Raw genomic sequence first — 41,902 nt, 5'->3', positions numbered from 1 at the left:
TTGCGGCTTGCGGCTTGCGGCTTGCGGCTTGCGGCTTGCGGCTTGCGGCTTGCGGCTTGCGGCTTGCGGCTTGCGGCTTGCGGCTTGCGGCTTGCGGCTTGCGGCTTGCGGCTTGCGGGCCCTAGAGTAATTGGCGATAGGCGTCCATTGAGTCTCCGTTGGCTTGGAGGACACGCAGGATTTGGGTTCGTTTGTGCAGTTCCGAAAGAGTTTCCTCGTACGCGTGTCGGGCGATGAGGTGGTTGACGGGCACGAGTTCGTATTCCTCGAAGTAATTCATGCTGGCGAGGTAGGGCCAGTCGGCGCGGATGATGACACCCAGCTTACGGTAGCCGCCGGTGACGGGGCCATCGGGGCCGAGGACGATGATTTGCCCGCTGGGGGTCTGTTGAATGAGACCTTGGCAGGCGGGTTCGGTCGCGCCAGGCTCGGCACCGGTTGGGAAATCGGAATCAAAGCGGAATCCCTGACGGCTGAGGTTGAGCGTCGACTTGATATGGAAGGTTTCGCGAGCCTCCAGCGGCAGATAGCGGAGTTGGTGGACGGGCGGGAAGAGGCCCTCGAGGTTGCGGTCAGGCAACATTCGTGGCGTGAAGCCAAGGTAGCCGGCGAACTCGCCGACGCAGGTGACGCGAATCTTTTCGAACTTGCGCAGGTAGCGGACGAAGCCGCCTTGTGGGGTCATCCAGGCGATGGTCATCGGGCGTCGAGCTTCGAAGACGATGGTGCCCATCACCTCGACGATGTTGGAGTCGGAGTCGTGGAGGAGCGCGGCGCGGACGATCTCCGGGGTGAAGGGGTCAATCGGTCCGCTGGGCGGCACGCCCTGCTTACGAAGCTTCATCGGCCGAGAAATCTTTTGGATATGCCCGAACTTCTTAATGACTTTCAGACTCATGCTGTGATCTTATAACCCTCCTGCTCCAGCGTTTTGCGGACTGCCTCGGCGACCTTCACCGCATCCGGCCGGTCGCCATGGACACAAATCGACTCCACCTTCGACGCCAGGCGCACGGCCTGATCGCAGATGGCGTCCAAGTCGTGGATGACGGCTCCAGGCTCGCTTCGAGGCAACAGACGACCGAATCGGTCATAGCCTCGTTCGCAGTAGCCCTCATTGATGAGCCGCAGTCCGCGTCTTCGACATTGGGTTTCGTGTCCGGTTCCCGGCAGTCCCATGAACGGTCTTTCCATTTCTTCGAGCACGTTCCATAGGTATTGCGAATCTTCCGGCGCATTTGCTAGCCAGTGAAAAAGCGCGCCATGAGGCTTGATGTACGCGGCGGGGCCGGAAGCGCGGATTTGGGCTTCGACGGACATGATCCATTCCTCGGGATAACCCTCTTCGAGCTCGCGGCGGCCCATCGACTGACGGTCGGGAAAACCGACGTGGGCACCGACCCTGACGCCCCGCGCTCGGGCGAGTCGAATGACTTCTTCGGTGTACTTGGGGCTACCGGCGTGGAAGCCCATGCAGATGTTCGCCGACGAAATGACCTCAAGGAGGGCCAGGTCGTTTGGGAAACCCTCGCCGATGTCGGCGTTAAGGTCGATTGTGGGCATAGTCGAGAATGGTTTTATTTTGTAACGATTCTCGTTCGGCTTTGTCGATTTCGACGAACTTCACGGTGTCGCATGGGGACAACGGGAAGAACTGGGTGGTTTTGTCGGCGATTTGGAGCGGCGTGGTTCCAAGGAGGTTCCAGCCGCCAGGCGAATCCTGCGGATAGATCCCGGCTTGGCCGGCGGCGATGCCGACCGACCCGGCGGAGACGCTGATCCGGGGCTCGCTTCGGCGCGGAATATTGAGCATGGACTCAGGCAAGCCCTTCATGTAGGGGAAGCCGGGTTGGAAGCCGATGGCGACAATGGTGTAGGTCTGGTCGCAGAAGATCTTGATGAGGAATTCGGGCTCGACTTGTAGGATTTGGGCGATTTCGGCCAGATCGGGGCCATCGAAAAAGACGGGGACCAGGAAGTTGCGGCCGCGGCCAGGATTGACCAGCTTGAGCGACATGAGTTTTTCAGGGTCGAAGACGTCGGGATCGACATAGAGGCCGACGGTTTCCATCGAGGGAACGATTTCGTCGACTCCAGGTACGCCAGCCAGCTCGATGGATCGAGCGAGAACGTGGGGCTCGACCTCGAGATTACGAAGGATGAAGGCGGTTTCTCCAAGAGGCTCGATGCGCACATTATTAGTATTCCATGCCGACTTGGAGGCTTAACGGTCAGAATAGAGAGGCATGGCTTTGCTCGTTGAAATCGAACTTCTGGAAGGGGCGGTGGCTCCTCAATATCAGACTAACGGATCGGCGGGAATGGACCTGTGCTGTGCCGAGGCGTTCGAGTTGCAACCGATGGAGCGGATGGGGGTTCCGACGGGAATCAAGATCGCTTTGCCGGAGGGATTTGAGGCTCAGGTGAGGCCGCGAAGCGGGCTGGCGCTGAAGCATGGGATCGGGATGGTGAACTCGCCCGGGACTATCGACTCAGATTATCGCGGGGAAATACGGGTTATTCTCATCAATTTGGGCTCAGAGGTTGTACGATTTGAGAAGGGTGATCGGGTTGCGCAACTCGTTGTTGCGCCCGTTACGCGGGTGGATTGGAAGCCCGTTTCCCAGCTAGATCAGACCGACCGGGGAGCAGGCGGATTTGGCAGCACAGGAAGATAGCAATGAATAGTGATGCCGATGTAACGGTAACCTCTGCGGTGGTGGACGATCGACAGGTCCTTCAGGCCGACCTTGCGAGGGTGAATCTGCTCCGGATTCGGGGCGATATTTCGAGTTCGAAGACGCTCTGCCTTTCGATTTTGAAGCGTTTTCCCGAAAGTGTGGACGCCCATGTGATGATGGGTGATCTGCACGCGGAGCAAGGTGAACTGGCTCCGGCGGCGGAGTGGTACGCACTGGCCCTGGACCTCGACCGGAACGCACCGGGCGTGCTGGTGAAGCTAAACCGAGTTCAGGCGGCGCTGGATATTTCGAGCCAGGCGAATCGGACGCGGTCGATGGTGTTGGCCGGACGCCGGGTTTCGCCGTGGCTGTACGTCGCGGTGGCGTCGAGTGTGATTGCGATCAGTTCGATTGCCTACATCGCAGGTTCGAAGTCGCCGACCGAGGCGAAGAGCTCGACCCGGCCGACGATCTCGGAGAAGATCGTGTCGCCGCAGACGGCAGAAAAGACCTCTCCTCCCCGAGCCGACTTTGCTGACAATACGATCAAGACTTCGCCGGTGAACCTGTCTTCCAATGACGCGGGGCCAGCTCCGACCGACACGCCGACGATTTCGGATACAAAGACGACGGGCACCAAGGAGTCGCCGGTTTCGGTGGTGGAGGATCAGCAACTGCTCGACCAGATTTCGCCGCGTACGAAGTACGGCAAGCACATCATTAGCGTCATCGCCGACCCGCGATCGGGCACTTTGATCCTGACCTACAATGTGACGACGGGCGAGCATGGCCGCTATATCGGTGCGGTTTTGGCCGACTCAGCATTGGAGTACGATAATCGCTCGACGGCGGTGACCCTGCGCGGCGTGCGCAATGGGGTGCTGTCGTACGAGGCCGATGTGAAGCGGGCGAAGATCTTGGAAGTCGAGGCGCGCGAGCACAAGCCGGTGCAGGAATTGGAGAATCACGGATGGATCGACGATGTCCTGGAAAACGAATTCTTTAAAGATAAGGAACTCATGAAGGCTCCCTCGATTTGAGGCTTCATAATGAGTTCAGTATGCGAATATCGACCCAGCTTTACACGGTCCGCAACGAGCTTGCGAACGACGTCCTCGGCACTCTGAAGCAGATTGCCTCTTACGGTATCGAGTACGTCGAGCTGGGCGGTTTGAACCGCGAGTCGGTGAAGGACTGGAAGGGCTATCTCGACGAGACCGGGCTGAAGGTGAGCGGCGCGCACTATGGCCTGGCTGAGTTTGAGACGCCAGACGAGCTGTTCGAGGTGATGAACGCGCTGGACTGCAAGACGATCATCATGCCGTGGATTTCGTCGGAGCACTTTGCTTCGTTGGATAGCCTGAAGGCGTTCACCGAGCCGCTGATCGACGCGGGTACGAAGTGTCACGAAGCTGGTTTTGACTACCTGTACCATAACCACGATTTCGAGATTCGAGAGATTGATGGGAAGGCGGGGCTGGAGCACCTGATGGACATCATTCCGCCGCACATCATGAACTTCGAAGTCGACGTGGCGTGGGTGCGCGTGGGCGGCAAGAACGAGGTTGAGTTCATCAATGCGCATGCGGATCGGGTGAAGATGCTGCACTTGAAGGATGTCGATCCTTCGCGGACGCCTCAGTGGACGGTCGCGGGCGACGGATTGGTCGATATGGACGGGTGCTTGGAGTTTGCGGTTAAGAACGGCATCTCGTTTGGGGCGATCGAGTTGGACGAGAGTCCAGGGTCGCCGTTGGATGCAGTACGGGCGAGCTTCGAGTTCTTTGAGTCGAAGGGGTTTAAGTAGGGGTTCGGCTTCAGGATTCAGGCTTCAGAGCACGGAGCACAGAGCATGGACTGCTAGAGTTGGCAGTTGGGTTTTGTCATCAATCCCCCGGTTCGCTCGCCCCTCACTCACCGGCCCCTTCGCCAAGGGGCATCTGCAGTAGCTGTGAATATTTATTTGTACCTATAGAGGTAGGCGGGCAGGTTGTGAATGCCTCGTCCCGATGTCGCTTTGCGCCATTTTCTTCGGCGGGATCTAAGGAGTTCGGTCGTGCCTCACTCACGTTCACAACATCCCTGCCATAAAGGCAGGGATGTTGTGAACCCCCTTCGCCAACAGGTATTCCGTTAGGTCGCGAACCTTAGAGGCTAGAAACGGGTTCGACGTGCGGAGATAACAGTTGTTAGAAGGTTTGGTTCGTTTGTCCTTGTTGATATTGGAGTTGGTCGATGAAGGCGTACAACTCGGCTTTCTTGAAGCCAAAGAAGCTTCGCGGCGCTCCGGCTTCACGGAATTTCTTCGCCGCGTATGACTGCATGATGATGTAGCCGATGATTCCGCAACAAAAGGCTGAGTTGAGGCCCATGAGGACCGAGGCGAGCGTTGCCTTTGATGGATCCCAGCCCATTCCGGCAGCGATCTTTTTGTTATGGGGAAGCGTCAGAGCGGTGATGGCGGCCATCATCACGATGGCATAGCCGAAAATGATGAACCAAACCGTCTGTGGCGTCGACACCTGGCCGAGCAAGCGCGAGGCGAAGTTCAGAACTATATTGATGATAAAGACCTGATTCAGGCCAAAGTAGCCGTCGGCTAGATTGCGTAGGTCCGAGGCATTGGGACCCATTCCTGGACGAGGGTAGTTTGCATAGTTCGGTGGCGGGACTTGCGACATAGTTTTTGATAGAGACGATGGCAACTATCAAAAGGTGTTCGCCTATTTTTTAACCGCTTTCTTCAGTTTCTTATCGCTTTTGAGTACCACAACGGCCTTAGCCGGTTTTTCGGGTTGCCGGGGCTGGCGGCGGGCTTTGGGGATTTCGATTTCTTTTCGACCGCTGAGGTAATCGGCGGTCATGGTTTTGGCTTTGAGGAATTCTTTGACCGTCCCTTCGGCGACGACTTTGCCACCATGCTCTCCGGCACCGGGGCCGAGTTCGAGCAGGTAGTCGGCGGCGAGCATGGTTTCTTCATCGTGCTCAACGACGAGGACGGTGTTGCCGAGGCTCTTGAGGCGTTCAAGGGTGTCGATGAGCTTGCGGTTGTCGCGCTGGTGGAGGCCAATGGAGGGTTCGTCCAAAACGTACAAGCATCCCATCAGACCAGAACCGATTTGGGTTGCAAGGCGTATACGTTGGGCTTCGCCGCCGGAGAGGGTTCGGGCGTTACGATCCAGCGTAAGGTAGCCCAGGCCGACGTCGAGGAGGAAGCGGAGCCGCTCGCCGATTTCTTTGACGGCGCGTTCGGCGATGGTCAGTTGTCGCTTCGTGAGTTTGCCCGCGAGAGTCGAGAAAAACTCGACGGCGTCGACGATCGACATTTTCGTGATCTGGCTCATGTCGTGGTCGGCGACTTTGACGAGGAGCGATTCGGGTTTGAGCCTTCGACCCTGGCAAGACGGGCACGGCTTGGTGCTTTGGTATTGTTCGAGGTCTTGCTTGACCCATTCGCTTTCGGTTTCGTCGTAGCGCTTGCGGAGGGAATTCAGGACGCCGCGCCATTCGGTGCTGAAGGTGCGTTCGCTCTTGCCATACTTCATCTTGACCTGGATGGGCTCGCTGAGGCCATTCCAAACAGCCTGCATGCCCTCGGCGGGGATTTCAGAAATGGGGAGGGAGGCATCGAACCCACACGCGCGTCCGACGGCGTCGAGCATTTCCGGCCACCATTCCTTCACTTCGCCAGACTTGTACACAAAGGGAAGAATTGCGCCGTCTCGGAGGGGTTTTGATGGATCGGGTGCGACGAGGTCGGCGTCGAACTCGGTCTTGGTTCCGAGGCCGGTGCAGTCCGGGCAAGCGCCATAGGGCGAGTTGAACGAGAACATGCGCGGCTCAAGGTCGGGCATGGAGTATCCGCACACCGAGCAGGCGTAGGCTTCGCTGAAAAGGAGGTCGGACCAGCCTTCAGCCTCGTTTTCATAATCCTGCTGGCGCGCGAGCATGTTGGCGACAACGGGCGACAGCTCGGCGCCCTCGGGGACTTGGATCGAGACGGTGACGAGGCCGGCGCCCATTTTGAGAGCGGCTTCGATGGAGTCTGTGAGGCGTCTTTCGAGCCCTTCTTTCACCACGATTCGGTCGACAACGACCTCGATGGTGTGCTGTTTGTAGCGATCCATCGGGATGTCATCGGTGACTTCGTACATGCGGCCATCGACGCGGACGCGGACGTAGCCAGCCTTGGCGATATCGACCAATTCTTTCTTGTATTCACCTTTACGGCCCCTTACAACGGGTCCCAAAATCTGCAATTTGGTGCCTTCGGGGAGGGCCTTGACGATATCGACGATTTGGTCGGTGCTTTGGCGCTCGATAGGGCCGTGGCCGTTGATGCAGTACGGCGTGCCGACGCGGGCGAAGAGAATTCGGAGATAGTCGTAGGTCTCGGTGACGGTGCCGACAGTGGAGCGGGGGTTCTTGGACGCGCTTTTTTGGTCGATAGAGATGGCGGGGGAAAGGCCGTCGATATGGTCAACGTCGGGCTTATCCATTTGGCCAAGGAACTGTCGGGCGTAGGCGGAAAGGGATTCGACATAGCGACGTTGGCCCTCGGCGTAAATAGTGTCGAACGCGAGTGACGACTTGCCGCTCCCCGAGAGTCCGGTGATGACCACGAGCTGATTGCGAGGGATTTCGACCGTGATGTTCTTGAGGTTGTTTTCCCGCGCGCCGACGACGACGATCTTCTCTTGCGACATGAGCCTAAATGGTAGACGTAAGAATACACCTTTTCAAACGAGTAAAACCTCGGAACGAGTGAAACGTTTCAGTTTTTATGGGGTTAGTTCCGGTTGTTTTTAGCTCGCTCGTGCTTCTTCAGGCACCGTCCGTGGTGAAGCCGAAAGTCGTTTCGATTTCGATGTTCAAGAATGGGTACGCGTTTGTCACGCGCGAGATTCCCATCACGGACAACAGTGCGAAGGTGGTCGAGGTGCCGCAGACCTCGCTGGGCAGTTTGTGGTTTTGGACCAACGAGGGTCAGATCGACTCCGTGACCAGCGTGGACGAGGGGAAGACGGTGACGACGAAGGTTCCGTTCTCCATGTACCAGGAGGTATTGGATGCGAATATTGGGAAGCGATTTGTGTTCACCGTGGTTTATTCGGACGAGAAAGACGGTCACAAATCTGAGCGACGTGTGACCTACGACGGCGTGCTTCGAAGCTATAAGAGCAACCTCGTGGCAGTGGAGACGAGCGAGGGAATGCAGTTGTTTGCCTTCGATAAGATCGAGGATTTGGTGGGCAAGGACCCGAACATCGTGCTGGCGCGGGAAGATAAGCATCAGGAGTCGGCGCGCTACTATCAGATTCTGACGAAGAACAACGCGAAGAGCGTGATGATGATGTCGCTGGAGCGCGGCATGGCGTGGGCTCCCGGGTATTCGATCGATTTGTCGGCTCCGGACAAGCTGACGTTTACGGCGAAATCGACGGTGCTGAACGACCTTCTCGACTTTCAGGGCGCAAAGGTACGTTTGATCACCGGTTTTCCGAACCTTCAGTTTCAGAATATTCTCGACCCGCTGACTTCGGGTATGTCGGTGGACGACTGGCTGGCCTCGATCTCGGGCGGCGCGCCCGGCGGGTTTGGCGGCGGCGGTCGCGGGGCGGGTGGATTCGGCGGGTCTTTTGCGAATCGGGCTGGGGAGTTGACGCGGCGAGATGCGGCAGCGGGGCTTACCATTCGGTCGGCGAGCCCGGAAGACATAAGCACCTTGAAGTCGATTACGGACGGTGGCCTCGTAGCCCAAGATGTCGCGGGCGAGCAGTTGGAGGATTTGTTCTTCTATGACTTGGAAAATGTAAGCCTCAAAAAGGGGTCGCGAAGCTATCAGTACCTGTATCAATTCGACGTACCGTATAAGCGGACGTACACCTGGGACGGCGAGCAGGGTTCGGGGGTTTTGAACAAGATCAAGTTCAAGAATCAGACGGGTAAGCCGATCTCGACGGCGGCGGCGACAATGTTCAAGAAAGGCGAAGTGGTTGGTCAGGGCATGATGAACTACACCGCGGCAAACACCGAGGCTGAGTTAGTCGTGAGCCGATCGTTGGACTTCAAAACGTCGGTTTCGACGGATCTGATCGACCGAAATGTTGGCGCGATCAAGGATAAGAAAGGGAACCCAACGATGGACCTGATCACCTATGAGACGGAGTTAGAGGTCGAAAATCCGAAGACGGAAGCGGTGGATTTCTCGATTAAGAAGACGTTTTTGGGTGAGGTGAATAAGTCCGAGCCGAAGGCCGAGATGGACGTGAGCAAGACGGGCCTGAAGGGGTCTAACCCGTATTCGGTCTTGACGTGGAACTTTAAGCTGGGGGCGGGTGAGACTCAGAAGTTTACGGTTCGGTACAAGGTGTATGTGCCGACGGGGCAGTAGGGCTTTTCGATGGGGAGTTTGTCGTCAATCCCTCGTCCCGATGTCGCTTTGCTCCATTTTCCTTCGGCGGGATCTAAGGAGTTCGCTTCTCGCTCACCCTCCACAACATTCCTGCCTTTGTGGCAGGAATGTTCGCTGACCCTTCTTCGCCAAGGGATAGTTTAGCGGTCAATGCATCCTCCCCACCGCTTCGCCACGTCTTGGCTCAGCGACTCCACATGAATCCTGCCTTTGTGGCAGGCTCCATTGTGGACCCTCCCCAGGGAGTAGCGTGGCTGTTGGGCTCAATATGAGTCAATGCCAAGTTGCTTTTCTCCATGTTGGACTTTGGGGCCGGATGACGCACTGACTCGACCTTGATTTCCGAATGACCAAGCTACTTCCCAGGGGGAGTCGCTGAACGCAGTGAAGCGGTGGGGAGGAATTAAAGCCCTTGCCCCGTTTTCACGGCCATCTCCCATCCCGCAAGCGGGAAGACGTCGTTGACCGTGCCACCCGTCCTTAGGAGTTCAGAGGGTGGAGCGCACAAGGCCGTCTTTTCCCAATAACATTGGCATAGCTGGATCGTCCAACCCATATGCTGTCAACTCTTTTGACCGGGGTGCTGGTGCTTCAGGCGAAAACGGCCATGACGACCCCAGAGGTCGTTTCGGTTTCGATGTTTAAGAACGGATACGCGTTCATCACGCGCAGGATTCCCGTCAAGGATGGAATCGCGAACATCGTCGAAGTTCCGCAGGCGTCGCTTGGGACGTTGTGGTTTTGGACGCCGGATGGCGAAATTCAGAGCATTTCAACCGCGACAGATGTCGACAAAACCAGTAAGACCGAGAGTCTGAAGAACTTTGATGAGTTGGTTCAGAAGAACGTCGGCAAGACGGTTTCGATCGAGAGCAATGTGACGCCGCCGCTGGAAGGCAAGATCAAATCGGCGGACGGCGGGCTTTTGGTACTGGAAACGGCGAACGGGACCATTGCTCTGCCAAAGGATGCTATTCGCTTTGTGAGGACGTCGGAGCCTGGCTTTACGTGGACCAAGACGGTCGAGTTGACCTCGGAGAATAAGTATTACAAGATTAGCGCGGACAAGAAGACGAAAGAGGTGATGATGATGTCCTTGGAGCGGGGCATTACATGGGCTCCGGGTTATGCCGTCGATATTACCAATCCAGACAAGCTGACTTTGGCTTCAAAGGCGACGGTGCTCAATGATCTGACCGATTTGGACAAGGTTCCGACGCGGTTAATCACCGGATTTCCGAACTTGCAGTTTAAGGACATTTTGGACCCTTTGACAGCCAATATGCCAGGTGATCAGTGGCTGAGCTCGCTCGGCGTTGCGTCCCAACCAGTGTCGCGGGGCGGAGGACAGGGCGGATTTATGACTCAAAACGCCTATAGGCCGATGGCGGACAAAGAGGTTCAGTGGGGTGGCGCACCCGCTTCTGAAGCCGGCGGCGAGCAGATCAGCGATCTGTTCTTCTACGACCTTTCGAACTTTGTTTCCAAAAAAGGCTCGCGGACTTACCAAAACCTGTTCCGGTTCGATGCCGAGTATAAGCACGTCTATACGTGGGATATCGACGACCAGGTGGATGCCAGCGGAAACTATAAAATCATGCCGCCAAACGCGCCGAATTCGGAGGATGTGTGGCACACGATTAAGTTCAAGAATGGGGCGGGCAAGCCGCTGACGACGGCCCCGGCGACGATATTCAATAAAGGCGAGTTGATCGGGCAATCGATGATGAACTATTGTATGGCCGACGGGGAGTGCGATCTGCAGATCAATAAGGCGCTAGACGTTCAGGCTGAGTCGAACGAGGAGGAGGTCGAGCGTGAGCGCGGGGCGATCAAGGATCGATACAACAATCCTAAATACGATTTGGTGACGGTCAAGGGGACCCTGCAGGTTCGAAACGGGCGCAAGGATGAGATTCAGATGCGGATCACCAAGAACCTGACGGGCGAGGTGATCTCGAAGACTGGCGATCCGACCGTGACGAAGACGACGCGGGGGCTGCGGCAGGTGAACACTACGTCGAAGCTGGTGTGGAAGCCGTCGGTGAAGAAAGGCGAGAAGCTGACTCTGGAGTACACGTACAAGCTGTATGTGCCGGCGACTTAGAGTTTGAGGCTTCAGTTGGGAGTGGGGCCTCGGCTAAGCATGGGTAATCTTGCGATGCGGGGCGCCGTCGTCAATCCCACGGTTCGATTTTCTCACCGATCCCTTTTCTAAGGGATAGCTTGGTTTGGCGGTGGATTCAGGAGGTCCGTCCCTAACGAAATTCTGAAAATCTTTGAAAACCGCTTGACTCTCTGGTTGCCTGAGACATGTACGATGACGTCGTCATGATTCGAATTGGCGATTTCGCGAGGTTGACCGGCGTATCCATCGTGACTTTGCGTCACTACGATGATGAAGGCATTCTGCAGCCGGTCTTCGTTCGCGAAGAAACCGGTTACCGCTACTATTCGGTGGAGCAGATGGCAGACGTGCGACGGATTCTCGGGCTGAGGCAGCTCGGATTCTCCCTGGAGGAGATTCGCGACTTACTGGCCAATCGATCCGACCCGCGTGAGTTCGCCGACGGCTTACGGGCCAAGCGACAAGAGGCGAAGGAGCGGCTAGACGCAGAGATCGAACGCCTGATTCGCATCGACCTGGAGCTGATGACTCTCGACCAGGGAGATGAGGTTTCGGCGCCGGAAATCGAGGCGAAGACCGCGCCGAGCATGCGCTTGGCAATTTCGCGGATTGTGATTCCGACTAACGACCAAGCAGGCGATATTCTGGGTCGCGCGTATGGCGAGCTTGCCGACCAAATCATGCGGGGAAGCGGGCAGATCGTCGGCCCCGCGATGGCGCTTTGGCACACCTCGCCCGAGGACCTTACGAACGAAGTCGTCGACGTCGCCTTTCCCGTCGCAAACCTTCCTGCCGAGTCGCCGATCGCAACGATCGAGCATCCTGAGCGCAGCGTCGCATCGGCAATGTTCGCAGGGCCGTTGCGCGTTGGTCTACGCCGAAGCCACGTCGCCCTCTCCGAATGGCTGGCGGCCAACCACCAATTGTTGGATGGCCCTTATATTGAGATTTACCATGACTGTCAGAACCCGGATCAGGCGGTAGCCGAGGTTCAATATCCATTCACCGCCGAGGAACGAAAGCCATGATTGCAACCATTCTCGCCATCACTCTTCAGCTCGATCAGCCGAAAATTGAGTCTCGACCAGCCGTCCCCTACGCCTCCATCGCGCTCGAAGTGACGATGGACACGATCGGGCGCGCCATGCCCGACAATCTGCCGAAGGTGGCGAAGTGGATGAGCGATCACCACGTGGCTCAGGCCGGAGCGCCGTTCATGCGGTTCGTTCGCGTGGATATGAAAAAGGGGCTCGCTATCGAAGTCGGTTTCCCGGTGGCGAAGCTCGTAAAGGGCGACGCTCAGGTGAAAACGGGGACTATTCCCAAGGGCCGCTATGTGACGATGATTCATCATGGGCCCTACGAAACGGTGGTGGCGGCGAACGCCAAACTGCAGGCGTTCGCGAGCGAGAAGCACCTGAAGTTTAAGATGAAGAAAGGGCCGAAGGGAGAGGAGTTCGTCTCTCGGTACGAGTTCTATCCTACGGATCCAACGCAGGAGCCGGACGCCAGCAAGTGGGAGACCCGGATCGCTTATATGATTGCAAAGTGATCGGGCTTTCTTGATGCGTTGTCAGTTTACTTGTCAGCGTCCTGGATCCCAAGTCATTCGAAACCTTCGGTGAAGATGATCCGTGTATAGGATTGTGGGACTGCTGGCGCTTTATGTGTCTCTGATTGCTGGCCAACCGCATGCCGGGCAAGGTCTGCGCTCAGAGTGCTTGAACCTATTGAAGGAGGCCAAGAAGGTTGGGCTTCCCCTTAACCAGGCCGATTTGGACTCTCCGAAGGCAACGCAGGAGTCTCGGAAGATCGAGCAGATTTTGGCCAAGGCCGACAAGGTCATGCGTCGGAACCAGGAATCTATATCGTCGATGATGGAGAAGGACCTGAAGAACCTTCAGCGAAAGAAAGAGGGCAAGCCGGAGATACCTTATCGGCAGGAGACGCCCAAGGAAAAAGCGGACCGCGAACGGGACGTCTTAAAGGTCCTCGACGAGCTTCGATCGACCCATGGGCCGAGGGTGGTTCCCAAGATGGACCCGGGTGCACTCTCATTCGGGGAGAGGGGGAGCGGGCGTGGCTTCGTCAAACTCGCGGTGGGTTCGGCTGAGGCTCTGGCGCAGGCAGGAAAATTCAAAGAGTCAATTGCCCGATATCGTCTGGCCCGACGTCTCGTCGATCTTTCGTTGATCGGCGACTCGATGGTGTCGGTCATCAGTCAAAATGCCGCGATTCAGGCTTACTACGCATCGCTGGGGAAGACGGCTGGCGGCTTAGCGGGCCTTCGGAAGCTGGTCACACCTGACCTTGTTGCGCGGTTTGTCCAACCGAGCATTGCTCGAATCCTGCAAGCGGAGTTCTTGGAAAGCTATGCTCTCATGACCAAAAAGGACTTTGCGCTGCCCAAAGAAGAAAAGGCGCTCACACCTCTCATCCGATCGATCCGGTCTTGGACGGTGGCCTATCCGGTTTTGAAGAAGGCGCGAAATGGAGCCGAGCTTGCGAAGTCTTATTCGAGCATTGCTTCGAAAATGGAAACCTATGATCTTGGCGATGACGACAAGATTACGTTTGGTCCGAGTTGGGCCGACAGGGCGGACGTTTTGGATAAGACCGAGGTTTGGCGCGCGGACATGCTGAAAAAGCTCGGGATGTGAGGGAATTGTCGGATACTTTGTGTAGCCGGGCCCCCCTCATCCGGTTCGCTGTCTTCGACATCTCACCGACTTCTCCGCCAGAATCGTGCCTTTGTGGCACCCTTCTGGCGGACCCTATCCGAGAGAAGTATCTTTCTTGGTTTGGCGGTTGACATTTTGCATCTATCCCTCGTCATGACGTCGCTTTGCACAAGGGCTCTTCCTTCGGTGGGATCTAAGGAGTTCGATTCTCTCACCAATCGAGGATAGCCTTGCTTTGTCGAGGATTCGGAATTCAAGATTCGATTGGGAGTTGGGTTCCCCCTCCGTCGTCCCGACCATCGATTTCGGTTAGTTGATAATTGGATGGTCAGGACGACACCTCCCCAAGGGGCGGAGCGTGGCTAGTCGGCTTGCTCGGGGTTTGTTCATTCCCTCGTCCCGATGTCGCGCTGCTCATTGCTCTATGGCGGGAACTTCGTGGTGCTCACCATCCTAGTCGTCCTTCGATTTAGCCTTCGCTCGATTCGTATTTCTGCTTCAGAGAGGCGACGATGTTAGGATCGGCGAGGGTGGTGACATCGCCCAGCGCGCGGCCTTCGGCGATGTCGCGAAGGAGGCGGCGCATGATCTTTCCGCTTCGGGTTTTGGGGAGTTCGGCGGAGATGAACAGGTCGTCGGGACGGGCGATCGGGCCGATTTTGTGGGCTACGTGCGCCTTGATCTCGCCGACCAATTTGTCCGACGATTCGTAGCCGGAGCGGAGGATGACAAAGGCGGCGATGGCTTGACCCTTGACGTCGTGCGTCTTGCCGATGACGGCGGCCTCGGCGACGGCGGGGTGATCGACGAGGGCGGATTCAACCTCCATCGTCGAGATATTGTGTCCGGCCACGAGCATGATGTCGTCCACGCGGCCAAGGAGCCATAGGTAGCCTTCGTCGTCGAGCTTGATGCCGTCGCCCGCGAAGTAGCAGTTCTCGAACTTGCTCCAGTAGGTCTTTTTGAACCGGTCGGGGTCGTTGTAGATGCCGCGGGTCATCGAGGGCCAGGGGTAATCGAGGATGAGGAAACCGCTCTTGGCGAGGTCGACGGCGTGTGGTCCGGCGACATCGACTCCGGTGCCTTCTTCGTCGAGGACTTTGACACGAATGCCCGGGAAAGGGTGAGTGGCGGAGCCAGGTTTGGTCGCCGTTATGCCAGGCAGAGGCGTGATCATGATCGCGCCGGTCTCGGTCTGCCACCAAGTGTCAACGACCGGACAGCGACCGCCGCCGATGTTGATGTGATACCAAATCCAGGCTTCGGGATTGATGGGCTCGCCGACGGAGCCGAGAAGGCGAAGCGAGGAGAGGTCGCATCGGGCCGGGTACTCGGAGCCCCACTTCATAAAGGTTCGGATGGCGGTCGGGGCGGTGTAGAGGACGGTGGCGCGGTGCTTTTCGATAATGCGCCAGAAGCGATCCTTATCGGGGGTGTCCGGGGCGCCCTCGTAGATGAGGACGGTTGCGCCGTTGGCGAGTGGTCCGTAAACGATGTAGCTGTGGCCGGTGATCCAGCCGCAGTCGGCGGTGCAGAAATGGATGTCGTCCTCTTTGAGGTCGAAGACGAGCTTGGAGGTGGCCGAGGTGCCGGTCAGGTAGCCGCCGGTGGTGTGGGTGATGCCTTTGGGCTTGCCGGTGGAGCCGCTGGTGTGGAGGACGAAGAGGAGTTCTTCGGCGTCCATCGGCTCGCACGGGCAGTCGGTGGACTGCTGGGGTACGAGGTCGTTCCAGGCGACATCGCGTCCGGCGACCATGTTGACGGGGCCGGTTTTCTCGCCCGTGCGCTCCAGGACGAGCACTTTTTCGATGGTGGGACAACCCATGTCGAGGGCTTCGTCGGCGATCTTTTTAAGCTGGACGACGTTGCCGCGCCGCCATCCGCCGTCGGCGGTGACGATGATTTTGGCTCCGGTGTCGTTGATGCGCTCCTGGATGGAATCGGCGCTGAAGCCTCCGAAAATGACGACATGGGGCGCGCCGATGCGGGCGCAGGCGAGCATCGTCATGGGAAGCTCGGGGACCATCGGCATGTAGACGCAGACGCGGTCGCCTTTCTGTACGCCGAGGGACTTAAGGGCGTTGGCGATGCGGCTGACTTCGTCCTTCAGTTCGGCGAACGTGAGGGTTCGAGTGTCGCCCGGCTCGCCTTCGAAGATGATGGCGGGCTTGTTGGCGCGGTCGCCGTTGGCGTGGCGGTCGACGCAGTTGTAGCAGGCGTTGATTTTTCCGCCGAGGAACCACTTGGCGAACGGGGCTTGGAACTCAACGGTGGTGTGCCATTTTTCGAACCAGTCGAGCTTCTCGGCCCAACTTTCCCACCAGGCCTTCGGGTCGCGAAAGGCTTTCTCGTAGATACCGACGTCGTTGGCGTTCGCTTGGGCGGCGAACTCGGTGGACGGGGGGAAAACGCGGTCTTCTTGGAGCAGGGAATCTATGGTTTCAGACATCGTTGGCGGTTCCTTTGAGCCTAATTCTACCGGCTGATCACTCCGCAATCGTTTGCGGGATAAGCACTGGGGCTCGTTTCATCGCCTTGGTATGGGTTGGACGGGCAGATTTGGGCACTGCGACTCCTACGCTTCACTCCGTTCAGCGATCCCTCTCGCCAGAGGGATATCTTACGACGGTGCATCGTGCGCAATGCGCAGGTGTAAGATGGCGAGATGAGTTCGAAGATCATTCCTCTGTTGTCGGTTCGGCGTGGGGCCGAGGCGCTCGAGTTTTACGAGCGGGCTTTTGGGGCGGAGGAGAAGCTGGTTTTGAATGAAGGTGGGTCGGTGTTTGCGATGCTGACCATCGGTGACGCTGAGTTTTGGATGAGTGACGAGTCGCCAGAGCATGAGAATTTCAGTCCTGAGTCGGTGGGTGGTTCGACGGCGCGGATGATTTTGGTGGTGGGGGATGTCGATGCGGCACATGAGCGAGCGGTGTCGGCGGGGGCTTTGGAGATATCTCCGGTGGGTGAGGCGAACGGTTGGCGGTCGTCTCGGGTGAAGGATCCGTTCGGGCATCATTGGGAGATTGGGCGAGAGTTGTGAGGCCTCGGTTGGATATCGGTTCCCCTCATCCGGTTCGCTGTCTTTGACGCCTCACCGACTTCTCCACCAGAATCGTGCCTTTGTGGCACAATTCTGGCGGACCCTATCCCGAGAAGTATCTTTGTTGGCTGTTGGCGTTTGGAAACTTTCCCTCAATTCGTTCGTGCCCCTCTCACCGATCCCTTCGCCAAGGGATAGCCTCGTGCTTAGTGCAGAGTGCAGAGTGCAAAGTGCAAAGTGCAAAGACTGGTACCTCCGAAGGCTCCTCACCTTCAGGCGAGACAAGGCCACGCGCACCAAAGGTGCCTAACTCTTTACGAATTCAACCAATCCCCATTCGTGGGGGAGGTGCATGTCGACGATGCCTTGCGGGGACCAGACCCAGTTGTCTTCTTTCAGGCCAGGGCGTTTGACATATTTGCCATCGACGACATCGACATGCCACTCGACGCGGGAGAAGTTGATCTTCCATTGGTCGCCGGGTTTGGGGGGTGAGTCGCCCTTGGAAATCTCGTGGAGTGGGTGCCAGGGGATGTGGATTTCGATGCTCCAGCCCTTGCATTTGACGTTTGGGTCGTTGAGCTTTCCGTCGAGGTGAACCGCCGAGCGGAGCCCTTTGATGTCCCATCCGTCGACGCCGCGGCCTTGCTCGCGGTAGGGGCGGATCAGGAGGAGGTCCCACTGGGTGTTAAGTTGGTTGATTTCGAGCTCTGAATAGGCGTATCCGTCGTTATCGGGGTCGATGAAGACCTCGAAATCGTTGTCGTGGAAGATGACGGAGTCGCGTTTGGTGAGCGTCGCCCAAAGGTTCGGCTCCTCCATCTCGGCGGCGATGTAGAGGCCGTCGGTCTCCTTGCCTTCGTCGGCCCAGAACATCTTCATTCGGGTGCGAAAGCGGGGCTTGGGACGGATGTCGCCTTCGATATCCACGAAGTCCTCGGACCAGGCGCACTCGTTCCATGGCGCCTTGTCCAGCTTTCCGTCGAGGTGTTTGATTCCCGGAAACTGGTGAGCCTGGTAGGTTCGGATTTCGTGGGGAGGAATAGTCATTTGTCGGTCTGAAAGCCAGTTGTTACAACACCTGAGAGTCCACTTCTAAGATACGAGTTTTCAAGGACTAAATAGTCTGGAATGGAAGCTCCCGCAGTGAAGAGTGGAACCCTATCGGCAAGTCGGCAATCGAGGTTTGCTGATGCCGTGATGCTGGCCACAACGCGATTCTTCATTGCTCGGGCTTCAAAACGGATGCCCTGTGTACTGACACCTGATCGCGTCGAGCCATGGATCATCAAATACAGCCCGTTCCCAATCTCGTCGCCATAAACGATCAAGTTCCGTTCTCCGTACACTTTTTCATTCTTGAAGTACTCAGTATCAGTAATGACGTCTACCGAACCATTGCCGATATATTCCAACTGCTCGGCGTCGAAGCGAGCCTTGTTTCGAGCCCACTCTTGTACCGCTTTGGAACCGCCCGTTGGAATCACAAAGGTGATGTGGTTGTTGAAGACGCTTTTGAACCCCGTGCAAATCGTCTGGTCGGCATTTGCCTTGGGATCGAGGTCGACTTCGATTTCCCCGTCAGCGGCTTCCGTGGTTGAAACTTCCTTATCGTTCACAACGACCGTGATCTTGCCCTTGCCGTACAGGGGCGAGAGGTCAAGCTTGAAGGCGGCGACGTTGGAGCAGGTGACCACGTACTTGCGGAGGCCAGGGAAGACGGTCGCCTTGACACTTGAGATCGATCCGGCTTCGTCTTGCGCGGTGATGGTCAGCCAGAAATCCTTATTCGAGACCGCGAGGTTGGGGGTCTTGAAGTCGATGGAGCGGACTTCATTCACCTGTGGTAACCGTGTTCGGGCGAACATGTCGAAGATCGGGGCGTAGTCTTCGCATCCCGCGCCGGGTTCGTCGTCGGTGTCATACCAGTGACCCGCGCCTGGCTCCTCGTGCCAAAACACGAGCGGATCGTCGGCGAGCTCTTTGCGCATGTTTCGTGCCTCGGAGACGGGGACGTTGTCGTCGGCCGCGCCGTGCATGATGAAGATCGGCCGGCTGTAGAAGTTAGTCTTCATTGACAGCGTATCGCTGGCCGAGGAAGCGCGCTTCAGCACGTTTCCGACCGGCGTGTCGGGGTAGGTTGCGCCGTTGGCGTAGGAGAAGAAGCTGACCCAACCCGAGCAAGGGGCGACGGCGGCGAACTTGTCGGGGTAAAGGACGCCGAGGTGGTAGGTGCCGTGGCCACCCATCGAGTGGCCGGTGAGATACGTCTTGGAGGGGTCGGTCTGGTAGCGTTTCTTGGCGAGTTCGAGGACTTCGAGGGCATCTTCGCGGCCGATGTCTTCCCAGTCGAATCCGTACGGGCGGCGGTTGGTGGGGCAGACGATGTAACCCCACGACTTGGGCTCGTAGGCGTCGGCCTGGCCCATGGCCTCGACGGATGCGCCGTGGAGGGAGAGGAAAAGGGCTTGTCCCGCGCCATCGTGGGTGGAGGGTTGGACGGCGTAATATTGGATGCTTCCGTCGATCTTGCTGACAAAGGTTCGCTTGTGGCTCTGGTGCGGGTCGCGAATGCGGAGCGTGAGAGGTAGGGAATCGAGGGTTTGGCGGCCTTGCTTGAGGGTGACGGTGTACTTTCCGTCCTTATTGGGATTGACGAGGAAGCCGACCTTGCGAATGGACATGGCCATGACGCGGGGGACCTTGGTGGTGACGCCGCCCGCGTTGATGTTGAGGTCGTCGAGGTCTTTTTCGGTCGCGTTACGGACGATGAAGGCGACCCACAGCTTTTCTTTTTCGCCCTTGACGATGTCGGGAGTGGTTTGGTCGCCGGGGTTGAAGGAAATCGGTTTGGGAGCGTCGGCGAGTTTGCCGGAGAACTCTCCGCGAGCGACGGCGAAGAGGAAGGTGTTTTTGCCCTTGTGGAGGTGGACCGGGAGCGAGACGTAGCCGAACGAGTAGATGTCTCCGACGCGGGGTGCGCCGTTGACGTACACCATCGTGTGGCCCTTGGCCTCAAGGAACATCGACTTGTCTTCGCTGGAGTTGACCTCGAAATAGGCGTAGCCGGAGTTGAAAGCACGGCCCGAGAAGGGTTTGTCAGCAGTCGTGGAAACATCGTCCCACTTGGAGGTGTCGAGCTTGCCTTCCAGGAAGTCGGCCTGGATGGGGTCGATTCGGACGGGGGTTCGCGCGCCACCACGAAGGGGAGTGGCCTTGCCGGACAGGAATGGGATGTCGGTGGCGAAGACAGTTGAGGTCGCACAAACAAGGCAAAGACCAAGGACGGCTTTCACGGCTTGCAGTTTACTATTAGTGCGAAGTGCTGAGTGCTGAGGGCTCAGAGCACAGGGCACAGAGCACAGGGCACAGAGCACAGAGCACAGAGTGTAGGGTTGAATGTCTAAGAACTTGGGCTACTTCTTCCGCAGGGATTTTGCGAGAGCGTAAATGATTCGTCCAACTTCCTCAGCTAATTCACGTTCAGCCTTGGGACTAGGATAGCCTAGGCGTTCACAAACTTCTAGTTGAGTTTGGATTTCTCTCGTGGAGCCTAGGGCGATATCAACGAAGCGAGCGAACTCTATCTTTGAGCCTCGTCCATATCCTTCCGAAATGTTGGAAGGAATAGAAAGGGAGGCTCGTTGCATTTGGGCAACGAGCACGTAGCCTTGGGACTTCGGCAATTTGTCCGTGTAGGCGTAGACGGCTACTACGAGGTCCATGCCCTTTTGCCAAGCGATTAGGTCACGAAATGTCATTTTCGTAGCCTACACTGACTACTGCAAACTGTGCTCTGTGCACTTGGCCCGGCTTACTTCAAATACTGGCTAACTTGACTGATGTGATACAGGTCGTGGCCGGTGATGATCTGCACGATTTGGAGGACGCTCAGGTCACCGAGTTTGGGGTGGGTGATCGTCTTGTTCCAGTCATCGTCAGCGAGGCGAAGCAGGTAATCGACGGTATCGCGGCGGCGGTTTTCGAACACTTCGAGTTCGTGGTGGATGTCCTTACCGGCGTAGTTGTGTTCGACGGCGCGGGCTTCCTCATCAAAGTTTTCGACCGGCTTGCCGGGGTACTCGACGGCGATGGTGATGCGGTCGAGCCAGGTCTGCTCCAGGTCGGCAAGGTGAGCGATGACCTCCTTTAGCGAGAATCGGTCGTCCTCCAGTTTGGTGTCGTACTGGTCGGGGCGAACGGCGTCGATCATCCGAATCAGCGTCGCTGGTGTATTCGAAATTTGCAAGTAGTAATTACTAGGCATGCTCACCAATAAGGTACCGGCTTGGAGCCCGAATTTGCAGGGTCTTAGCCTCCTCCTCCTGATTTTTGACGACGTTCTCGGCGCACTTTTGCTTGTTCGGCTGCCAGCTTGTATCCGGCGTCGAAGTCGGCTTTGAGGTCATCTGGAAAAGTATCCATTGTAAACGTGGACGAATCGGTTCGCACAACATTGCGCAGCGTGGACGACCATTTGACGGTGGGCGAAAGATTGAGCTGGACATTGTAAGTGCTTACATCGACTTTGTAGAGCGGATGCTTTTTGTCGAACGTGAAGTTGGTGCCAAGAAAGTCTTCAGGATGCTCCAACTGGTACTTGGTCGAACCCCATCCCTTCGGGTCGGTCATGAGGCCGTAAGCGTTCTTCTCGTCTGCGGCTTTGACTTCAACATGGGTTTCGGGGACGACTTTGAAAACGGCGTCGGCGGGAATGCCGTTCGGGGCGATCTGCGTTGCTTCGTAGAGCTGATTCGCACTCCGATCATCGGATTGCAGGCGGCAGGTTTGGTTATCGAAGCAACACTCAAACAGGTGGGCACGGAGGCGCTCGTTGAGCTGGCTGTAGGCGATTCCGGCAGGGCGGAAGGCGGCAGCTTGCTCGGTCGACGTGAGGAGACCGATGATCTTGAGCGTGTCGTCGTCTCCGCCGGAGTCGGTGACACTGGAGCCGAAGCTGTCGAGGAGGCGTTCGATGTAGGAGACCGAATTGGTTCGGCGGCGCGAGGCGGCTATTTCGGCCCGGTCGAAAAGATCGACGGTTTTCTTTTGGCGAACTCGGGCGATCAGGTTCTTGAGTTGTCGCCGCGGAATGTTCTCATCTTGGCCGGGAAAGTAGGGAATTCGGACCCACTTGCCATCGAAATCGGCCATGTCCTTGACCAGGTCGGAGTTTGGCGCTTCAAAGATGACCTGTCCGAAAAACGGCTCGAAAATGTTGAGACTGCTATCGGAGACGCAGGCGACGACGTTGTGGTGGGTTCGGCGACTGTCGAAGACCATCGCCTCGGTGAAGCCGTAGGCGAGCGGGTCCTTGGCCATCGGATCGGCGAATTTCGCGGCCAGTTTCTTCATGTCTGCATCGGGGGTGCCGGCAATGCGGGATTCGAAAAATCGGCGAAAGTCGTCGGCATCGGGCGAGAGTTTGAAGCCTTCGACGGGTTTGACTTGGAAATCTTCCTGGCTCATGCCCGCGAATGCACCCTCGAAGCTGGTGCCACCGATTTGGTACGGGGGAACGTCTTTGGTGGCCGGGATGCCGATGAGGCGCATTTGGTACGAGCCGTCTTCGGAGCAGTAGACGGTGAAGAGGATATTGCCGAGGTTGTCGGGTAGGACGCCGAAGGACTTCTGTAATTCGCTTGAATAGTCGTCGGCGCCGGTTTCAACGTACTGTCTGACCGGTTTTCCGTCCGATGCTGGGTTCTGGGCGATCGGCTTGACGGCGTCCATCCAGACCAGTTCCTCCTTGTGGTAGGCATCTAGCAGATCAGTCAAGTCGAGGTCCATCGGCTGTTGCATCTTGTTGGGATGAAGGGCGTAGACGACGCGGTGGCCGTTGGGGATGGCGGCGATGCGATCGACTCCGAAGAGCTTCAGGACGTGCGAAAAGAGGCGCTGGTGGGGCAGCTTATAGCTGGCGGGCGTGGGTCCGGGAGGGCCCATGCCGTTGGGGTCGCGATTCTTTTCTTCGTTGACCAGTTGGTGGAAGGTTTGGGTGGCGAGTTGGGGTGAGTACTTCTCGTTTTCGGCGAGGGAAGACTCGCGCATTTCGAGGGTTTTTTGGAGGAACCGGCGACGGATCTTGATCACGCGGGCGTCGTCCTGCTTGAACTCCTTTTCCGACTTCGTGAGGTGCCAGGTGTTCTCCTTCTTTTCCCAGTAGCCATTGATAGTCTTCGCAATTTGGTCGCGGACTTCCTGCTCGGAAACCTGGTCGGCATCGACGAGAATGACCTTATCCTTGAGGGCGACGGAGACATCCATCGGCGAACGGTAGATTTGGCCGAGTTGGTCGAGGGCTTTGTCGAGCGGCACCGCCGCGATGTGGACGTCCTTCAGGACGGTTTGTCCAAGAGCGAAGCCTAGCAGTAGCGTGGTCATCGTGCCTTTGCCGGCATCATATCAAAGAACGCGAAAAGGCGAAAGACCCCCGCCGCCTTTCTTACTCTGTTCTTCCTTTTTGATTCGCAGGGCTTCGGCCTCGTAGCCTTTTCTAATCTCCGCACGAAATCGCTCGGGCATGTCGCTGATGGCGAAAGGATGCTGAGTGTCGGACTCCGACCAGGCAAGGTCGGAGAACCAGTGGCAGTCGTCGTTGATGCTGAGGTCGATGGTGTAGCCGTGGGTGACGACGACGTAAAGGGGAGCCTTGGGGTCGAACGTTTTGAACCAGTCGTCGGGTTGAGCCTTGGGGTGGTCGAGTTGATACATGACGGTGCCCCAGCCTTCGGGTGTAAGCGTCATCCGTTGCCCTTTGACGACCTGGCTTGTTTGAATGGTTTCCGACGGGGTGTCGTAGAGCCGTAGGAGGGCTTGGTTGGGGACGCCGGTTGGTACAAGGTAAGTCGCCTCCTGGCAGAGGAATGACTTGGGATCGATGCGCGACGACGGACTTCGGGCGAGCGAGCAGGATTCGTTGTCGTAGACGCAGGAGATTAGGTGCTGTTTCAGTTCGGCGTTGAGCATGCCGAAGCGGATTCCCTGGGGGGAAGCGGCTTGGTTGAACTCAGAAGGTTGGAGGAGTCCAAGGGTTCGCAGGGCGTCGTTGTCGCCGGGGTCGGGAGCTCGCTCATCGGCGAATCCGTTAACCAGGTCGTCGATCACGGAATTGGCCATGCCGCGAGGGGCAAGGGCGGCGAGAGTGGCTTTGTCGAACAACGACATCGCTCTCGTGGCGCTCACGTGGTCGATGACGGATTTGATGCCGTATCGCGACATTGTTATGTCGCCGAGAACGGACGGATCGAGGCGAATCCACTTGCCCTCCTCTTCGATGAGCTTGCCGAAAATCTTTTCGGCGGCCTTCGGGGTTTTTAGGTCAGCGAGGATCGAGGTCGTGGTGCGAATCCAATTGTCGCCACCAAGGGCGATGATGTTTTTGTCGAGGATTCGTGCATCGTTGATGATCGCGCTCGTGAATCCGTAAGAAAGAGGATCGCGGGTGACCGGGTTGGCGAACTCATCGATTCGCGTCTTGCGAACGCTGGGAGCGAGTGCGCTCCAGCCACCCTGAAGAAAGCGAGAATAGTCTCGGGCCCCTTCCGAGAGGGCAAAGGTCTTAGGTGTCTTCGGCGCGAAATCTTCCTCGGTGAGTTGGTCAAGGACGGCCTCGAAGGATGATGCCTGAACTTCGAGGTGGGGCAATGTGAGATCGCCGGGCAAGAGGTAGAGCCTGATATCGCATGGAGCATTGTCGGAGGAGTAGACGGCGAAGAGGACGTTCGCGACCTGGTCGGGCATCGTTGTGTTGGTCGCATCTTGATCGTCTTTAGGTTTGGACTGGCTGGAGTTCCATGCGGCCAACTCGCGTCGGTAGAGATCGATTTCTTTAGAGATATCGATGTCGAGGCGGCTCTGCATCTTGTTGGGTCGCAACGAGAAGACGACCCTCTTGTCGGACTCGACCTCAGCGATCTTGTCGGGTCCGAGCTTGAGGAGGACACGAGTCATCAGCCGTTGGGCGGGGTCAGCGTACTCGTCGCCGTGGATGCCGAAGAACGACGGACCGGCGTCATCGAGGCGCTTGCGAATGGGTGAAAGGATGGCGGGATCGTAACGGGAGAGGGATTCGAGGGATTTGCGGCGTGCCTGGATCATCTCGGTGGCGAGCTTGAGGCGGGTGTCGAAGGCTCGTCGAGAGGCTCGGCGTTGTTCTTCGGCGCTTTGGCCGAGGTGCCAACCGGAGTCTTTGTGCTCCCAGGTTCCGTCGAGGAGTTTGGCGAGTTGGTTGCGAACGTCCTCTTCGGAGACTTGTTGGGCTTCGATCACGATGATCTTGTCCTTCAGGCGGGTGGAAATCGTCATCGGCGAGCCGTAGATGGCTTCTAGTCTGGCGACGGCCTTTTCGAGCGGCATCGCGGGGATGTGAAGGTCCCGTAGCTGCGCTTGCTGGGCGGCGATCGCGAAAAGGAGCGAGGTCATGGGTTGCTTCCTCTTTCAACACCCATTGTAGTCAAAAAATGCCGTGGTGATTCCTAGCGCCAAGATTTGGGTCACGCATCACACCCTCTGGAGCCCGCCGCATGGCAGTTTTCTGGACACTGACGACTCCTTTGTCGCCGCCATAATGGCGGGGTCGCTCCGCTCCTTGGATCATTTCAGGTATGAATTCATCCGGGGGTCTTCGCTTCCTACGGTCGCTCCGACCACCCGGCTACCATCTGTGATCCCTCCGGGATCACGTTTCGATTGCCACGCGACAGGCTCTCTGGGAGAAGAACTGTTTGGTTTCGACTTGGCTTTGATCACTGGTAAATCCCAGCTTCGCCCTCCTTCGTCGGACAAGCAGACGTCTTTACCAGTGCCACGACTTGCCTTGGTTTCTTGGTGGGCAGTCCCGATTCGCTTCGCTCATTTCCCTCGCCATGCTCGGCGGGAACTTCGTGACGCTCACCGCTCCCAATTTGCCGACCTCCATCTTGTGGTCTTCGGCGGGCTTGAGCACTCCAAAGGGGCTCACTTTCATCGAGAGGTTGAATGACGTTCACCCGTCTCCCAAATCAAGAATTGGGAGACGGGCTTGTGGTTTAACCCTTGGAGAGGACTTGGATGGCTTTGTCGAGTTGGGGATCTTGGCCGGTGAAGAACTCTTCCGGTGTGAGGTCGGCTTCGTAGTCGGGTTTCACGCCGTTATCTTCCATGCTACTGCCGTCCACGCGCCAGACGCCGGTGCCCGGCATTCGGGCGTTGGTGCCATCGACGAGGCGGAAGCCGCCGGTGTAGATGACGTAGCCCGGGGTGCGGTGACCGACGAGCTTGGCGAGTTTGCGGGCGCGCATGGCCTCGGGGAACATCTCGGCGTTGGAGTAGCTGGACTCGTCCATCATGACGATGATCGGGACGTCGAGCACGGTGCCGGGGCCTCGCATCGCGGCCTCGTCGCGCGGGACGTAGTTCATGTTCTGACGTCGCTCCAGAATGTCGATGATCTGGTCGGCGGTGTTGCCGCCGCCGTTACCACGAACGTCGATGATGACGCCTTTCTTGCCTGGCGCGTACTGCCAAATCTGTTGCTGGAACAGTTGGAGGTTGCGGGCATCCATGCCAGCGATGTGGACGTAGGTGAGGTTGCCACCCGACTTGGATTCGACGTACTTACGGTTGGCTTCCAGGCGGTTTCGACCGACGATTCCCGCGTACTGACCCGGCGAAATGGCTTCGTAGGTCACGTCGCGAGTCTTGCCGTCCGTGCCCTTCACTGTCAGGGTGACGTCGCGTCCGGCCTGATCGTTCAGCACGTCTCGGAAGACCGCTTCGTTGGTGGAGACGTCCTTGCCGTTGATCTGAAGGACGATCTCACCGGGCTTGATCAGCGACTTTTCGTAGCTGACAGGTGAGCGCTTGGGCACATCTTTGACCTTGATTCCGGGGCCGGAATAGCTGTAGTCCCAGCTGAAGCCGAGGTGGGCCGAACTTTGGCTCTTGTTGCCGCCGGGGCCGGGTGAGACCTCGGAGTGTGAGCTTTCGAGTTCGCCAACGAGCATGAACAGCAGGGTTGCCATCTCGTTTCGGGTTCCGACGGATGGGAGAAGCCGCTCGTACTTCTTGCCGAGGGCGACCCAGTCGCGGCCGTGGAAGTTCGGGTCATAGAAGCCGTTGTTGAAGCCTCGCCAGAACTGGTGGAATGCGGCCTCGCGGGTCTTCTTGAGGTCACGGGTGTATTCGCCTCGGAAGTCCACGCCCTGGGTCGGGAATCCGTTGGCCTTGAGGTTGGTGACGAAGAGCTTGCCGCCCTGGATGGAAAGGAGGCTCTTGCCGTCCTCAGACAGTTCGAAGCCGCCCGGGCCGGTGATGCGTTTGGCGTTTTCGCCGTTGTAATCGGCGCGGTAGATGCCGTCGCCGCCCACATAGAAGAACGTTCCGTCCTCAGGATTGACCTGGATCGTGCTGTTCACGCCAGTGGTGATCTGGCGCTCGCGGGTCTCGATGTCGTCGAAATCGATGGTGACCTTCACCATGCCTGTCGGCTTGGTGTACTTCATCTTGGACTCGGGACTGCTGTAGCTTTCCGGCTGGAGCGGCAGGGCGAAAAGGTTATTGTCGCGGCGGAAGTAGAGATATTTTCCGTCGGCGCTCCAGACCGGGCTGGAATGGCTCTGGTTGGTTTGGGTGACGTTGTGCTTCTTACCGTCCGTGAGGTCAACGACGAAGACGTTGTTGCCCGCATCCCAGTAATAGAATCCGCTTCCCTGAAGGGTCTCGACGTAGGCGATATAGCGTCCGTCGGGCGAGAAGCTGTACTCGAGGTCGGACCGGCCCGGGCGGGAGACGATCATCTCAGGCGCGCCGCCATCGACCGGGGCGCGGTAGATGCCGCCGTTGGCGCCGTACTGCTGGTAGACCACATACTTCTTGTCCGGGCTGATCTTGACGTTATCGACCTGGGCATCCTGGGTGGACACCATCGTGACCTTTTTGGTGGCGAGGTCGAGCTTGTACAGACGCTCGGAGTCGTCACGATCGCTAATGATGTAGGCGGACTTGCCGTCGGGCGAGAAGACCTGGACGTCGTCGATGCCGGCCCAATCGGTGAGCTGGGTGGCGTCGTCCTTGTTCGGACCTTCGCCTTTCTTGACGGGTACCGACCAGACTTCGCTCATGTTGTTGAAGAGGATGGTGCTTCCGTCGGGGCTGAGGGTTGCGCCGCGCGCGCCGTCGGTGAGGACCATGTGCTCTTCGGTGATGACCTTGTCGTCGACATTGGCAGTCATCTCGATCATGTGCGGCTCGGCGCCGGGCTTCATCACGTAGACGTCACCGTTGCGCTCGAAGGCGAGAGTGTTGCCGTCTCGCGAGGCGGTGAGGAACCGGGTTCCGTCGCCGGAGTAATTGGTCAGGCGCTTAGCTGAGCCATTGGCGTCGATCTTGTAGACGTTGGGGGTTCCGCCGACGGTGAAGGTGACGCGACCGATGCTTTTACCGAGGGGGCTGCTGCTGGCGACGGGGTCGGTCATGGTGACGGCGTACATGCCGCTGGCCGAGGTTTGGGGCCAAAGGTGTTGGTAGCCGTTGTTGCGGACCTGGATTCGCTTATCGGTCTTGGGATCGAAAATCCACATCTGCTGGGCGTCGGAACCTTGGTAGCGAGGTCGCTCCCACGGAAAACCGAGGCGTCCGTACAGGATGCGGCCATCGGCCATGCCTTGCGGGTCTTCGATCGGCATTTGGTCGAGGAAGAATTCGTGAATGGAGCCGGAATCGACATCGACCGAGTAGATGCCTCGGTAGGCGTCGTCAAGGCGGCGCATCATGAGGATCGACTTTCCGTCGGCGGTCCAGGAGGACGGGATATCCGAGCCGGTGTTGTAGGTGATCCGTTTCGGACGTCCGCCGTCGGAATCCACGACGAAGACGTCGTTGTTGCCGTAGCGGTCGCTGGCGAAGGCGATCTGCTTGCCGTCTGGACTCCAGACCGGACGATCGTCCATTTCGACATTGTCGGTGATGGGGATGGCCTTGCCGCCGTTGGACGGGGCGACCCACACGTCGCCTTGGTAGCTGAAAGCGATCTTGCTTCCGTCCGGGCTGAGGGCGAGCCATCGGGCTCCTACGATAGTATCGGCAAGCGAAACAGTGGCAAATGCCGAGAAAAGGGCAAGAAGAGGTAGTCGACCCCGCATCCTCTTACGTTACCGGAAAATGGGGCGTAGGTCGAATGACCAGGGTTTTGAACATTCGATTTCTGACCACGTACGACTTTGCATGCTCTCAGTGATGCTCGGTTTGGCGATGACGCAAGTCGCCGGAATGGAAAATGTGACTTTGAATGTGGATGGAGTCGAGCGGCAGTTCTACGCCTATTTTCCGAGGACAAAGGATGCGCGCCCCCGACCGGTGGTATTCGCTTTTCATGGCCACGGCGGGAATTCGCAGTACTCAGTCAAGAAATATCACGTGAACACCCTTTGGCCGCAGGCGATTTCGATCTACCCGCAAGGGTTGCCGACGCCGGGTGCGTTGACGGACAAGGAAGGGAAGCGGAACGGTTGGCAGAAGGACGAGGGAGACCAAAACGACCGGGATTTGAAGTTTTTCGACGCGATGCTGAAGTGGGTGCACACGAAGGCGACGGTGGACGATAAGGCGATCTTTTCGTTGGGGCACTCGAATGGCGGATCGTTCACGTATCTGCTTTGGAAAGCGCGTCCAGATGTGATGCGGGCGATTGCGCCGAGCGGGGCGGGTGGCGTTTCGGCGCGGGGAACGAAGCCAATTCCGGTGTTTTTGACCTCGGGCGAGAACGATCCGCTGGTGCGTTTCAACCTTCAGGTGCGATCGCTGGATTATGTGAAGCGGGTTGACCAGTGCGAGGCACAGGGCAAGAAGCTCGACGAGCATATGACGCGGTGGGAGTCGAGGGTGGGTGCGCCGGTGGTGCACTACGTTTTTGACGGTGGGCACGAATACCCCGAGGATGCATTGGCGAAGTCGGTAGCGTTTTTGCGGGGGTATGCCGAGTAGGTTTCAGGCTTCAGCTTTTGAGTTCTAAGTGTTGATTGGGGTTTATTGGTGGCGGTTCCCCTCCTCTTGGTGGAGCCGTGACCATGGTCATTCTTAAGGCTTTTGATTTTCGATTCGCTGGGATACCATATACCCATGACCTCCCGTTTGGCCATCGGACTTATCGCCTTTTCTGCCGCCGTCGCCAACGCCGCGACGGTGCCGAGCGACGACGCCAATATCGTCTACAGTCCTTACAACTGGTACCACTCGGGGTCGGCGTACGCCCAAACCCCCAACCCGGGCGCCTATCTGAAGTTCGGCTTTACCGGTACCAGCCTATCGGTCAACCTCGACGTGTCGCCGTTCACGACCGCCAACATTCCCGCCACCCAGTACCCGGTCATCAGGTATTCCGTTGATGGCGGACCCCCGACCACCCTCCAGCTAACGTCCCTCACAGCGTCGATCGAGTGCGCCAAAGGTCTCAAATCCGGTGACCATACGTTTCTACTTCAATACGTCGCTGGTTACGTTTTCCTCGATTTCTGGACGCCTATCGATGTGATCCGCGTGACCGGCTTTGCCCTCGACGATGGCGCCCATACGGTTGCTCCTACTGGTCGAATCGCCTCCAAGAAGCGCCACATACTCTTCTTCGGCGATAGCATCACGAATGGCGATGACGACATCGCCACGTTTACCGGCGGAATTACCAACGCCGTCGATACCCAAGACGCCACCCTCGGCTACCCGAATATCGTCGCCGCCGCCACCGACGCCGAGTTCGGCATCATCGCCTATGGAGGCGCGTCGTGGGACTCTCGTGCGGCGGATGGGCACACGCCCGGCCTCAACACGTTTTGGTCGATGTTCGACAAGGACCATTCGCGAATGGTAAAGGATTCCAGATTCCCAAAGCCAGATGAGAGGTTCGATCCTATCCCCGACGACATCTACATCAACATGGGCGAAAATCGAACCCCCAAATACGAGGAGGTTGTCCAATGGCTAATCGCCCTTAGGCGCGCGACTAGTATGAACACGAATATATTCGTCATCGTTCCGTTTTCTGGTCGAGCCCGCAAGGAGCTCGACTGGGCGGTCAAACTTTCCGTCGAAGGTACCGGCCCAGCCGTAAGGAACTACCTCATTGACCTCGGCGACAATCCTTACCTGCCCGACAACGGCCCCACCATGTTCTCCGTCGATGGCCAGCATCCTCTCGCCGCCCTCCACGCCCAACTCGGCGCGCAAATCGTTGCCGAACGGGCGAGGTTATTGGGTTTCAAGGAATAACCACAGATTGTGGACTTAAGGTCATGTCTCAGTAAATGATCTCGCTAGGTCCTTTTTACTTGCGGCGTCTTTACTTTGTAAACAGTCATTACTACGCCCTTGAAGTGATCAATCCACTCCTCGATATCCTCAGCTGACCAAGAATCCGCCGGCATAGTGAGCAGAAAGGAAGATATCGCTGGATGCTTGGAAAGATCAACGCCCGTTGCTGGAGAAACAGAGGGTGAAGAATAGGTAGTTTCAGTTAAATCGTGCCCCACGTCCGTAGGAAGATTGCTGGGCATCGATGCTATTGCGGGGAGGATTAGCTTGTCCTTTGAAGCAGACATCATTCCCGCTTGTTCAGCTGAGCGCCTAAAGGTCTGCCTGGCCTTTTCAACTTGTTTCGGGGCAACGCCTAGCGTCTTAAAACGACTCTGTAATCCTTCATCGGGGGGAAGCTGACGGCCCCGATACTCTTCAAATATCTTGTTGTAAAGTGGAACCGTCAAAAAAGCTTCAACCCTAGCTTGCGACCGAAGATGTGGTTGCACAATTCGTTGGCCAAGTGCAGTCAGAGTCACAGCCAAACGATCTGTCTCGACCAACCCAAACGTTCGAGCCGCAGACATTTTCATTTGAAAGGCTCCGCTCTTTATCCCTGCGTGGCCAAGGGCATCAGCCAAGGTGTCGAGATGACCGCTGTCCCCAAACTTCTGGTGAATCATCGTAGCGACTGACTCGGCGGATTCAAGGTCCATATAGGGAAAGGCGATCGTTGACCTGTCTTTTCCCTGTTTCACTAATTCTGTATGTGTTGCCGACCCGTCGCTCATTTACCGCCTCTATGCCATTTTACTACAAAAGCAGTTGAAAAGCATAGAATCCGCGAAAATATCAGTATAATAGCTGATGGAGGAAATTCCTATCAGAAGATGAATCCGGGCGGGGTCCTTGAGTGGGGGTCCTTAAGCCGAGAGCCCTTGGCCCCGCCCTTCGTTTCTAAAGAGAGTATTGGAACTACCCTCAACGACCGCCTGTAGCTCATTTGGAAAGAGCACCACCCTGCTAAGGTGGAGGTAGCGGGTCCGAGCCCCGCCAGGCGGTTCAGTTTAACAATATATTATAGCATAAGAGCCCACCTACTTAGGCTCAAATGAACTCAAGTCATTTGAGAGTCATTCCCGCTATAAGCGGCTTGGTACCTTGCGGGCAGTTCTTGGAACTAATTACTGATGAAATTGGGTCTGACCCATCAAATAAGCTCTGAGCAATTTGACCATATCGTCTTGGATAATAGTCTTGCTTTCTCGGCTATTGTTCCTTCACTTCCTCATGTAAAGAGCGAGAAACCAAACCGTTTACCTCTTTGGACAAAGAGGTCGGTGAGCCCGCGAACCGGGCGAGTCGATTGCAAATCTTGCGACAGTCCGTTTCGGAAAGCGAGGCTACACCTACCGCCGAGATGCGAAGCGCTTGACCTTTCGCTTCTCCTGCCCCAAGCGACCATCGCTCGTCCCCGCGATCTTTCTCAGTGACTCGATCTCGTCCCGGATTCCCGCCGCCTTCTCAAACTCCATCGCCTTCGCCAGGTCCTTCATCTCCTTCTCCATCGCCGCAATCAGGATCGGGATATCCTCGATCCGCACCGCCGCATCCGACAGCACCGAGGTCTTCGCCTCGTCCGAGTATTGCGACGTGATGTCCTGCACCTGGTCGTACGACCGGATCGTCTCGCGGACCTCCTTCTTAATCGTCACCGGCTCGACCCCGTGCTCGGCGTTATAGGCCAACTGAATTTCGCGTCGACGAGTGGTCTCATCGATCGCCCTCTGCATCGAACCCGTCATGTTATCGGCGTACATGATGACCCGCCCATCCACGTTTCGGGCCGCACGGCCGATGGTCTGAATCAGCGAGGTTTCCGACCGCAAAAAGCCTTCTTTGTCCGCGTCCAAGATTGCCACCAGCGTCACCTCGGGCAGGTCCAAGCCCTCGCGCAACAGGTTCACGCCGACCACCACGTCGTACACGCCAAGCCGCAGATCGCGCAGAATTTCGGGCCGCTCCAGCGAATGCACGTTCGAGTGGACGTAGTTCACCTTGATGCCGATATCCTGCAGGTAGCCGGTCAGGTCCTCCGCCATCTTCTTGGTCAGCGTCGTCACCAGCGCGCGGCTTCCCTTGGCCACCACGCCCTGAATTTCGTGGATCAGATCGTCGATCTGCCCCTTCGTCGGACGGATCACCACCTCGGGGTCTACCAGGTACGTCGGACGGATGATCTGCTGGACCACCTGTGCCTCATTTTCCTTCTCGAACGGCCCCGGCGTCGCCGACACAAACACCACCTGCGGCACTCGATCAAGGAACTCCTCGAACTTCAGCGGCCGGTTATCGAGCGCGCTCGGCAACCGAAAACCGTAATCCACCAGCACCGATTTTCGCTGTTTGTCGCCGTTGTACATTGCCCGCACCTGCGGCAGGGTCTGGTGGCTTTCGTCGATGAAGATGATCGCGTCGCTCGGCAAGAAGTCGAGGAGCGTAAACGGGGCGGTGCCGGGCTGACGCCCGTCGAAGTATCGCGAGTAGTTTTCGATGCCGTTGCAGTACCCGAGCTCGGCCATCATCTCCAGGTCAAACTCCACCCGCTGGCGTACCCGCTGAGCCTCCAACAGCTTGCCTTGGCTCTGGAATAGCGCCTCCTGGGCGTCCAATTCCTCCCGGATCGCCGTCATGACGTGGTCCATCTTTTCCCACGGCGTCACGTAGTGCGTGGCGGGAAAAACGCTGATGCGCGACGGCTCGTCCAGCACGTCCTGCGTCAGCGGATCGACCAGCCGAATCCGCTCGATCTGATCGCCGAAGAACTCGATTCGCGTGACCGTTTCTTCGTCCTTGGGCTGAATCTCTAGCGTGTCGCCCCGCACCCGGAACGTCCCGCGCTCCAAATACAGCGCATTCCGCGTGAACTGCATCTGGATTAGCTTCTTCAGGGCCTCATCCAGGTCGAACGTCGTCCCTGTCTCGAACGTCACCACCGAGTCCGCGTAGGTATCCGGCGAACCCAGGCCGTAGATGCACGACACCGACGCCACGACCACCACGTCTCGGCGCTCCAACAGCGCGTGGGTGGCCGCGTGGCGAAGCCGCTCGATCTCGTCGTTCACGCTGGAGTCCTTTTCGATATAAAGATCGCTCTGCGGGACGTACGCTTCCGGCTGGTAGTAGTCGTAATACGAAATGAAGTACTGAACCGAGTTCTCGGGGAAGAACGCCCGGAATTCCTGGCAAAGCTGGGCCACCAACGTCTTGTTGTGGGCCAAAATCAGCGCCGGTCGCTGGGTTTTCTGGATGACGTTCGCCATCGTGAACGTCTTACCGGTGCCGGTTGCACCCAGCAGGGTTTGGAAGCGGTAGCCGGACTCGATTCCGTCCACCAACTGCTCGATCGCCTGCCCCTGGTCGCCCTTCGGCTCGAAGTCATTGCTCAGGGTCAGCGGCGTATCGTAGCGGACAATAGACACAGTAGTAATAATATACGCTTGTCTAGGTCTTTATTTCGCCGTTTGGGCCCGTCGACGATCATCTTTTGCAGAGAGCATGCCTGCGAGTGCCTTTGTCAGGTTAATTGCAAGCCGGGAACGGTGAACAGCGAACCCAACGCCATAGAAGCGAAGCTCTGAATCTGCGCAAAACGAGGCTATTCCTTAGAAAGGGGTTCGGTGAGAGCATCGAACTCCCTAAATCCCGCCGAAGGAATTGGCGCAAAGCGACATCGGGAAGAGGTATCGACGAAGACCCTCGAAGGATCCCAATAGGGATTGTCAGTCTATGAATCCTCCCCACCGCTTCACTGCGTTCAGCGACTCCCCCCGGGGAGTAGCTTGGTCATTCGGAAATCAAGGTCGAGTCAGTGCGTCATCCGGCCCCAAAGTCCAACATGGAGAAAAGCAACTTGGCATTGACTCATATTGAGCCCAACAGCCACGCTACTCCCCGGGGGGAGTCGCTGAGCCAAGACGTGGCGAAGCGGTGGGGAGGATTCATTGATCGCAGGAGTATCCCTTAGAAGAGGGATGACTCTCAACCGAGCCGAATAGCCTCTGTGGCCCTCGCCCTTCCGAAGCGAGCCCTACTCATGCCAATGCACCGTCTCGAAGATCGGCATCCGATTGAATAGCGGCAACGACGGATCAAGCCGACAACGCACCCAGCCATCCGCGATCAGCGCCTCCAGTGCCGCCATGAGCGCGTGGTACGTGTTCCCCCGCAACTGCTCATCGTCGATCTTTTGCAATTCCGCCCGAAGCGCCTCTTTTAGCACCGACGACCGGGGGCACTTCGGCAGAGTCTCGATCCAAAATCGGTACGGAAACTCGACCGGCACCACCTTCTTACCTCGCTGAAAAACCGACTGCCGATGCACGTGCCCTTCCCGATAGCTTGCTCCATCTTTGCGTTCTGCTCCCTCGATGTCCAGCTCGAAAACCGTGCTCGTGTAAATTGGCGAATCCGAGGCGGTCGAACCCATATGCTTGCCCAGCGACCGAACCAAAGGTAAAGCAAACCCTGCCACCCCAGCCGTTAGTTCTTCGTCGATGAACCCGCCCTGGGCCAGCCATGCCCACGCCTTGCCTGGCTCCAAGTCCAGCCCGTTCTCCGCTGCGATCCGCCGCGTGTGCTCCTGCAGGTCTACAAACTGCTCGTTGGCGCTATACCAGTAGTCGGCAAACCGAATATGATTTCGAATTCGCGAGGTCTGCCGCCGGTCGTACGCTTCGCGAAGCCAATTCCAATCCTCACCACGCTCGGCTTCCAGGATCGAAAACGCCGCCTCGCGACCGCTCACGTGCGTGATCGTCATGCCCGCCGCCAAGATCGGATCGGCAAAGCCAGATGACTCGCCCACAAGCATCCAGTTCGCTCCGGAATGCCGCTCGGCCAAGAATGACCAATCCTTGGTCGTCTGCAGGTTGCCTTCCGAAACCGCGTTCGCCATCAGGCCCGCCACGCGCGGCTCTTCAGCCAGCGCTTTTGCATAGAGGTCCTCGGGTCGCTCGCCGCTTTGCCGGTAGTACTCGGCCGGGACGATTAGTCCCACACTCGTGCGTTCAGGACCAAGTGGAATGAACCAAATCCACCCGTACCCTACGCTCATCACCTGGACCCGCGTCCCGCCGACGCCGATCTCCTCCGCCCAGTCCGCGTTCTGCCAGTAATCCCAAATCGCGATATTCTGCAGACTGGTTGGGCTGTGTGTCGCCACGCCGACTGCCCGCCGAAGAATGCCCGCATGCCCCGAGCAGTCGAGGTAATACTTCGCTGTCACCGTTTCGCCGGTTGACAGTTCCAGACCGTTTACTGAATCGCCGTCAGTCGCAATCCGCCGAACCCCGACGCCCTCACGAACCTGACAACCGAGCTCCGCCGAATGGTCGAGCAGAATCTTGTCGTATACCGCTCGGTCCACCTGGAATGCCAAATGCCGCCGCTGTCCCTCGAACTTTGCCGGCCGCGGCTCGTCGCGGATGAACGGCGTCGGCATGAAGTCAAAATCCCAAAGCTCCTGGCTCTTGCCCCACTTGTACGTCGCCCCGATCTTGATCGGAAAGTTCGCCGCCTCGACTTTATCCCAGCACCCCATTTCGTGCAGGATTCGCGAAATCTCGGGCAGTTGGCTCTCGCCCACATGGTCGCGCGGAAACACTTCGCGCTCAAAAATAGCGACCCTTAGGTCGCCGTACTTACGAAGGAACGTCCCGGCCGTACTCCCCGCTGGCCCCCCACCAATAATTGCCACGTCCACATCGACGTTCGCCATAAGAAACGAATTATAGCTAATGCCGAAAGAAATTAGAATAATGCAAGAAACATTTGACCTCAAGCCTTCGAAAGATGAGGCTATCCCATGGCAAAGGGATAAGCGACAAACTCAAAACTGTTTTGCCTCAATGGTGAGGAATGCATGAGCCGATAGCCTGTCCATGCAGAGCTTTTGAGGCTAAACGTAAAGACTACCGACTCTCACGACGAAGCGTAGACCCCGATCATCGGGGCCAACTGAATCCTGAAACCTGAAGCCTAGGGAATCACATCCCCTTCTTCAGCCGCGCGTTCACCGCATCCCAATCGATGACGTTGAAGTATGCGTCGATGTACTTCGCTCGCGCGGTCTGGAAGTCCAGGAAGTAGGCGTGCTCATACACGTCCAGCGCCAGGATCAGCGTCGTGTTCCAAGCCGGATACGTGTCCTGACCGTCGCCCATGAACGTGAACACTCGCTCATCGTCGTGGTCATAGGCCAGATACGCCCAGCCGCGAGCGCCGATGCCGGTCGTTTTCCATTCCTTCGCCCAATTCTCGAACGAGCCGTACGCCTCGTTGATCAGGGTTGCGACGTCGCCGGTGGCCGGACCGCCCGAGCCGCCGATGGTGTCGAAGTATACGTTGTGGTTCTTGTAGCCGCCATAGGCAAACGCATAGTTCACCTTGAGCGCACGCACCTGGCTGTAAATTTGGTTTGCCTTAGCCGGATCCATCTCAAGCTCGGCCAACGCTTTGCGGATCTCATTGGTCTTGTTGGCATAGCCTTGCCACAAACCGAGGTGGGCTTTGTGGGTGGCTTCGCTGATGCCATGAGAGGCGGTGTTCAGGGCTTTCGCAATATCGGCTTCGGTTGGGACATGAACGAGTTTTGCTTCCATTTTCTTTCTCACTGGGTTGGACGATGCGCCAACAATCTGCCCAAAAGCAGACGTGCCTAACCCGGCGGCCGCGGCCACCGCTACAAAATCTCTTCTAGTTAGGTCTGGTTTCTCCCCTGGCACGATCCTGTTTTTCTTCTACGCGGAAAAATCCGTCCGCATTTTACTTGTCTTCCGGAAGAAAAAGGCGTTTATTAACACTAGGGACTGATATGAAAGCGTATCTGAACTCACTAGAGAACACACCGAAAACGCTCGTCAACATCATCGATCAGGTTCAGCCAACCAAGTACAACGAACACACGGACCCCGATCGCTTCAATCTCACCGAATTGGTCGCCCATCTAGCCGATTTCGACGACATCTTCCTCGACCGTCTCCGTCTTGCCCATGAGTCCCCGGGCACGACAGTTGAGTCTTTTGACCCAGACAAACGAGCCTACGAAAAACATTATTCGACCCGCGATCTCCACCACGAACTCGACGTTTTCGAGAATCGACGCCGAGACCTAGTCGACTTCCTTAGCAAACTCGGGCCTGACGATTGGAACATCAAATTCCACCACCCGGACCTCGGCGAAACCACTATCGACGAGTACGCCAATATCATCTTGGCGCACGACCTCAGCCATCTTTCTCACGCCACAAGCTACATGAAGTAGCCCACCCACACCTTCCCCAAATCTCGGTCGAAAGCCAATGGGGAGGGACTAGGTTACGGTTGGCAGTTGGGAGTCAGCAGACAATCGGATTCCATCTCTCTCGATTCACGGATCTCGGTTCCCGTCTTACGGTTCTCGGTTCACGGTTAACAGCTCTTCGCAACAAGCTTGTGACTCCTCACCGCATCCCGAACATTCAACCCAATGCTCATCATCCCCACGAACGCGAATGTCACCCCGCACACCAACCGCGTCAGATTCGGGTCGGGCACGTCGCCAGCGATGCCCCGCATCAGATAGTCCAAAAACGAACCGTCCAAAATCCGCTCGCCAAGGGCGCGTCGCACTTGCCAATGCAGGTCGGTCACCACGCAGTAGCCGATCCCCTTCCACAGCCCCAGAATCAGCCACGAAGAGAACGTCCCGAGAAGCAGATAGAGGTTCCAACGCCGAGTCTTTCTCCAGATCCATCCGAACACATTGAAGAGCAAGATCGCCGTGTGGAAGACGATCAGGAACACGTTGAGGAACTGTAGCCCGAGCGTATTCATAACGAACCCTTCAACTTCGGTTCGCGCTCACTCGTCCCCGTGTTGGGCCAAATCAGGGTCCCGATTTTCTCAGACCCTGCGCATCGTTCGACTTCGCCGCAAGCAGTCCTTCAGCCCAAACCGACCCGGCTCAGGCAAGCCTCTTCGGATCTGGTCATCGGTGAACATCGTTCTCGGAACCAGGTGCTCGGGCAAGAGGTCCTGGTGCCCAAAAGGCTCGGCCAGGCTCTCGGAGAGGATTCGAATCTGGGCCTTCGCCGTTAGAGGAATCGTCATTGTGCGCTCAAAAAACCAGGCCAACCCGTAATGCAGCCAGAGGGGAGCCGGGAAAGAAATAGGATGTCTTCCACAAACTTTCATTATTCTTTGAACAGACTGAGCCAACGTCATTTCTTCCGGTCCAGTGACCGCAACGGTCTGACGCGAAAGTTCGCCATCGACGATCGAGGCCATCATGATTTTCACCAAATCCTCGACCGCCAATGGGCGAACGGGGTGGGGGCGAAAGCCAACGTACAGGAAGATGGGAAAGCTGTAGAGAGCGTGCGAGATGTGATCCAGCATATGGTCGCCTTTGCCGTAGATCACACCCGCCTTGAAGATCGAAAAGTCGAGGCCCGACCCACGTACAATTTCCTCAGCCGCATATTTCGACTCGTGATAGCCTGATCCGCAGTTCGGACGGGCTCGCAGGAAGCTCAGCAAGAGAACCTTTCGCACCCCTGCCTGCTTGGCCGCATCGACGACGTTTTGCGTTCCCCGAACATGGACATGCTCGTACGTTTGCTCTCCAATCTCGCGGTTAATGCCTCCTAAGTGAGCCACGACTTCGCATCCACGGAAGGCGTTCAAGAGCGACTCGTCGTCGCCCACGCTCGCGGGCGTAAAGTGGACGTTGGGATGATCGAGAATGGTTAGTTCGCGATGATCCACTCCACGTGAAACAACCACGACATCGTGTCCTTGGTCTGCCAACGCTCTCGCTAGGCTTCGACCAACAAATCCCGTTCCGCCCGTAACTGCTACCTTCATATCTATCATCCTATCACAATTTTCAGAATATTGTGAAATTATTGAAATCATCGGATGTTCATTCTGGCTTCATCACCCAGGACCGCTCATTTGCAATAATTAATCTATGGCCATCGAGGTTCGCAAAAGCGACGCGGCAAACATCGAGGATCTCGGCAAGGTCTGGTCGATTACCTATCGAAGCGGCCAGCCATACGTCGTCGACGAAACCCGAAGCCACCTCTCGGAGAACTACGTCGCCTACCAGGACGGAGTCGTCGCTGGGGCGTACGGCGTCAGCCCCATGACCGCCACACGCGGCGCGGCTGAATTCAAGTGCGCCGGCGTTCTTGCCGTTGCCGTCTTGCCCCACATCCGTAACAGTGGCGTCGGAAGCGAGATGATGCGCCACCTTATCCGTGACTACTACGAGAAAGGCTACGAACTCGCGAGTCTCTATGCGTTTCGCGAGTCCTGGTACCGCCGATTCGGCTACGAAGTCGTCGGCTGTAAGTACAAAATCCGGGTTGAAGCCGCCAAATTCCCTCGCGTCAGCGGCGAACTGCCGATTGAGATGTTCGGCATCGAGGGCCTTCCCAAAATCGAAGCGTGCTACAACGAGTTCGCCCATCGCCGCTCCGGCCTCAACCTCCGGCATAACGGCCAGTGGGAGCGACAATTCCCCCGCGAATCCAACCGCACCATCTATGCCGCCGGTGGCCCCGTCGAAGCCTACGCCATCGTCCAACACAAGGCCGATTTCTGGGTTGAACAAGAAATCGTCGAATTCGCCTGGACCACGCGCCGAGGCTACGAGTCCATCCTCTCCGTCATCCGCGCTATCGCCAAAAACAAGTCGTCCGTCACCTGGATCGAGCCGTCCGACAGCCCCTACCGAAGTTACTTCTGGGACAGCGGCGCGAGCCTGGAAATCTCCAACCCGGTGATGTACCGTGCCATCAATGTCAAAAAGGCCCTTGAGGGGCTGAAACCCACAGCCAGCGGACATTTCACGATCCAAGTCCTCGACGAAATCATCGAAGCGAACAACCAGCCCTATCGAGTCGAATTCTCGCCGTCTGGCGTCTCCGTCACACCAACTGACTCAGCTAACCTCGTCATGGGTGATTGCCAATTCGTCCAAGCTCTTCTCGGTGAGCCCAGCCTCGCCACCCTCGCGGGCAACGGCTTCATCGATGTCCTTGACCCCAGCGACTTGGCGGCCGCCAACCTCCTCCTCCCCCCGTCGCCAACCCTCTGCATCGAAGGCTTCTGATTCCGAGCCGATTCGTCGTTGAATAGACGCCAGTGAAGGAGATTCGCACAAAGCTGGCATGGTTAGAAAAGATCGTTGGCTCAATTCTCGCCGTGCTATTTGCGCCTGCCGTTCCCGCCGTTTTGCTGGCGATACTTGCCTTCTTCATCGCCCAATTCACGCATGGCCCGCGCGTAGCCGTCGATATTTCTAGGACCTGGTTGCTTGTAACCTACTTCGGATTCGGCGCGATAATGCTCCTTGCCGGTTGGGACACGCTCCTCGGCAAACCCACTCGCAGGCGAGAGTACACACCGCGCACGACTGCTTATTACGAAGAGCACGAAGCCGACCGCGAACGCCGACGCACCGAAATCTGGAACGGTAAACCGTAAGCCGGAAACGGGAAAGCGAAGAATTGTAACATAGCCATGCTCACGGCTCACGGCTCACGGCTCACGGCTCACGGCTCACGGCTCACGGCTCACGGCTCACGGCTCACGGCTCACGGCTCACGGCTCACGGCTCACGGCTCACGGCTCACGGCTCAC

Annotated in this window: 34 protein-coding genes and 1 tRNA gene; 16 read left to right on the top strand and 19 right to left on the bottom strand. The window is 57.4% G+C overall.

What is annotated here, in order from left to right:
* On the top strand, nucleotides 1-237 hold a 237-nt coding region (locus GC165_20745), incomplete at its 5' end, for a hypothetical protein (GenBank protein ID MBI1335298.1).
* Here the strand turns inward: GC165_20745 and GC165_20740 are convergent.
* The 3 genes from GC165_20740 to GC165_20730 are packed head-to-tail and all read right to left on the bottom strand — an operon-like array spanning nucleotide 122 to nucleotide 2,194.
* Nucleotides 122-898, bottom strand: coding sequence for a hypothetical protein (locus GC165_20740; GenBank protein MBI1335297.1), 777 nt, complete (start codon nucleotides 896-898; stop codon nucleotides 122-124). The two genes, GC165_20745 and GC165_20740, sit on opposite strands and share 116 nt — an antisense overlap.
* Complete coding sequence (locus tag GC165_20735) at nucleotides 895-1,563, bottom strand: LamB/YcsF family protein (GenBank protein MBI1335296.1); 669 nt, start codon at nucleotides 1,561-1,563, stop codon at nucleotides 895-897. Before GC165_20735 ends, GC165_20740 begins: the two co-directional genes overlap by 4 nt.
* Nucleotides 1,544-2,194 carry a carboxyltransferase domain-containing protein gene (locus tag GC165_20730; GenBank protein ID MBI1335295.1) on the bottom strand — a complete coding sequence of 217 codons (651 nt, stop codon included), beginning with the start codon at nucleotides 2,192-2,194 and terminating at the stop codon, nucleotides 1,544-1,546. The genes GC165_20735 and GC165_20730 overlap by 20 nt, the downstream gene beginning before the upstream one ends.
* Before the next feature lie 52 nt (nucleotides 2,195-2,246).
* Between GC165_20730 and GC165_20725 the strand changes: the two genes are divergently transcribed.
* From GC165_20725 to GC165_20715, 3 genes are read left to right on the top strand one after another with little or no spacing between them, the layout of a single operon-like run.
* Nucleotides 2,247-2,678, top strand: coding sequence for a dUTP diphosphatase (locus tag GC165_20725; protein ID MBI1335294.1), 432 nt, complete (start codon nucleotides 2,247-2,249; stop codon nucleotides 2,676-2,678).
* 2 nt (nucleotides 2,679-2,680) lie between these two features.
* Nucleotides 2,681-3,721, top strand: a complete 1,041-nt coding sequence (locus GC165_20720) for a tetratricopeptide repeat protein (GenBank protein ID MBI1335293.1) — start codon at nucleotides 2,681-2,683, stop codon at nucleotides 3,719-3,721.
* Between the two features lie 20 nt (nucleotides 3,722-3,741).
* Nucleotides 3,742-4,488, top strand: coding sequence for a TIM barrel protein (locus GC165_20715; protein MBI1335292.1), 747 nt, complete (start codon nucleotides 3,742-3,744; stop codon nucleotides 4,486-4,488).
* 382 nt (nucleotides 4,489-4,870) lie between these two features.
* Here GC165_20715 and GC165_20710 read toward each other — a convergent pair whose 3' ends face one another.
* Nucleotides 4,871-5,314, bottom strand: coding sequence for a hypothetical protein (locus GC165_20710; GenBank protein ID MBI1335291.1), 444 nt, complete (start codon nucleotides 5,312-5,314; stop codon nucleotides 4,871-4,873).
* 90 nt (nucleotides 5,315-5,404) lie between these two features.
* Entirely contained in the window at nucleotides 5,405-7,387 is a 1,983-nt protein-coding gene (gene uvrA, locus GC165_20705; protein MBI1335290.1) for an excinuclease ABC subunit A, read from the bottom strand.
* A 77-nt stretch (nucleotides 7,388-7,464) separates the two neighbouring features.
* Here uvrA and GC165_20700 point away from each other — a divergent pair, with 77 nt between their 5' ends.
* The 5 genes from GC165_20700 to GC165_20680 all read left to right on the top strand — a co-directional run bounded on the left by GC165_20700 (nucleotide 7,465) and on the right by GC165_20680 (nucleotide 13,884).
* Complete coding sequence (locus tag GC165_20700; GenBank protein ID MBI1335289.1) at nucleotides 7,465-9,075, top strand: hypothetical protein; 1,611 nt, start codon at nucleotides 7,465-7,467, stop codon at nucleotides 9,073-9,075.
* A gap of 577 nt (nucleotides 9,076-9,652) precedes the next feature.
* Nucleotides 9,653-11,203, top strand: a complete 1,551-nt coding sequence (locus GC165_20695) for a hypothetical protein (protein MBI1335288.1) — start codon at nucleotides 9,653-9,655, stop codon at nucleotides 11,201-11,203.
* Nucleotides 11,204-11,409: 206 nt separating this feature from the next.
* Nucleotides 11,410-12,252: a MerR family transcriptional regulator gene (locus tag GC165_20690; GenBank protein MBI1335287.1), complete on the top strand. Its 843-nt coding sequence runs from the start codon at nucleotides 11,410-11,412 to the stop codon at nucleotides 12,250-12,252.
* The gene (locus GC165_20685) at nucleotides 12,249-12,776 is read left to right on the top strand and encodes a hypothetical protein (GenBank protein ID MBI1335286.1); all 528 of its coding nucleotides are present in this window, start codon (nucleotides 12,249-12,251) and stop codon (nucleotides 12,774-12,776) included. The genes GC165_20690 and GC165_20685 overlap by 4 nt, the downstream gene beginning before the upstream one ends.
* Nucleotides 12,777-12,858: 82 nt before the next feature.
* The gene (locus tag GC165_20680) at nucleotides 12,859-13,884 is read left to right on the top strand and encodes a hypothetical protein (GenBank protein ID MBI1335285.1); all 1,026 of its coding nucleotides are present in this window, start codon (nucleotides 12,859-12,861) and stop codon (nucleotides 13,882-13,884) included.
* A 490-nt stretch (nucleotides 13,885-14,374) separates the two neighbouring features.
* Here GC165_20680 and acs read toward each other — a convergent pair whose 3' ends face one another.
* On the bottom strand, nucleotides 14,375-16,354 hold the full coding sequence (gene acs, locus GC165_20675) for an acetate--CoA ligase (protein ID MBI1335284.1): 1,980 nt from the start codon (nucleotides 16,352-16,354) through the stop codon (nucleotides 14,375-14,377).
* A gap of 216 nt (nucleotides 16,355-16,570) precedes the next feature.
* On the opposite strand from acs, the gene GC165_20670 reads away from it, so the two are divergent.
* The gene (locus GC165_20670) at nucleotides 16,571-16,945 is read left to right on the top strand and encodes a VOC family protein (protein MBI1335283.1); all 375 of its coding nucleotides are present in this window, start codon (nucleotides 16,571-16,573) and stop codon (nucleotides 16,943-16,945) included.
* Between the two features lie 306 nt (nucleotides 16,946-17,251).
* Here GC165_20670 and GC165_20665 read toward each other — a convergent pair whose 3' ends face one another.
* The 7 genes from GC165_20665 to GC165_20635 all read right to left on the bottom strand — a co-directional run bounded on the left by GC165_20665 (nucleotide 17,252) and on the right by GC165_20635 (nucleotide 29,067).
* The gene (locus GC165_20665) at nucleotides 17,252-17,995 is read right to left on the bottom strand and encodes a hypothetical protein (GenBank protein ID MBI1335282.1); all 744 of its coding nucleotides are present in this window, start codon (nucleotides 17,993-17,995) and stop codon (nucleotides 17,252-17,254) included.
* The gene (locus tag GC165_20660; GenBank protein MBI1335281.1) at nucleotides 17,992-20,241 is read right to left on the bottom strand and encodes a prolyl oligopeptidase family serine peptidase; all 2,250 of its coding nucleotides are present in this window, start codon (nucleotides 20,239-20,241) and stop codon (nucleotides 17,992-17,994) included. Before GC165_20660 ends, GC165_20665 begins: the two co-directional genes overlap by 4 nt.
* Before the next feature lie 120 nt (nucleotides 20,242-20,361).
* Complete coding sequence (locus GC165_20655) at nucleotides 20,362-20,706, bottom strand: four helix bundle protein (GenBank protein ID MBI1335280.1); 345 nt, start codon at nucleotides 20,704-20,706, stop codon at nucleotides 20,362-20,364.
* 53 nt (nucleotides 20,707-20,759) lie between these two features.
* On the bottom strand, nucleotides 20,760-21,212 hold the full coding sequence (locus GC165_20650; protein ID MBI1335279.1) for a hypothetical protein: 453 nt from the start codon (nucleotides 21,210-21,212) through the stop codon (nucleotides 20,760-20,762).
* 44 nt (nucleotides 21,213-21,256) lie between these two features.
* Nucleotides 21,257-23,329: a hypothetical protein gene (locus GC165_20645; protein MBI1335278.1), complete on the bottom strand. Its 2,073-nt coding sequence runs from the start codon at nucleotides 23,327-23,329 to the stop codon at nucleotides 21,257-21,259.
* Between the two features lie 21 nt (nucleotides 23,330-23,350).
* Nucleotides 23,351-25,369: a hypothetical protein gene (locus GC165_20640; protein ID MBI1335277.1), complete on the bottom strand. Its 2,019-nt coding sequence runs from the start codon at nucleotides 25,367-25,369 to the stop codon at nucleotides 23,351-23,353.
* 605 nt (nucleotides 25,370-25,974) lie between these two features.
* A complete protein-coding gene (locus GC165_20635; GenBank protein ID MBI1335276.1) occupies nucleotides 25,975-29,067 on the bottom strand; it encodes a PDZ domain-containing protein in 3,093 nt (1,030 codons plus the stop codon).
* An 82-nt stretch (nucleotides 29,068-29,149) separates the two neighbouring features.
* Between GC165_20635 and GC165_20630 the strand changes: the two genes are divergently transcribed.
* Entirely contained in the window at nucleotides 29,150-29,908 is a 759-nt protein-coding gene (locus GC165_20630) for an esterase (GenBank protein ID MBI1335275.1), read from the top strand.
* A gap of 135 nt (nucleotides 29,909-30,043) precedes the next feature.
* Nucleotides 30,044-31,186 carry a hypothetical protein gene (locus tag GC165_20625; GenBank protein ID MBI1335274.1) on the top strand — a complete coding sequence of 381 codons (1,143 nt, stop codon included), beginning with the start codon at nucleotides 30,044-30,046 and terminating at the stop codon, nucleotides 31,184-31,186.
* A 44-nt stretch (nucleotides 31,187-31,230) separates the two neighbouring features.
* Here the strand turns inward: GC165_20625 and GC165_20620 are convergent, their stop codons facing one another.
* Complete coding sequence (locus GC165_20620; protein MBI1335273.1) at nucleotides 31,231-32,001, bottom strand: hypothetical protein; 771 nt, start codon at nucleotides 31,999-32,001, stop codon at nucleotides 31,231-31,233.
* 197 nt (nucleotides 32,002-32,198) lie between these two features.
* Between GC165_20620 and GC165_20615 the strand changes: the two genes are divergently transcribed.
* Nucleotides 32,199-32,272 (top strand) — tRNA-Ser (locus GC165_20615).
* A gap of 347 nt (nucleotides 32,273-32,619) precedes the next feature.
* On the opposite strand, the gene uvrB is transcribed toward GC165_20615, so the two are convergent.
* The 3 genes from uvrB to GC165_20600 form a co-directional block, all read right to left on the bottom strand.
* Nucleotides 32,620-34,665, bottom strand: coding sequence for an excinuclease ABC subunit UvrB (gene uvrB / locus GC165_20610; GenBank protein MBI1335272.1), 2,046 nt, complete (start codon nucleotides 34,663-34,665; stop codon nucleotides 32,620-32,622).
* Nucleotides 34,666-35,300: 635 nt separating this feature from the next.
* Nucleotides 35,301-36,989 (bottom strand): hypothetical protein, encoded by a 1,689-nt coding sequence (locus GC165_20605; GenBank protein ID MBI1335271.1) that lies wholly within the window; start codon nucleotides 36,987-36,989, stop codon nucleotides 35,301-35,303.
* 268 nt (nucleotides 36,990-37,257) lie between these two features.
* Nucleotides 37,258-37,872, bottom strand: a complete 615-nt coding sequence (locus tag GC165_20600) for a superoxide dismutase (protein MBI1335270.1) — start codon at nucleotides 37,870-37,872, stop codon at nucleotides 37,258-37,260.
* A 212-nt stretch (nucleotides 37,873-38,084) separates the two neighbouring features.
* Here GC165_20600 and GC165_20595 point away from each other — a divergent pair, with 212 nt between their 5' ends.
* Nucleotides 38,085-38,534 carry a hypothetical protein gene (locus tag GC165_20595; protein MBI1335269.1) on the top strand — a complete coding sequence of 150 codons (450 nt, stop codon included), beginning with the start codon at nucleotides 38,085-38,087 and terminating at the stop codon, nucleotides 38,532-38,534.
* A gap of 146 nt (nucleotides 38,535-38,680) precedes the next feature.
* On the opposite strand, the gene GC165_20590 is transcribed toward GC165_20595, so the two are convergent.
* Complete coding sequence (locus GC165_20590; GenBank protein ID MBI1335268.1) at nucleotides 38,681-39,085, bottom strand: DUF2784 family protein; 405 nt, start codon at nucleotides 39,083-39,085, stop codon at nucleotides 38,681-38,683.
* Nucleotides 39,086-39,154: 69 nt separating this feature from the next.
* Nucleotides 39,155-40,117 carry an NAD(P)H-binding protein gene (locus GC165_20585; protein ID MBI1335267.1) on the bottom strand — a complete coding sequence of 321 codons (963 nt, stop codon included), beginning with the start codon at nucleotides 40,115-40,117 and terminating at the stop codon, nucleotides 39,155-39,157.
* Nucleotides 40,118-40,223: 106 nt separating this feature from the next.
* Between GC165_20585 and GC165_20580 the strand changes: the two genes are divergently transcribed.
* Together GC165_20580 and GC165_20575 are read left to right on the top strand one after the other, a co-directional pair.
* Nucleotides 40,224-41,372: a GNAT family N-acetyltransferase gene (locus GC165_20580; GenBank protein ID MBI1335266.1), complete on the top strand. Its 1,149-nt coding sequence runs from the start codon at nucleotides 40,224-40,226 to the stop codon at nucleotides 41,370-41,372.
* A gap of 32 nt (nucleotides 41,373-41,404) precedes the next feature.
* A complete protein-coding gene (locus tag GC165_20575; protein MBI1335265.1) occupies nucleotides 41,405-41,746 on the top strand; it encodes a hypothetical protein in 342 nt (113 codons plus the stop codon).
* Nucleotides 41,747-41,902 lie beyond the last annotated feature (156 nt).

Source organism: Armatimonadota bacterium, from assembly GCA_016125185.1.
Lineage (GTDB): Bacteria > Armatimonadota > Fimbriimonadia > Fimbriimonadales > Fimbriimonadaceae > Fimbriimonas.
Note: the sequence above shows the minus strand (reverse complement) of the source record. Positions and strands in the feature narration are given on the sequence as shown.

Bases quoted from the DNA above. Each gene is read 5' to 3' on its own strand.
- GC165_20740 (MBI1335297.1), bottom strand. From the start codon at position 898: ATGAGTCTGAAAGTCATTAAGAAGTTCGGGCATATCCAAAAGATTTCT.
- GC165_20735 (MBI1335296.1), bottom strand. From the start codon at position 1,563: ATGCCCACAATCGACCTTAACGCCGACATCGGCGAGGGTTTCCCAAAC.
- GC165_20725 (MBI1335294.1), top strand. From the start codon at position 2,247: ATGGCTTTGCTCGTTGAAATCGAACTTCTGGAAGGGGCGGTGGCTCCT.
- GC165_20720 (MBI1335293.1), top strand. From the start codon at position 2,681: ATGAATAGTGATGCCGATGTAACGGTAACCTCTGCGGTGGTGGACGAT.
- GC165_20715 (MBI1335292.1), top strand. From the start codon at position 3,742: ATGCGAATATCGACCCAGCTTTACACGGTCCGCAACGAGCTTGCGAAC.
- GC165_20710 (MBI1335291.1), bottom strand. From the start codon at position 5,314: ATGGGTCCCAATGCCTCGGACCTACGCAATCTAGCCGACGGCTACTTT.
- uvrA (MBI1335290.1), bottom strand. From the start codon at position 7,387: ATGTCGCAAGAGAAGATCGTCGTCGTCGGCGCGCGGGAAAACAACCTC.
- GC165_20700 (MBI1335289.1), top strand. From the start codon at position 7,465: ATGGGGTTAGTTCCGGTTGTTTTTAGCTCGCTCGTGCTTCTTCAGGCA.
- GC165_20695 (MBI1335288.1), top strand. From the start codon at position 9,653: ATGCTGTCAACTCTTTTGACCGGGGTGCTGGTGCTTCAGGCGAAAACG.
- GC165_20690 (MBI1335287.1), top strand. From the start codon at position 11,410: ATGTACGATGACGTCGTCATGATTCGAATTGGCGATTTCGCGAGGTTG.
- GC165_20685 (MBI1335286.1), top strand. From the start codon at position 12,249: ATGATTGCAACCATTCTCGCCATCACTCTTCAGCTCGATCAGCCGAAA.
- acs (MBI1335284.1), bottom strand. From the start codon at position 16,354: ATGTCTGAAACCATAGATTCCCTGCTCCAAGAAGACCGCGTTTTCCCC.
- GC165_20670 (MBI1335283.1), top strand. From the start codon at position 16,571: ATGAGTTCGAAGATCATTCCTCTGTTGTCGGTTCGGCGTGGGGCCGAG.
- GC165_20665 (MBI1335282.1), bottom strand. From the start codon at position 17,995: ATGACTATTCCTCCCCACGAAATCCGAACCTACCAGGCTCACCAGTTT.
- GC165_20655 (MBI1335280.1), bottom strand. From the start codon at position 20,706: ATGACATTTCGTGACCTAATCGCTTGGCAAAAGGGCATGGACCTCGTA.
- GC165_20650 (MBI1335279.1), bottom strand. From the start codon at position 21,212: ATGCCTAGTAATTACTACTTGCAAATTTCGAATACACCAGCGACGCTG.
- GC165_20645 (MBI1335278.1), bottom strand. From the start codon at position 23,329: ATGACCACGCTACTGCTAGGCTTCGCTCTTGGACAAACCGTCCTGAAG.
- GC165_20640 (MBI1335277.1), bottom strand. From the start codon at position 25,369: ATGACCTCGCTCCTTTTCGCGATCGCCGCCCAGCAAGCGCAGCTACGG.
- GC165_20635 (MBI1335276.1), bottom strand. From the start codon at position 29,067: ATGCGGGGTCGACTACCTCTTCTTGCCCTTTTCTCGGCATTTGCCACT.
- GC165_20630 (MBI1335275.1), top strand. From the start codon at position 29,150: ATGCTCTCAGTGATGCTCGGTTTGGCGATGACGCAAGTCGCCGGAATG.
- GC165_20625 (MBI1335274.1), top strand. From the start codon at position 30,044: ATGACCTCCCGTTTGGCCATCGGACTTATCGCCTTTTCTGCCGCCGTC.
- GC165_20620 (MBI1335273.1), bottom strand. From the start codon at position 32,001: ATGAGCGACGGGTCGGCAACACATACAGAATTAGTGAAACAGGGAAAA.
- GC165_20605 (MBI1335271.1), bottom strand. From the start codon at position 36,989: ATGGCGAACGTCGATGTGGACGTGGCAATTATTGGTGGGGGGCCAGCG.
- GC165_20600 (MBI1335270.1), bottom strand. From the start codon at position 37,872: ATGGAAGCAAAACTCGTTCATGTCCCAACCGAAGCCGATATTGCGAAA.
- GC165_20595 (MBI1335269.1), top strand. From the start codon at position 38,085: ATGAAAGCGTATCTGAACTCACTAGAGAACACACCGAAAACGCTCGTC.
- GC165_20590 (MBI1335268.1), bottom strand. From the start codon at position 39,085: ATGAATACGCTCGGGCTACAGTTCCTCAACGTGTTCCTGATCGTCTTC.
- GC165_20585 (MBI1335267.1), bottom strand. From the start codon at position 40,117: ATGAAGGTAGCAGTTACGGGCGGAACGGGATTTGTTGGTCGAAGCCTA.
- GC165_20580 (MBI1335266.1), top strand. From the start codon at position 40,224: ATGGCCATCGAGGTTCGCAAAAGCGACGCGGCAAACATCGAGGATCTC.